This is a genomic window from Psychrobacter sp. T6-6 (assembly GCF_052258185.1).
GTDB lineage: Bacteria > Pseudomonadota > Gammaproteobacteria > Pseudomonadales > Moraxellaceae > Psychrobacter.
Genome location: NZ_JBQQEX010000001.1, coordinates 57,672 through 115,342 on the forward strand (window position 1 = coordinate 57,672; position 57,671 = coordinate 115,342).

Genomic DNA, 57,671 nt, shown 5'->3' on the forward strand with positions numbered 1-57,671 from the left:
GCGGTGCCGCCACACGCTCCATCGGGCGTTTGTTTAGACTGGTATCGCCAGTAAGCACACTATCAAACGATTGCGCCGCTAAAATACCAGATAGCAGACGCATACTGGTGCCTGAATTGCCCATATATAGTGGGATCTTGCTTGGCTTTAGACCATTCATACCAACACCATGGATGATCAAGTTTCCATTGTCAGGACCTTCGATAGTGACGCCCATATCACGAAATGCTTGTAGCGTTGCAAGGGCATCCTCCCCTTCCAAAAATCCGGTCACATTGGTCACGCCTGTGGCAAGACTGCCAAGCATGATGCTGCGATGCGAGATGGATTTATCACCAGGGATCGCAATGGTGCCAGAGACAGTGTTGCTAGGGGTAATATTATAAGAAGCTGACATGGCAGAAGTATCCGTATAAGGGGTGCTGGCTAACATATGGCCAAAATGTCGCCGTGCGGCTTGCGCACGGCCCAAAAGTCCCATCAGGGCGGTTGAATCTTGATCGATGATGAGCTGGCGCATGGTTTGTAGATAGACACCATACTCATCAAGAGCGCTCACAATGGCGCTTTGATTGGCAAAAAATATATCGTGCCACATTTTAGGGTCGCTGGCGGCAATACGGCTAAAATCGCGAAACCCGCCAGCGGCATATCGAAACATATCTAAATTATCATCATGGCTAGCCAACTGTTCAACCAAGTTAAAGGCAAGTAAATGCGGTAAGTGACTGGTATGCGCCAGTATACGATCATGATGATCGGCTGGCATAGACATCACGTTTGCGCCTACGGCTTCCCACAATAGACGCAACCTTGCGATTGACCTTGTGTTGGTAGTCGGTAGTTCGCAAACAATGACGCTATGGTTGACAAACAAGTTGGCGCATCTGGCATGATACCCTGAATTTTCAGCCCCAGCAATCGGATGCGCGGGCACCAGTCCTACTGGCAACGCACCAAACACAACTCTTGCAGCATCAATGATATTGACTTTGGTACTACAGACATCCGTAATGATGCAATCGGTAGCAAGCTGTCCATCATCCATTGCTTGCTTGATATCGACAAACACTGCTTGTACTGCCTGTACTGGCACGGCAATGATAATCAAGTCACTGCCGCCAGCAACGTCTAGAAGGGTGGCGCTGCCCGCATCCAGTAAGCCGTGCTCAATAGCCTCAGCAATACTTGGTGCATGTCTGTCCACTGCTACCAGACGCTCACTGAGACCATTATCTTTGATGGCCTGCGCAAAGCTGGCACCAATCAGCCCAAGTCCGATCGCACAGACTTGTTTAAACATAGGTTGGGGTATATTCAAAGACGGTCGAATGTTGTTTTTTTTCTGATGACTCACGGCTTTTCTCGTTGAACACGCTAAGATAAACTTAGATAAAGCATACCCTAGCGTTATAAAATTTAATGACTCATTATCATATTATTTGGTTAAAACCATCTATCAAGCCGCTCAATCTTCGGTCAAAATAGAGCGCAACGTATCAATCAAACGCAGATTTTCTTCGGCCAAACCTACTGTAATACGTAGCCAGTTAGGTAAACCATAAGCTGCCAGTGGACGGACGATGACACCTTGCTTAAGTAGCGCTTGGTGAATGGAGTCAGCGGTTATATCTTCCATCTCAACTTGTATCTCAACCATAATAAAGTTGGCATGCGACTTCACAAAACCCAGACCTAACGCATCAAACTGCTTTTCTAACCAACGCATTTGCTCGTCGTTCATCACACGAGTCTCTTTGATAAAGTCTTGATCGGCAAGTGCCGCTGCTGCTGCTGCTAGACCTATACGGCTGACATTGAACGGTTGACGAATACGGTTTAATAAGTGCGCAACAGCGACTGAGCTTAGGGCATAACCCACGCGCAACCCTGCTAGTCCATAAGCTTTAGAAAACGTACGGACGATAACCACATTATCAAACTCATCTAATAGTGCGCGGTTATTACTCTCAGGACTGTATTCGATATAGGCTTCATCCAATACGATCAGTACTGAGGGTGGCACACTGGCAACAAATTGACGCAGCGCCTTTTGCTCTAGCTGAGTACCCGTTGGATTATTAGGGTTGGCAATAAAGACAATTTTGGTATTAGGATTATCCTGAACCGCTTGGCTCATGGCTTTTAAATCATGACCAAAACGCTGGGCAGGCACTTCAATATCTACAGCGCCTTGCATTTTCGCTAACATCGAATACACCACAAAAGCGTATTGGCTATAGACGATAGCATCATCAGTGCCAACAAAACTACGCGCCAAGATATCAAGCAAATCATCAGAGCCATTACCAAGCGTAATCTGATCAGCACTGACATCATTAAAGTCAGCCAAAGCTTGCTTTAGGTAATAGCCATTGCCATCAGGGTATCGTGCCAGTTGACCCAATTGCTTGGTCATTGCTAGGGTCACACGCGGTGAGCACCCCATTGGATTCTCATTGCTAGCCAGCTTGACCACATCTGAAACACCATACTCGCGGGTCAACTCCTCAATCGGCTTACCTATTTGATAGGGTGTTAATGCCAGAATACTGTCATAAGCAGGCACAAGTGGTAATAGTTCTGATGATGTCAATTGAGAATCTTGCATGGTTCATCCCTAGATGTTGTCTCTAAATACTACCTTTAAAATCCAAGACCCACTTATTGTATGTTTATACCAATAAGTGCTGCCTAAATATTTTATAGGACGGCTTTTGGATACGAGCCTAATATGCGCAAATCTTTCACCAATGGGCGAATATCATTGATAGCCGCACTGACATTTGGATCATTGATATGACCATTCATATCAATAAAGAACACATACGCCCATTTGTTAGGACGCTCAGGACGAGTCTCAATACTGGTCATCGATACGCCATGATAGGACAAAGGCTTTAGTATCTCGATAAGCGCACCCGCTTTGTCGTGCGCTGACACAACAATAGAGGTTTTATCTTGACCAGATGGCGCGATGGCTTCATGACCGATGATTAGGAAGCGCGTGGTATTGCTTGGGTTGTCTTCGATGTTTGAGTAAAGCTTGTGCAGGTCATACTCTGCCGCTGCCACATCACCTGCAATCGCTGCTGAATGCCACTCGTTTTTTAGACGGCGGGCGGCTTCACCATTGCTCGATACGGCAACGCGCTCAACATTGGGAAAGTTCACATCTAGCCAATGGCGACACTGAGCAAGCGATTGCTGATGTGAGTAAATGCGGCTCAAGCCATCAATTTTGGTGTGTTCAGCAACTAAGAAGTTTTGATGAATCGGTAGCTCAACTTCACCAATGATCTTTAGGGTAGAAGATAAGAATCCATCCAAGGTATGATTGACCACCCCTTCTGAAGAGTTTTCGACAGGGACCACGCCATACATCGCGGTACCCGCTTCAACTTCACGGAACACATCCGTAATCGTCGTCATAGGCACGGTATCTGCGGCCTTACCAAAATGCTTGAGCGCGGCGGCATGCGTAAAGGTACCGACTGGTCCCAAGAAAGCAATACGCTGCGGCGCTTCTAAATCCAAGCATACTGACATGATTTCACGGAACAAACGCGCCATTTTTTCGTCAGCGATAGGACCGGTATTACGCTCCATTACTGCTTTTAGTACTTGTGCTTCGCGCTCAGGACGATAAAAGATAGGGTTACTGGTATCATCAGTGGCAATATGGTTTTTCTTTACTGTAGCGACTTGCTGAGCCAGCTTGGCGCGGTTATTGATGAGTGTTTGGATCTCGCAGTCGACTGCGTCAATATTTTGACGAATATTGTCTAAAAACTCTTTTTCAGTTGCGGTATCGCTAGCGCCTGCGGTGGTTTGATTTAGATTGTCCATATTTTGATCTGGTGACTGCTCGCTCATTACCGCCCATCCTTTTTAGATTTTATCACTGTTAGGTATTGCTATTGTTTAGGTGTTAATACTGCTTAATCTTACTGTCTTTTATATACTTTAATTACTAGGTGCTTTAATTGCTAGGCACCTCAATTATTAGGTGCCTCAATCATTAAATGTTTTAACTGTCAGGTGCTTTAACTATTAGGCGCTTTGATTGTCTTTACATATCAATGATTATATACAATGTTATTTGTGTATAGCCCCATGATGGAGTCATTCGAAAGTCAGTTACGCATTAGCGTCATTTACTGCTGATACTATATGCATCATCAAATACAGCTGCTCGACATATAGCCGGCTCTACTATAACAAAAACTTGAGTCAGTGCCCATTCGTAAATGCGCATAAATACACCAATAGCCATTAATATTAGCACAGTTAAGGCACATAACAGCGTCGCACAGCACAACTCTGGGCAAACACATGCTCAAAACTGTGTTACAGTCTCAGTTCAGCTCCCTACCCTGCTATATATAAGAGGAGCATCATATCATTACTAAAAAAAAGGATACCTGATGAGCGCATTACAACAGCTACGCACCATGACTACCATTGTTGCTGATACTGGTGACCTTTCGGCCATTGCACGTTTAAAACCTATCGATGCGACTACCAATCCAAGTCTAATTACCAAGGCTATGGTTCACCCTGACAATCAAGGCATGCTATCAGAGACGATGAGCCGTCATAATGGTGACGTTGATGCCGTGATTGATGCACTGACCATTCAAGTGGGCTGTGATATTTTAGAGCTGATTGAAGGACGGGTTTCAACCGAAGTTGATGCGCGTTTGTCTTACGATACTGGGGCAACTATAGATAAAGCACTCGCCTTTATGGACGCGTATCAAAAAGCTGGTGTCAACTCAGAGCGAGTCTTGATAAAAATGGCAGCGACGTGGCAAGGCATTGAAGCAGCACGCTATCTTGAGACCCAAGGTATTCACTGTAATTTGACTCTGTTATTTGGACAACATCAGGCTATCGCTTGTGCAGATGCTGGCGTAACTCTAATCTCGCCTTTTGTGGGACGTATCTTAGACTGGCAAAAACGCCAACAGAACCGTCAAAACGTACCCGCTTCTGATGACATGGGCGTACAATCAGTCAAGCTCATCTATCAATACTACAAACAGCATGGTTACCAGACGCAAGTAATGGGTGCCAGCTTCCGTTCGACTGAGCAAATTTTGGCATTAGCAGGCTGTGATTTGTTAACCATTGCGCCCAATCTCATTGATGAGCTAGCAACCATGGACACTGAGGTGACACGCCAGCTATCGCCTAGTATGTCAATGGACGTACAAGCAATGACCCAAGTCAGCTTAACCCATGAGGAATTTAGCGCCGCCTACCAAAAAGATAAAGTCACACAAGACTTATTACCTAAAGGTATCGATGGCTTTATTGGTGCACGTGATGAACTTGCCAAAGCACTAACTGCAATCCGTGGGTAATAAAAGAGACAAGATTCACACTGGTGTCATACAAAAGATATTTGCCTGCCCACAGTAAGTTGGCTATCATGAGCGACTTCAGATAACAAGAAGCAAGGCTTAAGTATGAAACGGCTATCAATGTTATTGGCAGGCAGTGCTTTGGCGTTTAGCGCCCATGCAGCCAATTGGGTAGAAGTGTCCAAGAGCGGCTCTGGATCGGTTTTTAGTTTAGATTTGGACTCTATTGAGAGCTCTGACATCAAGATCATTGATGAAAAAGAGGTCGAAAATATCACTGTCTCTATGCTAAGAACCTATCCTAAGCAAAAAGAAAAAGATACAGTGAAAGAAAAAACTATTCACCATAGTGACCAGCAGCTCCTGATTTCTTGCAAAGACGCCAGTTACTACAAAAGAGCTTATGTCAATTATGGCGCTGACAATAAGGTCATCAAGTCATGGCAATCAGAAAAACCCATACTGACCACCAAAGACTTTAAAGTCACGACACCAAAGACAGTCGGACGCACACTGGTTGAACGCGCTTGCAAAAGCTACGAACAAGATGAAGCATAATACATTAGACCAATCATAAAAAAAGCGCCCTGATTATTTTCAGGGCGCTTTTTTGTGGCTGACAGCAACGACTTGCGATTGATCTTAGTCTTTTAGTATTGGTTTTAGGCTTTTAGTACCGTATAGACGGGGACTGGAAACGCGCCATGCAGATCTACTAAATCTAATAATACCAATGCACCTACTACCGTATGCTCCGCTGATTGACACAGCTCATACGCTGTCGTCAGCGTACCACCAGTCGCCAAAATATCATCGACCAATAGTACACGCTCAGGTGGCAGATTGTTTTGCATCTCAAGCGTATCTTTACCGTACTCAAGCGCGTATGCCTTATTGGCAACAGGTGGTGGCAGCTTGCCTGGTTTACGGAGCAAGATCATACCTTTACCCAAACGGCCTGCCAACATACTGGCAAATACAAAACCGCGTGCCTCAACAGCGCCTAAACAGTCCACTTCATCCATCAAACCTTCTGGTAACGCATCAAGTAGTGCATCGATGACAGCATCAACATGACTGCGCAGTAACGGGGTAATATCATAAAAATCAATGCCAGGTTTTGGAAAGTCTGGTACTGTGCGAATAATCTGCCAAAACGGATGGTCAGTGTTGAGCATGGTAGTCGTCTCATTTTCGGTAGTGGCAGATGCGGCGGCGGCATTAATACTCATGTTAACCCTTAACTTATATGTTTATCTGGTTTGAATGATGAATGGGTATGGCTTCTATACTAATTGGTTAATCGTATATCAGCGTTAAATAACGGGTAATTCTGTGAATTTAGCGGCGATTATTATAGCATAACTGGCTTTCGTATTGCGGACTGGCGCCTTAGATTGTATTACATTACAGCAAAATAGAGCATATGCTAGCCTTGATAAAAGGCAAGTCATCTCAATATACAAGTGTAAACTTAACTATGAAAATAACGGTTATATGCTAAACTACGTGCGTTTTTGCAGTCTAATATGATGACTGTGATGCTACACATGAGTGTTTATGACGCACTATAACACTAGCAATGATCGATAGGACTATTTATGAAACGTTATGAATGTATTGTCTGCGGCTGGATATATGATGAAGCACTTGGCTGCCCTGAAGAAGGTATTGCACCTGGTACCAAATGGGAAGATATCCCTGATGACTGGACGTGTCCTGAGTGCGGTGTCGGCAAGCTTGATTTTGAGATGCTTGAGCTGTAATAGACGACCCTCTAATTAGGACACTTCATGACAAAATCAGATGACATCAATAGTGCCAAATTGCGTGAAACTTCAGACACAGATCTAGATAATACGCCAGATTTTTATCCAGCGCCTGAATGGCAAAAGTTTGGGGATCACCAATGGCGAGACTCCGATCTTAGCAAACACCTCTACCAAGCGATGATTGATATTGGTGATGGTATTGAGCTATGTATCGAAGCTGGCGGCAACCCCAACAATCCACCTTTGTTAATGATTATGGGGTTGGGGTCGCAAATGGTATTTTGGCCGGATAATTTTATCAAACGCTTTATTGATGCTGGTTTTTTTGTGATTCGTTTTGATAATCGTGATATCGGCCTGTCCTCTAAAGTTCAGATCGATGGTCTGCCCCGTATTAGCCAGCTCAAAATGATGATGCGTCTACAAACGGGGCTGTCAAATAAGAGCACTCAGGTTGCCTATAACCTGACTGATATGGCAGAGGACACCGCACGTCTGATTAAAGTTCTAAAACTCGGTAGAACGCACCTGCTTGGGGCCTCTATGGGCGGTATGATTGCACAAATCGTGGCCGCGCGTTACCCAAGTTTGGTTCAGCGTATGGCACTGATGTTCACCACAACCAATCGTGCTTTTTTAAAACCGCCAAAGCCCAAGCAGCTATATACCCTCATCAATCGCCCAGAGAGTCACTCTGAGCGTGATATCGTACGCCATAGCGTTTGGTTTATGAAGACAGTTGGTACGCCAGGTCATGTCAATGTACGTATGGTGCGCGAAATTGCCAAAATCCGTTATCAACGCAACTTCCATCCCCTTGGTACTGTACAGCAGCTCAATGCGATCTTGGCATCAGGCTCTATCAGTCGCTTCAGTAAGCAAGTCAAGGCACCGACTATCGTACTGCACGGCAGCGCTGATGGGCTACTACCTGCATCACAAGGCCGAGTAGTTGCCAAGACCATTCCCAATGCTACGTTTCATCTGATCGAAGGCATGGCGCATGATATTCCAGAGTACTATCAGCCTTATATGGTCGATTTGATCAGCAATCACTTGTCAGATAAATAACCATTTGTCTATGATAAAGAGCTGACGAATAGCTGTTGTGAAAAAGAGTGTAAACCTTATCAATCACTGATAGGGTTTACACTCTTTTTTTGGCTATCTATGTAAGCTAAGCGTGACGCTGCTCTACTCACAGCTAATAGCAGTACCCTCTTTATCAATGCACATCTTATTGCCATTTTTTAGGTTACCAATCCATGCTTTGCCATCCGTGAATAAAAATGACGGCTTGCCTTTGTAGCTATCATTGGCCAATACCCCATCATTGGTAAAGCGAAAAGGAATCACCAGCTCACCGCCAAGATTCACAAACCCCCACTCATTACCAATACGTACACCAGCTAATTGCTCAGAAAATGCTCGGGCTTCATCGAATGAATAGGTAATCATCGTAACGCCACTATCATCTACAAAACCCCACTTTCCATCTTGCTGTCGGGGTTGCAACGTCGTAAAGGGTCTAGGTGTGGGTCGCTCCGATTGTGATGATGATACATTGGTATTGCTAGACGTGGTCGGTTGTTCAGTTGTCTGACTGCTACTCCGAGCGTTTGGATCGTTAGTCGCATTGCCGTTTTTGTCCAACCAGCTGGTTGTGCTGTTTTTGCGGACGCGCGTCACACCATTACGATAGTCATCAATCTCATCGATTGTCGCTGAAAACGAGACAACGGTACTGTTGGACGTGTCAATAACGCCATAGTTGCCGTCCTTTTTTACCACGATACGCCCATCGGATACTGGGCGCGCCCATCCTTGGTTTCCTGTGATCATATCGTACATTACCGGTATAACCTCACGGCCCTGCATATTGAGATAACCGACATGGCTGTTGCGTAGCACAGGTAGTAGACCGCCTGATATCTTATTGGCATCAACTTTTTGATAGCGTGATAAGTCGACAACTCTTTTACCCTTGCTATCAATCAAAGCCACTGGTGCACCAAAGTCTTTCTCTGCTAAAAAGTAACGACTACTAGCCGTACAGGAGACATTTTTGTAGTAGCTTTTGGGAAGCTTACAGCTGGCTGCTTGTGCGCTTGGTATCAAAAGTACAGCACTAGAGAGAACACCAATAGCAACGCTAAACTGCGATATTCTTAGGGAAGATTTAGAAATTACATTTGACGGTATATTTGACAAAAAATGTCGGAGCATGAGCAAACCTAGGCAAATAGTATAGAGTGTTTGGTATAGCACATTGAGCGCTAGCCACATCATAAGGCATTAGACTAACAAATAGTCATGTGCACGCCAACGCCATTCCTGTAAGGATGTGACTCGATTATATAAGCGCTGTTGTATAAATATCAACACCGCCACATAGCGCATAAACTCTCAAATAGTTTATAAATTCTTAAAAACTTGAACTTTTGGAAATTAATGCTCGTGAATGTCTGACTTTGTATCTGCCCTTTATTTAAGCACTTTCACTACCTATCGTAGTAATCTTTCTAAAACTAAAATAAATTTTGGTTTTACCATTTCATTTCTCGCCTAAAACCACGACAATATGCCTTTGGTCAACCGACATATGTGCCGACTGAAATAATAATATAAGGACGATTTATGGCAATTGCTTCTTCACGCGCCGCCCCTATTGGCTTGGTTATTGGTTGTATTATTTTTGGCTTGGGCAGTCTGATTGTCGCTCATGTCGATATCGGTGGCTGGGCGATGTCGTTTTGGCGACTGGCCATATCAGGCGTCGTATTTGCCTTTTTAGCCAAAATAATGGGACAACGAATACCTCAGTCAAGGCGTGCTATTTTTTATGGTTTGTTATCAGGTGCCTTTTTGGGATTAGATTTGGCACTTTGGCACGAGAGTATCTATGCCGTTGGTCCTGGTATCTCGACCCTACTCAACAGCTTACAGATCTTTTTCTTGGCGGCAATCGGGTTTTTATATTTCAATGAACGCCAATCTATCGTACAGATCATCAGTTTGTTTTTGGCGATGTTGGGCGTGGCCATGATTGGCAGTCCTGAGTTTGCGCATAATACAGCTGCTACTTGGGGCTTTGTCACCGGTATTGTCTCAGGCGCGATGCTGGCCGCATCAATGACCTTTATTCGTAAGACACACGATACCGAGCCTGTACCGATCTTTATGCTGATGCAACTGATCAGTATTGGCGGTGTTTTAGCGATGATTATACCGATGTTTGTCTTTGATACCGGTCATATATTGCCCAATACATGGTCTGAGATTGGCTGGGTACTTGTCTACGGCACAGTGATGCAGTGCTTGGCATGGGGTCTGATTGCCTACTCGATTCCTAAGCTATCTCTGGCACTGACTGGATTATTACTATTGACTGAACCTATCGCTGCTCTCGTGATTGATTACAGTTGGCTGGACAAACCTATCAATAGCTTACAATGGGGCGGCGCCTTATTGACTATGTTTGCCATTTATTTAGGATCACTGAAACCCAAGCCTCGTGCACTACGTCGTTATGGGTTTTTCTCAAAATTTTATAAGCGGGACTATAAGTAAAACTGCGTTTTTGACTGAATGCGGTCAGCCAATAAAAAGCGCCCACACTATCAATAGTATGGGCGCTTTTTATTGGCATAATAGACTGTATTACTTATTTAAGCATTTCAGATTGACTTATTATATAGTCTAATTATTTAGCCAATGATTGCTTAGTTGCTTTAGTCTCAGCGCTTTGGTTAAACAATGCATTTAATACGATAGCAGCCAAGGTAGCCGTACCAATACCGCCCAAATCAAAACCACCTAAGTGCAAGCTAAAGTTTCCCGTACCCATGATTATGGTCACTGCCGCGATAATGAGGTTGCTGTTTTTACTGAAGTCGATCTTGCTGTCTATCCAGATTTTTATCCCCGCCACCGTGATAAGACCAAATACCACAATAGACGCACCGCCCAACAACGCGGCTGGTATCGTTTGGATAATCGCCCCAAACTTCGGTGATAGACCCAGTATAATTGCAACGATACCTGCAACGACAAATATTGTTGTGCTATATACTTTGGTAACTGCCATCACACCAATATTTTCCGCATAAGTGGTTACCCCTGTACCACCAAATCCAGCCGAAAAAGTCGTGGCCAAACCATCCGCCAAAAACGCTCGACCCATATAAGGGGTGACACGAGCTTTAGTCATACCTTCTACTGCCTTAAAATGTCCTAAATTTTCAGCTACCAAAATAAAGGCAACAGGAGCAATTAAAATAATAGCACTCATCTCAAAACTTGGGGTATGAATACTGGGTAACCCCAACCATGAGGCAGCGGCGACCGTACTAAAATCAATTGGCGTACCAAACCCTAAAACATTGGTCATGACAAAATAAGCAAAATAGGACAGCACCAAACCTACCAGTAATAACAGACGGCGTAACATGCCGCGCGTAAATATCGCTACACTGCTAATGAGTAATACCGTCAACGTGGCCATCCAAGCATCAAACTGATTGGCAGAGACACCCTGAATGGTCACTGGTGCCAAATTCAGACCAATAATCATAACGATGGCACCAGTAACAATGGGCGGCATCAAACGCTCAATCCAGCCTGTACCCGTTTTCATCACCAGCAAACCAATTAACGCATAAATAATACCGCAAGCCATGATGCCGCCTAGCGCGACATTCAAATTATCATTGAACCCTGCCCCTGCATAAGCGGTCACCGCAATGACGGGCCCAATAAACGCAAAGCTCGATCCCAAGTAACTTGGCATACGTCCACCAGTGATCATAAAGAACATCACCGTACAGATACCAGACATCAAGATAGCTAGGTTAGGATCAAACCCCATCAATAATGGCGCAAGTACGGTCGCACCAAACATTGCAAACGTATGCTGTATCCCTAGCAAGACACTCTTTGATGGTGGCAGATATTCATTAATACCAACTGGATCACGGTCTAAGTTACCTTTGTAGGCTCGCCATGTCGGAAACCAGCGACCATTTTCAAAATCTGGATTGTGTGGGTAGTTTATGGCTGCGGAATCAATACCTGCAGCCTCTAATGCATTGTGAGCTGACTGATCTTGAGCGCTGTTCTCTGGAGCTGATGATGGGTCTTTTTGTGATGGCATGCGCGCTTGTCCTATGTGAGCTGAGCTAAAGTAATAGGCTAAAATAACTAATGAGCTAAAAACTGAATGAGGTTGATAGACTGACCAACAAAACCGCGTAAGTTACAGATGATTTAAATCGAAGAAACCTAACGTTCCCTATCAATAATATGTCATCTTAATTCATTCATTTATGTTGTAATATGACAAACCAAAAGTATTATTTGGTATGATAGCCAAGTCTTGATAGCTGCATAAGGCTGAAAAGTATTATCAAAAACACACTTGCCCTTTTGCACGCTAGCATACTCAGTAGCGATATTTACTTACAGGATGTTACATAGTCGTTGACTCCGAGCATGATAGCGGAGTTTCAAAATAAATAAAAGTTATTATTCAGTCATCACTTGTACTCTTTCGTGTTAAACCTTTTATAGACAGTGTCTCGCATGCCCCTGTTAATGGTGGCTGCGGGCGATAACCGTCTGTTATATTCTCAATAAAAGCGCTCAATGTAATCGTGAGGATTGCTAAGGCTCTTAAACTTTTCGGTAACTTATTATGATTAGTGTTTTTGATTTATTTAAAATCGGAATTGGTCCATCAAGCTCACATACTGTCGGGCCAATGGTAGCCGCCAACCTGTTTTTGGACTCATTAACCAAACAGATAGCATTGACTGCCGTTGCTAAGATAGAAATTGAGCTGTATGGCTCGCTGGCGGCAACAGGAAAAGGACATGCCACAGATACGGCTATATTGCTAGGATTACTAGGTCATACGCCAAGCACTATTGATACGCGTATGAGTAGCAGCTACTTGTCCCCTATTTTTTCTGACAAAATATTGAACATATCAGGTACTCACACCATTGCCTTTGATACAGAGCAAGATATTCATTGGTACGATGATACTGTATTGCCCTACCATCCCAACGCACTGACACTACGTGCCATATCAAACGATGGCACTCGCTATCAACAGACCTACTATTCGATTGGGGGCGGCTTTGTTATCAATGAAGAAGATGCTACCGACCCAGACGAAGATCACGCCAGCCCAACCATCGATAGCGTGCCTTACCCGTTCAACAATGCAGCAGAACTTCTAGAGCAATGTCGTCAGCATGACTTGAGTATTAGCGAATTGGTACTGGCAAATGAGTGCCACTTCCATGATAAAGCAGAGATATTTGCTTACTTAGATAGTATTTGGGAGGTCATGCAAGACTGTGTAAAGCAAGGCTGTGAAAATGGTGGTATCTTGCCAGGTGGCTTAGATGTCAAGCGCCGTGCACAAGATTTGCACGTACAACTGTGCGCTGAAAAAGATCAGCCTATCACCAAAACGGATAAACTCGCCGCTATGGATTGGGTAGACTTATACGCACTTGCCGTCAATGAAGAAAACGCCAATGGCGGTAAGGTCGTGACAGCACCAACCAACGGCGCCGCAGGTATTATTCCTGCCGTACTGCACTACTACCGTGACTTTTTGCCCAACTATAGCCAAGACGGCGTTCGTAAGTTCTTGCTGAACGCCACTGCTATCGGTAGTCTAATCAAACAAAATGCATCTATATCTGGTGCCGAGGTCGGCTGTCAAGGTGAAGTGGGCTCTGCTTGTGCGATGGCAGGATCAGCATTAGCAGAGATCATGGACGGCACACCAGCCAAATGCTTAAACGCCGCCGAAATCGGTATTGAACACAACCTAGGCCTAACCTGTGATCCTATTGGTGGTCTGGTACAAGTACCTTGTATCGAGCGTAATGCGATGGGTGCGGTCAAGGCGATTAATGCTGCACGCCTAGCTTGTAGAGGAAATGGTCAGCACTTTGTCTCTTTGGACAAGGCCATAGAAACCATGAAGCAGACAGGCGCAGATATGTCTGATAAATATAAAGAGACTGCACGTGGTGGGCTTGCTGTTTACGCTGATAACAGAATTCCTACTGCTACTCGCGGTGTTAGTGTTAACTACAGTCAATGCTAATCTAAGTTATTGGTTGTGCTAATAGTAGATAATAACTAAAAAAAGATACCGTACTAACAACAAAAAAGACCTCTAAAAAATTAGAGGTCTTTTTTATGAATAGCATCATGACATCAAGTTCATAAAACTAAATCATGACGTTAAGTATTAGGATTACTCAGCAGTTTTTGAAACCACTTCGTTTAGAATCCAAACAGGCTGCACCATGTTCGATCCTTCAGCAGCGACTGCTTCTTGGCGTACATCTAGAACATAACGATAGTTTGGCTCATAAGTAAAGCCTTGGATGTTACCATTTAGAGTCGTGTAGTTTTTCTGATAGGTTTGACGATACTGTAAGCACTGTGACTCTACCATGCTGCCATCTGTTGCAGTCAGATCACAAACTGCTTTGCGCGGTGCGATCTCAACTTCGAAACTTGGGATATTAACCACTTTTACATTCATAGGCTGCCCTTCAACAACCATTGTGCGCTCGTCATCCATGCTCATAGTAGAGCAACCAGAAAGGGCGAAAGTTGTCATCAATGCTGCGAGTGCTAGTTTTTTCATTGTATGTTCCTCAAGTGAGTGGTAATAATTATTTATTGTGTGTCTAATATTATGTATCTAGATTTATTATTGAAACTGTTTTTCTATGGCAGTTATATTGCTAATTAAGCGATAACGATCCAAGTATACTTTTTCAAAAAGTCTCTTTTTATTATCGATATTATAAGTATCTTATAAACAGTGCCATTTATTTACTTAGGCAAGTATATGCTGCAAACCGACCTACTCTCTATGACTGCTTTGTAAACTAACGTCAGCTTTTGCAACTCATGTTAATAGTACGTATTAAATAACAGAGTGTTTTGATACTCGGCCTACATTAGAATGCAAAAAGGATTAAAAACTAAAAAGGCCAAAGCAAGTCCTGCTTTGGCCTTCTTTTAACGTATTCGAGAATTATTTTAGGTTAGAGTTGTTAGCTACGATAATCAGCATTGATCTTGACATAGTCGTAAGACAAATCACAGGTATAGACTGTGTCGCTAGCTTCACCACGAGCAAGATCAATATGAATAGTAATCTCAGCGCGGCTCATGACAGCTTTACCCGCCTCTTCCGTATAGCTCGGCGCAACACCACCATTTTGGCAAATCATGACCTCATCTAAATACACATCAACTTGCTCAGTGTCTAGGTCGTCGATACCCGCATAGCCAACTGCTGCTAGGATACGCCCCCAGTTTGCATCACTTGCAAAAAAGGCGGTTTTTACTAGCGGCGAATGCGCCACTGCGTAAGCCACATCGCAGCACTCTTGTGTGATCTGACCGCCAGTAACCTTGACCGTCATGAACTTAGTCGCGCCCTCACCATCACGTACAATTAACTGTGCCAGACGCACAAAGACTTGGGTCAATGCGTCAAAGATGGGCTGATAATGCGGATGTGCTGGACTATCAATAACATCTGAGCTGGCAGCCCCTGTTGCAATCAATACACAGCAGTCATTGGTTGAGGTATCGCCATCGACGGTAATGCGATTAAAAGACTGCTCATTAATAGCGCTCAACATCTCTTGCAATAAGTCAGCGGCAATATTGGCATCCGTTGCTACGTAGCCGAGCATGGTTGCCATATTTGGGCGTATCATGCCTGAGCCTTTTGACATACCAGTGATATGATAACTGGTACCTGACACCTCAATATTTTGGCTAGTAAGTTTAGGAATAGTATCTGTCGTTCGAATACCATTAGCGGCAGCCAGCCAGCTATCATCAGCTAAAGTTGCCAACGCATCATCTAGACCTGCAATGACTGCATCACTATTTAACGGCTCGCCAATCACACCAGTAGAAAACGGCAATATCGCATGAGTATCTACGCCTGCTTTATCAGCTAAGGCTGTACAGATGTCAACGGCGCGGCGTTTGCCATCAGCGCCTGTACCTGCATTCGCATTACCAGTATTAGTGACTAAATAACGAGGACTGGTCTTGGCAAAGTGCTCACGTAATATGCGTACAGGTGCAGCACAGAATGTATTTTTGGTCGTGACAACTGCCGTGGTCGCTTGTTCCGCAATTTCTATGACAACCAAATCATCACGGTTTTTGTAGCGCACGCCTGCTGCGGTCGCACTGAGTCTAATGCCGTCAATCGGGTAGATGGTATCAGGTACTGCTACGTTTCCAACAGCCATAATAAAATCCTTACTTTTTAATTGTTGTCGTTGTTTTTGAGGGTAATATAATAAACACCATAGGGATATTACGGTTTTTTCAGATCAAATGCTGACCAAATTGGTGCATGGTCAGAGGGCTTTTCCATAGCGCGTAGCTCATAGCTGATTCCAGCATCGATACATTCACTGATAAGATCAGATGTGCATAAAATATGGTCGATACGTAACCCGCGCTTAGGCTCATCATTGAAGCCGCGACTGCGATAGTCAAACCAGCTATATAACTCTGTGCTTTCGGGATAATGCAAACGATACGTATCAGTCAATTCACGTGACATCAATGCTGAATACCACTCACGCTCTTCTGGCAAGAACGAGGTCTTTCTATTTTTCAGCCAGCGCTTTGCATTAACCTCACCGATACCAATATCGGTGTCTTCTGGTGCAATGTTCATATCACCCATCACAATGAGTGAGCGACCTTCTGCCTTTAGCGTATCAATATAAGCCATCAAATTGGTATAATAAGCGCGCTTCATTGGAAACTTGGTCGGATGATCTTGACTCTCTCCTTGTGGAAAATAGCCATTGAGCACATCTATCTCACGTCCTTCGATCTCATAGCGCGCATGGATAAAACGCTTTTGCGCCTCTACATCTTCACCAGGAAAACCTTTTTGTACAAATATAGGGGCAGTTTTCGATAGTAGTGCCACACCATAATGTCCTTTTTGCCCAAAATACTCTACGTGATAGCCCAAGCCTTCTATATTATCAAGTGGAAACTGATCATCATGGACTTTGGTCTCTTGTAGACCCATGACATCAGGATCGATTACTTCACGCACCGCCTCAAGCTGATGCTGGCGAGCACGGATACCATTGATATTAAAACTGACAAAACGGGTCATAAAATGTCCTATACTGATTGGTTAAAATACGATGCTAATAAAAACGAATGCGCTATAAATGTCTATGATAACAGACCTCGTCTGCTCGAGCAGTTGCATGGCCTTATATCTTGAGCTAGAGTAGCTCTTATTATAAATATAATAGACGTTTCTTTATCGGCACAAGCATATATAGCGTCTTCATCAAACAATACTTATTAGAATACTGAGCACTATTATGACAATGACTGATCAAAAAAATAAAAATGCCGCCCTTAATAACACAGCCCCTAATAACAATATCGAACCACTATTTGCTAAAGACTATAACGTCTACATCAACCACACTGATGCTGGCGGTATAGTTTATCACGCCAACCACCTAGTATTTTTTGAAAACTGTCGCCGCGATTGGTTTACCAAGCTGGGTCTTAATGGTTATTTTTTGCAGACTGACGATGGCGATGTACAGCATTTTGTTGTGAGTCAGGCAGATTTACAATACAAAAGAGCCATTCTCTTAGATGAAATCATCAGTGTCCGCATCGATAAAGTAGAGCTAAAACCTGCCAGCATGATATTTTATCAAAGCATTCATCGAACCCTATCTGATGATGACACTGCCAAAACAACCAGTAGTCAGCTATTAAGCAGCACCAAGATCGTCATCGCCTGTGTACAGAATCTTGTCAAACCAGAGCCAATGGCCAATGAGCAAACAGACAATGACAAAACTAACACGACAGTGAATACAACCCCAATGCGCCCTATTCGTGTACCAAAACAACTGCGCGATAGTATTGGGCAAGCGATTAGCGCGCAAACGGGTGGATACCAATAGCACTTTATGAGTATAGATACTAGTAAGCCCTTACTTACATTTGAACATCTCTGGGTATATGGCAGACGAGCAGTCAGCATGTCTGACAATAAAGCTATAACAGACACACGAGCAAATGCTTCTGCTCTGCAAAAAATATATCAGAACTGGTCAGATAAGCTAAAGAACAATACGACGCCCGATGACCGGTCGACTCATAACAGCGCACTAATCAGTTGCGCAAGTGGCGAGCTACATTCAGGTCAAATAACTGTTTTGACAGGGGCTTCTGGTAGTGGGAAATCCGTATTGTTACGTGTGCTTGCAGGGTTACTGCCAATGAGTGCTGGTGATATTCTCTTACAGAGTAGCAGCGCGTCTTGTAACAGTGACAGTATTGAAGTCATTGAGCCTACAGAATGGCGCAAACAAGTTGCTTTACTTGCTCAGCACCCGCAACTGATGGAAGGCCGTGTCCTTGATAACCTAAAGATGCCTTATCAACTACAAGCACATCAGTCTCAAAGCTTTGATATCGACTGGCATGTTGCCCAGCTTGAGACGCTCAATAAAAATGCAGAGTTTTTGCAGCAAGAGGCCTATCATCTATCTGGTGGTGAGCGTCAACTCGTCAATACGTTGCGTCTATTACAACTGAATCCAAGAGTGTTATTACTAGATGAACCAACAGCTGCACTGGATATTGATACATCAGCACAATTGGTAACTCTGCTGATGAGCTGGTTACAGGTTAATAAACAGCGCACATTATTGTGGGTTACTCACGATACTAAAGACATCATGCCGCTGGCCAATAGACATTGGCAAATGCAGGCGGGTGTCTTAACTGAGATATCTTGAGACAATTATCCAACGCTAGATAAGCAGTTTAATCCCCCTTGCCCCCACTTTTTTACTCGTTTATTTTTTCATATCTAGAGTTGATCCAATTTAAGAGTGCTACAAGACAACCGAGTACAGATATATATGTCATACTTCAAGCGAGGTTAACGCTGTAACGCTTTTATAGTGGATTGACAATATAATGAGCACCTATGATTGGTACAGATGACATGCAAGTATTACTAACTTATGGTGATATCGCTCTTGCCAGCGGTCTAATTATTATCGTGCTTTTGGTGTCATGGCAGCTGCGCTTAAAACTGACAAAGACACTCTTAATCGCGGCTGTCCGTACCATCGTACAGTTGAGCTTTATTGGTCTGATCCTGGCGTGGATTTTTGCACGTGAACAATGGTATGAAGTTTTGCTGATTTTGACCATCATGACGCTTATTGCAGGCAGTGCTGCAACAAATCGTGTTAAACGCAGCTATAAGGGTTTGCTAACTGACACCTTATTAGCAGTGAGCACCTCGGCTGTACTCGTTACAGCGATAGCTATTGTGGTTATTTTAGGGGTTCAGCCTTGGTATACACCGCAATTCATCATTCCTGTACTAGGTTTGATACTGGGCAATTCTTTGACGGCTATCTCGTTGACCAGCAACCAGTTGATTGAAGCTTTTCACGAGCAGCAAGGGCGTATTGAGATGATGCTCAGTCTTTCTGCGAAGCCATTTGAGGCGGTACATGAACAGATACGCGCAGCAATAACCAATGGTATGACCCCAACACTGAACTCTATGCTAGTCGTCGGTATTGTCAGCTTGCCAGGTATGATGACCGGTCAGATACTGGCAGGTGCTGATCCTACACAGGCTGTTCGCTATCAGATTGTCACTATGTTTTTGATCTGTGCAAGTAGCACGCTTGGTTGTACTATCAGTGCTTTATTGATTTATCGACGCTTTTTTAATAAGCGCAAGCAATTTATGCTCCCCCAGTAGCTTCCTCTTTCTCTCCTCTCTATGAATTAACGATCAGACTTCACCGCTCTAAAGCGTTTATGATATCGTCGAGTAGTACTGGCTCCATGACAAATCTCATCGTGAGGCCGATTTATAGAGTAGTCATTTCCTATTCACACATCCATTGTGATAAAAAAAGCACCTCTCATATCTACCAAATACTTGTACGTCACATATTTTTCAGTTTTTTAGCTTTATGTATAGACTGCTCAGTTTTGCTTTCTGTTGTTGTTTTCAACGCTATTCATGCTAATGTATTGCTTAAATGTATCGTTTTTTTGATACCTGAGTTGCAAAGAGCAGATAATACTTATCTGAAATATCTATAATTTCTCTTAGGTGGTTATCTACTCGTTCAACGTTACTTAATTAATTAACCAATTGCTTTGGTAATTAAGAAGCATCGAACAACAGCAACACAAGTGAGCAGCCAGTCGATAGACAAGGACGTTGTCGAACACAGCAGAAGATAAAGTAGGTTACTGCTGTTTTGTTATATTTACGTGCAGATGGCTGCTTTCTTACAACACTTTAACCCATCCTAAATTGCAAGGACGCTGACCATGATGCCGAACAAACCTTGGCTTTCTCAATATCCCGCAGGTGTACCAAAAACTATTGATCCTGATAGATACAGTAGCATTATGGAGCTGTACGAAGAATGTTTTGACCGGTTTCGCGGTCATCCGATGAGCATCTGCATGGGTGTGACCCATACCTATAATGACGTCGACAAAGCATCACTGGCAGTAGCAGCATGGCTACAAGAGCAAGGTTTACCTAAAGGTAGTGTCGTGGCACTTATGATGCCAAACGTACCCCAATACTTACCAACCATGATCGGAATTTTGCGTGCAGGTTACATTTGTACCCCTGTCAACCCGCTATATACTGGAAGAGAGCTACGACATCAGCTTAATGACTCTGGTGCACAAGCAATATTTGTGGTCGATAATTTTGCACAAGCGCTTGAGCAAGTCATCGAAGAGACCTCTATCAAACGTATTATCTTATCGAAAATGGGCGATATGATGGGTTTAAAAGGTATTTTAGTGAATACCATTATCCGTCAGGTCAAACGCTTAGTTCCTAAGTACAACCTCAACGACCCTAAATATCATGTCACCAAATTTCCTGACGTATTGAAGAAAGGTAAAAACCTACCTTTCCAGCAGCCAAAAATGTCTTTAGACCAAAAAGCATTCTTACAATATACAGGTGGTACCACAGGGCTCTCTAAAGGTGCTATTTTATCGCAGCGCAATGTTGTGGCAGCGGCAATGCAATCAGAAGCATGGACACGACCTATCACCTCGGAGATCAATGAGGTATATATTAATATGGTTATGGCGCTACCGCTGTATCATATTTTTGCTTTTATGCTTAGTCTACTGGGTATGCGCTCAGGTTATACTTTCGTATTGGTACCCAATCCGCGTGATATTCCTGGGTTCGTCAAAACCTTATCAAAACAACCGTTCCATATCTTCCCCGCCGTCAACACTCTCTTTAAAGGGCTATTAGATAATCCAAACTTTAAAGACTTAAACTTTAGCTCGCTTCGTATTTCACAGGCTGGCGGCATGGCTGCAACCGAGCAAACTGCCAAACGTTGGCTAGAGGTGACTGGCTGCGCAATGATTGAAGGTTGGGGTATGACGGAAGGTGTTGCTGTCGGCACAGCGAACGTGATTACAAACCGTGAGTTTAATGGCACCATTGGCGTGCCTGCCCCTGGCGTAGATGTCATCATTATCGACGAAGAAGGCAATCAGGTAAAACTGAACGAAGGCGGCGAATTATGTATCAAAGGACCTAATGTAACTTCTGGATATCTAAACCGAGATAGTAGTGGTGATTTTACTAGTGACGGTTACTTCCGTACTGGAGACATCGTTAGTATGGATGATAAGGGCTATATCAAACTATTAGATCGTAAAAAGGACATGATCTTGGTATCAGGATTTAATGTGTTCCCAAATGAGATCGAATCTGTCATGCTCGACTGTGATGGTATCCTTGACTGTGCAGTAATCGGTATTCCTGATAGCCATCAGGGTGAGGCTGTCAAAATATACGTGGTTCCTGAAGACAACAATGTGACTAAAGAAATTATCAAAGATTTTGCACTAGACAACCTAACTGGCTATAAATGTCCGCGTCATATTGAGTTTGTCAGCGAATTGCCGAAAAGTAATGTCGGTAAAGTACTACGTCAAAAACTACGTGAAAAACATAATGCTGAGCACCCTCAGCTATAAGTGGTCTATATTGATCCCGAACATCATTTTATATTAATTCATGATTTCAGAAAAAAAGCCCCACATTAAATACGGGGCTTTTTTGTAGTGATTTTTTATATACAAGAATTTATAATGCTGTAACTGCTCTGTTAGTTTTACGATGCTGTTGATTTTTGACTCGTATCAATTTTTAGGCTTTCAGATCTCATCAATAATTTTATCCATTTAAAATAACCACTTATCTTTTTTAGCTTGCAACATATTTTTTTTGTTATATCAAACTTAAATATAAACTATTAAGTTCTTGTATAGCAATAACAAAATTAGTTGTAGTTGTGTTAATGTAATGCCGCAATGTGTCACTATGCTTTCTATCGATTCAATTTGTTTCTAAGCTAAATATAAGACACATTATTGCTACTGCTCTAAATGAATGTTTTGATTGTAGAATCAGTAACCAGTCGTTTAATCTACTCAGATGTCTGCTATTCGAACGGCTTACTCTTAGTAGTTAAATAAAACTTTATAAAGGCCTCTGTATTTTAGCTGTATGTGAAAAATAGGATAGCACTCGACAATGCACTGCTTATAAGGCAGTGACTTATATTGTTGACATGGATGTGACTACTTCTCTATAGAACCTTAGCTTATCTTAATTTAAGGACGCTAGGCATGACAGTAGATAAACCTTGGCTTGCTCAATACCCAGACAATGTACCCAAGACTATTAATCCTGACCAATATGAAAGCCTCATAGAGCTATATGAAGAGTGCTTTAACCGTTTTCGTATGCATCCTATGACTATTTGTATGGGTGTTACTCATACTTATGGTGACGTTGATAAGGCATCACTTGCAGTGGCGGCATGGTTACAAGCTCAAGGCCTACCTAAAGGCAGCGTTGTGGCACTTATGATGCCAAACGTACCACAGTATCTACCAACTATGATTGGCATCTTACGCGCAGGTTACGTTTGCACCCCTGTCAACCCCTTATATACTGGCCGTGAGCTGCGTCATCAATTAAACGACTCTGGTGCTCAGGTTATTTTTGTCGTCGACAACTTCGCTCAAGCGCTAGAGCAAGTCATTGAAGAGACTAATATCAAGCGTATTGTCCTCTCAAAAATGGGCGATATGATGGGCTTGAAAGGTATTTTGGTAAATACCGTTATCCGTCAGGTGAAACGCTTAGTACCTAAATACAACCTTAACGATCCTAAGTACCATGTTACCAAATTTCCTGAAGTGCTTAAGAAAGGTAAGAACCTCCCTATTCAAGCACCTAAAGCCACCATGCAGCAGAAAGCTATTTTGCAATATACTGGTGGAACAACAGGGTTATCTAAAGGTGCCGTGCTGACTCAGCGTAACGTCGTCGCTGCTGCTATGCAATCAGAAGCATGGTATCGTCCTGTTACCTCGGATATCAACGAGGTATATATCAATATGGTAATGGCATTGCCGCTATATCATATTTTTGCATTCATGCTTAGCCTGCTTGGTATGCGTTCAGGTTATACCTTTGTGCTGATACCTAACCCACGTGATATGCCAGGGTTTATCAAAACGTTATCAAAACAACCGTTCCATATTTTCCCTGCTGTAAACACCTTGTTTAAAGGTTTGCTTGATCAGCCAAATTTCAAAGATTTGGACTTTAGCTCATTGCGTATCACGCAAGCCGGTGGTATGGCAGCAACAGAACAAACGGCAGCACGCTGGTTAGAAGTGACTGGCTGCCCGATGGTTGAAGGTTGGGGTATGACTGAAGGTGTTGCAGCTGGTACCGCCAATGTCATTACTGATCGCAAGTTCAACGGTACAATCGGTATACCAGTTCCGAGCGTTGACATCATCGTAGTTGATGATAACGGCAAACGTGTTGGATTGAATCAAGCTGGTGAGATGTGCATCAAAGGTCCTAACATTACTTCCGGTTATTTCAACAAAGACAATACGAACGACTTCACCAGCGATGGTTATTTCCGTACTGGCGATATCATTAGCATGGACGAAAAAGGCTATATCACCTTGCTGGATCGCAAAAAAGACATGATTCTAGTATCAGGGTTCAACGTGTTCCCTAATGAGATTGAAGCGGTCATGCTTGATTGCGACGGTATTGTCGACTGTGCTGTCATTGGCATTCCTGATGATCATCAAGGTGAAGCCGTCAAAATCTATATCGTACCTGCAGACAACAATGTCACTAAAGAGGACATTAAAGAGTTTGCGTTGGATAATTTGACCGGTTACAAATGCCCGCGTCATATTGAGTTTGTCAGTGAACTACCAAAAAGCAATGTGGGTAAAGTACTACGTCAAAAGCTGCGTGAGCAGCATATTGCAGACAACCCACAAACACTATAGTACTCATACTATGATTTTTGGATAAACACAAAACAGCCCACTATTATGATAGTGGGCTGTTTTGTGTCTCATATCTAATATTTTGCCATTTTACTCTATTAGCTTAATTTACTCATTACTTGCAACGGCAAATGTTTCATCGCATGACTGACCATTGACCACGGTAGACTTGGTACACAGGCTTCATCTACTTCCGCTTCAATCGCTGCCACAATCGCTTTGGTACCAGTATCTGCATCGACCTCGAATGGCAATGGCTTGGAGCCCTCGTTGATCTCTGTACGGATATACCCTGGATAGATAGTAGATACTTTGATGGGCAATTTAGTCAATAGCATATCCGCGCGAATACCTTCTGCTAAGTGAGCCAAGCCAGCCTTGCTCGCGCCATAGGTAGTTAGATGTCTAGGCAGTCCGCGCATGGCTGACATACTTGATATCACTACTAATTGTCCACTGTTTTGGGCACGAAAGATGCTCATTGCCGCTTCACACTGTGCCAATGCTGCTACAAAGTTGATATCTGCAGTACGGCGATTGGTCTCGAAATGCCCTTGACCAATTCGGCGACTGTCACCAATACCAGCATTGACTACTACGCGCTCAATACTACCGAAGTCCTCTGTAAAAGCCGCAAATACTTGGAAAATCGCATCGTAGTCACTGACATCTAAAGCACGATACTCAATACGGATATCAGGGTATTGCGCCGTTAGCTCTGACTTTAGCTGCTCTAAACGATCCGTACGGCGCGCACATATTGCCAGGTTATACCCTAATTTGGCAAAAAGTCTCGCCATCCCCTCGCCTAAACCTGAGCTTGCCCCTGTGATAAGTACCGTTTTACCCTTGCCTACTTGCTGCCTGTTCAGACCTTTTAAGTAACGTGCAGGTTGAACCGCACCGACTAACTGGTTTTTACTATTGCGGGCACTTTTGGCAACCAAATTTATCAATTTATTTTGCATATACAGTCCTTTGAATATCAGTAATGAATAGCGTTAACGTCATGTCCGCTTGTATCAGTGCATCTTATCAGTACAGACGGTGTACTTCACGCACAAACAATGTACTTCCTTTAGATATACACAACGCCGTATCACTAACAAGTTTATCGCCATGTCACAAACGGCTTGCCTTCAGAGAATAAATGGCTATATTCATTTAAAGACAGCAAGCGAGTACTCTGTTTTTTTAGAGTGATCGAGGTCACACCTGTATTAACCAAGCTTTTATTTAACTGGTAGGCTGTCTGGCTACCTTGACGTAACAACTGCGCAGTGATTGCAGCAATAACACCGCCTGACGTAAATACAAGTACTGTGCTGTCCTGATCTAAGCTCATATTTGCTATTTTTGCACGTACTTGCTCAAGCGCTTGCTGTGCACGCTCATTAAACTGTGGCCAACTTTCAACATAATCTTGATCATTGTTACCACCGTGCCAGCGCTGCATTGCCTGATCGAATAATTCTGCCAGTCGCGTGGCTGGTGATTCCGCTTTAGCAATTTCAGCTGAGATATCGGCTCGATTACTGAGTCCGTCAGTTGACTTAATAAAGACGTCCTTGTGATTAAACTCATCGAATTGTGGCACGATATAGCTATTGGGCTGATCAAAATCGATTGCTGGCATCGTAGGTTTTCCATCGCCATTATTGGTACAAACAAAGGGCTGATAGCCCTCCCAAAAATGGCGTGCTGAATCTTGCTGGCGAACCAAATTACCAGTGAATATTGCATCTATACGGCGCTGCGTTGCGGCGTAGTGCTGACCTAGCATTTTTGCTTGAATACTACCTAACTCTGAGAGTTGATCGTAGTTTTCTTGACCAAAAGAAGCCTGGCCGTGACGGGCTAAAAGTATGGTTGTCATAACTTACTACCTTTTATCATATTTACCAAAGTACAGTTTATTCAGGAGTGTGAGATGATTTTGCAAAATACCCCTTTGGTAAAATACTTTTAACAACCTTCTGTACAGGGCTTGGCAGCTGCTCGATGGTAGCAGCGTCTACCCCTCTGTCTTCTAAATGCGGCTGAACGTGTGTATTGAACAGCGCTTCGCCTTCATATTGCGCAATCAGTTTGAGACATTTGGCGTGCATGACGTGTATAGCAAGCCATGCATTTTTGAATGCTGGATTGGTGGTTTGTTTGTGATAGTAGCGATAGTAGATTTGCTGAATAATACCTGATAGACGGAATAGACCGAATACTTCATAAAAGGTCCAGTTATCTATCTTGAGTCCAGATTTTTCTAGATAATAAGCAACCACTTCATCACGCGTCATCATGCCTTCTAAGTGAGTTGGCTGGCGACGGAACTGCTGCATAACAATATTGTCATCTTCTTCAATCCAGTAGGCCAATGCACTACCCAAATCCATTAATGGGTCACCAAGGGTTGCCATCTCCCAATCGAGTACACCAATCACCTTGGTCGGCTCATCCGCATCGAGTATGACATTGTCAAAACGCCAGTCATTGTGAATAATGCACGTTTTGCTATCCGCAGGTGTGTGTTTTTTAAGCCACTGTCTGACCAATGCAAAGCTCGGTACGTTAGGTGTTTTTGCTTTGACGTAACGTTTATCCCAGCCACTAATTTGGCGCTCGCAATAACCATCACCGCGTCCTAAATCGACCAAATCAGGATGCTCTGTATAGTCTATCTGGTGTAGCTCTACCAACGCATCTAAAACATTGGTACAAAGCAGACGAGTTTGGGCAGGGTCCAGCTCAACGCCTTTTGGTAAGTTGGCTCGAGGAATGATACCTTCCATACGCTCCATCACATAGAAATCAGCACCAATGACAGCTTCATCAGTGCATAATGCAACCATTTCAGGTACATAAGGATAAGCGTCTTTCAATGCCTTTTGAACTGTATGCTCACGTACCATGTCATGAGCAGATTTTGCTTTGGTACCTTTTGGTGGACGGCGTAAGATAAGATCCTGGTTTTTACCTTCACCTTCATATTGTAATCGATACGTCCAGTTTGACGCTCCGCCAGAGAACTGAGTAACTTTAGGCTCGCCTACGACATCGACACCCTGACTGCGAAGCCATTCGCTCACTGCTGTAGCATCAAGCTCTTCACCTTCACGTACGGCACCGCCTTTATCAAGTACTTTATTATCAGTTGCCATGAGACATTCCTTATCGTGTGATCATGTATTTTTATAGCCAGTAGTCAACTATTTAATAGCAATGAGCTACTGTTAGTGATGAAAAATTCACTACTAAATCGTTAATAGTGAATTTTCAATTTTTTTATTTTCGGCAATAGTGGTATGAGCAACTTCAGGTTTACTCACACCTATTGATGAGTCTTAAGCTTTGTCAGATTTAGAACGACTAAAACCTTGACGTTTTAGCTCTAGCTTGGCGATCATCGTTTGGTGTACTTCATCAGGGCCATCTGCGAGGCGTAGTACACGGGCTTGGGCATAGAACCCTGGTAGCATCGTGTCTTGACATACACCCATGCCGCCATGAATTTGAATCGCCATGTCGACCACTTCTTGTAGTACAGTTGGCGCGACTACTTTAATAGCAGAGATTTCAGTCAATGCCGCTTTGGTACCTTGGGCGTCCATTTTTTGCGCCGCGTAAAGGGTTAGTAAGCGTGCTTGATCAATCTTGATACGGGCATCGCTGATACGCTCAAAGTTGCCGCCCAATTGTAGTAATGGCTTACCAAAAGCGGTACGTGACATGCCGCGCTTAACAGCCAATTCTAGTGATTTTTCAGCCGCACCGATACAACGCATGCAATGGTGAATACGACCTGGTCCTAGGCGGCCTTGTGCAATCTCAAAACCTTTGCCTGGTCCACCGATAAAATGACTGACTGGCACACGTACATTCTCAAAGCTGATCTCGCCATGACCATGCGGCGCATCATAATCACCGAATACTTTGAGCATGCGCTTGATCTTAACACCCGCAGTATTGACTGGAACTAATACCATCGAATGCTGATGATGACGTCCGGCAGTTTCGTCAGCGGTATAAGCCATAACAATTAGAATATCAACTGCAGGATCACCAAGACCCGATGACCACCATTTGCTACCGTTGATGACGATTTCATCACCATCGACCACAGCAGTTGCTTGCATATTGGTGGCATCACTTGATGCCACATCAGGCTCAGTCATACAAAAGACAGAACGTGTCTCACCTTCTAACAACGGCGTGAGCCATTTGTCTTGCTGCTCTTGTGTACCATAACGCCATAGTAGCTCCATGTTACCGCTATCAGGCGCATTGCAGTTAAATACATGTGGCGCAAGCAAACTACGACCAGTCAGCTCTGCAATAGGCGCATAATCAGTGACCGAAAGCCCTGCACCTAAAGTATCATCTGGCAAAAATAGGTTCCACAATCCTTCCTCGCGCGCTTGTTTGCGTAGGTTGTCATAGGCTTCTGGCCATTCCCAGTTCTCCCAGTTACCGTCAGGGTTTTTCTTATGACACTCTTCCCAGAACTGGGCTTCGATGGGTTCAATATGCGTTTCAATGAACGCTTTGACTTTGGCATGCATGGCTTGACCATGTTCTGTTGCGGTAAACATTAAATTGTCGTTAGACATAAATGACTTCCTTTTCTTTATTGATTGTCTAAATCGAGTTTTGATAAAAAGCGCTGTTAGACCTTTAGCGCAAGCTTTAGTGTACGGACGTATACTGTTTTTAGTATGCTACATTTATAACACAGCAATTATGAATAAACAGCAAAAAGGCGCGACCAGCTAGGGCACGCCTTTTACAAAATACAAACAATGCACAGCTAAGAGTAGAGCGACTAAAACACTAACTATTAGACATCATAATGATATCTAACGCTATTTTAAAATATTTAGACGACTATTTAACTCAAAACGTGCTAATGCATCCGGTAATTTATCCACTGCAATGCTAAGGGTTGCTTCGGCAGCTTGTGCCAGACCCAGCTTCTCTGCAAGTGTTGGCTTTTGGCGTGAATGCAATGCATACACTTCACTGTTTTCCATACGCTCCAAAATATAGCTATCAGAGGTCTGCAAGCTATCAACTAGGTTGAGCTTCAACGCGTCTTCGCCATACCAGTGCTCACCTGTGGCTACTTTGGCAACATCCAACTCTGGGCGGTAAGCATTAACGAAATGCTTAAATAGCTCGTGCGTCTGCTCTAGCTCTTCTTGATACTTAGCACGATCTTCGGCGTCATTTTCCCCAAACACAGTCACCGTACGTTTGTAGTCGCCAGCGGTAAACATTTCATAATCGACGTCGTGATTTTTGAGCCATTTGTGGAAATTTGGCAATTGTGATACCACGCCAATTGAGCCAATAATCGCAAATGGTGCGGCCACAACATTGTCTGCCACACACGCCATCATATAGCCACCGCTCGCTGCCACTTTATCAACACATACTGTCAGCTTTAGACCGGCGTCCTTTAAGCGCACCAATTGCGCGGCTGCCAGACCATAACCATGCACTAAACCGCCGCCTGACTCAAGACGTACGATCACTTCATCGCCTTTATTCGCTGTACTGATAAGGGTACTAATTTCTTCACGTAAATGATTGACGGCAGTGGCTTTGATGTCACCGTCAAAGTCGAGTACAAAAACTTGTGACGCAGTGTCAGTATTTTTTTTCTGCTTTTTGCTTTTTGTCTTTAGGGCTTGCTTGGCTTTTTTTGCCATTGCTTTTTTAAATGCTTTAAGCGCGGCTTTGCCCTGGGTCGCTTCCATCAAATCTTCGCGACGCTGTTTTTGGGCTTCATTTAGATGTCTTACTTTTAGCTCAACCGGGTTTTTAGGGGGATGAAATAGCATGATTACAAATCCTCAAGTCAGTAGATATATCAATATAGATGTTTTTATTCAGGTGCGGTTGATATGCGCACGCTTGTTGGTGTTTTCAAGCAAAATGACAATATTTAACCTAATCTAGATATCGCTCAATGAATACAGCCGATACCAGTGCATGGCTGCACTTTGATTGAACTCAGCCGGTTGTATAACAAGGGCATATTAGGCATAATATGCGTTTATATCAAATTTTCTGCAGCCAACGTGATGACCCTTTGTCTTGATCGCGTTGTTTGTGTGTTTTTTTTGCAAATCGCTTGAAACGCACAGCAATGGCTGCATTACTGTATTTCGAATTGGGCTGATAACTGGATAACTATATTATGACGCAAAGCACTATGACGCATAGCGAATACCGAGACGAATATTGCGGAGCCGTAACCGAGAGCTTACTTGAGCAAACCATTAGCATCGTAGGTTGGGTACATCGTCGTCGCGATCACGGTGGTGTGATTTTCTTAGACATGCGTGACCGCGCTGGTATCTTGCAGGTCGTGGTCGACCCTGACACACCAGAAGCTTTCGCAACCGCTGATGCGGTACGTCCTGAATACGTACTAAAAATCACTGGCCGCGTACGTCGTCGTTATGAAGGTACTGAAAATAATAATATGACCAGTGGCCAGATCGAGCTATTGGGCAAAGAAATTGAAGTATTGGCTAAATCTGAAACACCGCCATTCCCATTGAATGACGAAAAAACCACGGTATCAGAAGACTTGCGTCTAAAGTATCGCTATCTTGATATGCGTCGTCCGCAAATGCAAGAGCGTATGGTGTTCCGTGCCAAGGCAACTTCAGCAATTCGTCGCTATTTAGACGATCATGGTTTCTTGGATGTCGAGACGCCTATTTTGACTCGTGCAACGCCTGAAGGTGCGCGTGATTATCTCGTACCATCACGTACGCGTCCTGGTAACTTCTTTGCCCTGCCGCAGTCACCACAGCTATTTAAGCAATTATTAATGGTGTCAGGTTTTGACCGTTATTATCAAATCGCTAAATGCTTCCGTGATGAAGATTTACGTGCTGATCGTCAGCCTGAATTTACTCAGGTCGATATCGAGACGTCTTTCTTAAACGAAGAAGAGATCATGAACATCAACGAAGGTCTGATCAAGCATTTGTTCAAGACCATGATGGACGTTGAGTTTGAGCAGTTCCCTCGCATGACTTATGCTGAAGCAATGCGCGACTATGCATCAGACAAGCCTGATTTACGTATTCCATTGAAACTGGTCGACGTTGCAGACTTGATGAAAGATGTTGATTTCAAAGTATTTGCTGGCCCTGCTAACGATCCTAAAGGTCGCGTTGCTGCCCTACGTATACCTGGCGGTGCTTCATTGAGCCGTAAGCAAATCGATGCTTATACTAAGTTTGTTGGTATCTATGGCGCACGCGGTTTGGCTTATATCAAAGTCAATGATGCAAGTAGCATCAACAATGGCGTAGATAAAGAGTCTGGCCTACAGTCTCCGATCATCAAAAACATGACTGATGATGTGCTTGTTAGCTTAATTGAGCGTACTGCTGCAGAAGATGGTGATATTATCTTCTTTGGTGCAGATAAAGCCAGTGTCGTGAACGACGCAATCGGCGCATTACGCCAAAAAATCGGTCTAGACCTTGAGATGGTAACTTGTGAGTGGGCGCCGCTTTGGGTGACTGACTTCCCAATGTTTGAAGAGACTGACAACGGTCAATGGACGTCAATGCATCATCCATTTACTAAGCCTAAAGGCTCAGTTGAAGAGTTGAAAAACAACCCAGAAGCTGCGCTTTCTATCGCTTATGACATGGTACTGAATGGTACGGAAGTTGGCGGTGGTAGCTTGCGTATCAATACTTACGATATGCAGCAAGCTGTCCTTGATGCTCTAGGTATCGGCGAGCAAGAGGCAGAAGACAAGTTTGGTTTCTTACTTGATGCATTGAAATTTGGTGCACCGCCGCATGGTGGCTTGGCATTTGGTTTGGATCGCTTAATTATGCTTATGGTAGGTGCAGACTCTATCCGTGACGTGATTGCCTTCCCAAAAACCAAAACTGCTGAATGCCCATTGACTCAAGCACCTGCTGAAGTTGATAGCAAACAGTTACGTGACCTTGGTATCCGTGTGCGTGAAAAAGCACAGGCTGATGCCAACAAACCTGCTCAATAAAACCTTTGATGATGCGTAGTTGCTACCTACTGTGCTTGTTGCGTGATTCATTGCCATGTGAGTGGCTATGAATCCGTATCATATTTTCAAATTCGTGCCACTGTCTGTACTGCAGATGCTGGCACGTTTTGCCGCTTGGGTTATCGTCAAGATACCCAGTCTGAGTATTATGCGCACCATTCAGATCAATATGGCATTGATTACTAACACATTGTCTGAGCCGCAAAAACGCGCACTAACTAAAGACATCATCTATCATCAATGTTTGACCAGTATCGAATCTATCAAAAGCTGGGCAATGCCACCTGAATGGAGCATTGCTCAAATTCGTGATGTCCATAATAAAGACATTCTATTAGAAGGTCTTGCCAATCCTAATGGGATGCTTGCTATCGTACCCCATCTTGGTACATGGGAGATGATGAATGCCTGGCTCAATCAGTTTGGTTCGCCAACCATTATGTATAAGCCCGTAGACGGCAGATTCGCTAACGATTTTATCTTGCAAGGTCGTGCGCGCCTTAATGCTACGTTGGTCCCTACCGATGGTAGCGGTGTCAAAGCTGTGTTTAAGACGCTTAAGCAAGGGGGCTTTAGCATTGTACTGCCAGACCATGTCCCAGATCCGTCAGGCGGCGTTGTGGTACCCTTCTTTGGTATCAAGACATTAACCAGCACCCTCGCCTCCAAACTTGCTAGCAAAACCAAATGTGCATTGGTCGGCCTCTCATGTATTCGCCGTACTGATGGACAAGGTTTCGATATCTATTGCTATAATCTTGATAATCCAGCACTGTATGATCGTGATGTCGAAACGGCAACTTACGCACTCAATCAGGCTATGGAGCATATGATTGACGATCATTTCAGCCATTATATGTGGGGCTACCGACGATTTAAACGTATACCGAATCTAGGCAACCCTTACCGAAAGGATAAAGCAAAGCTAGCAGCCTTTATTCAAGCACATCATACTACTATTGATCGTTCCAACAATGATCTTAACGATTCTCAGCGATAGCACCGAGTTCAATAATCGTAAGTCATAACCGTGCTATCACTCAATGATTTAGACATATCATCAATCACAGTTATGCTAATATTGGCTAGCTTTCAAATTCTTTTCTTGTTTATTTATCCTATATTCACTTTATCATTATCTCATCACGAGTGTATTATGACATCTGACGTAACCAAAGCCGTACCTACAGACCCAGCGCAGCGCAGTAGCAACAATACTGAACAGCGTTATATTATTTGTATGAAATGGGGTGATAAATATGGTCCCGAATACGTCAATCGTCTTTACAACATGGTAAGCCGTCATTTGACACTAGATTTTCAAATGGTTTGTTTGACCGATGACAGTACAGGTATCGATCCTGCGATTGCTTGTTACCCCATACCTGAGATGGATTTGCCCGCAGGTCCTGAACGGGGCTGGAAAAAGCTCACAACCTTTAAGCCTGAGCTGTATGATTTAAAAGGTGTGGCACTATTTTTGGATATTGATATTGTGATTGTCGATAATATCGATGCATTTTTTATGTATCAAGCAAAGCATGAAGACAGCGTGGTCATCATTCGCGACTGGAAAAAACCATGGCGCATGATTGGTAACAGCTCTGTCTATCGTTTTAATATTGGTATGAACACCTACCCTGATCTATTGGCAAACTTTGAGCGCAACTTTGAGACCATTCGTACGCAAGTGCGTCATGAACAAGCCTACCTGTCTAACTACTTGCGTGAGCACCATCACTTGGAGTACTGGGACAAAACATGGTGCGTGAGTTTCAAATACCAATGTATCGCGCCCATTCCATTTAATTTTGTACGGACGCCTACGCTACCTGATAATGCAAAGATTGTTATATTCCATGGTGAGATTAATCCACCAGACGCCATTGCTGGTAGTGGCGGTAAATGGTATCGGCATGTGAAGCCAAGTCCTTGGTTAAAAGAACACTGGCAGTAAACGTTTAGTCATTAAAATATCAAATAATTGAGGTCAACTACTGGAAAATAGTATGGCGTTGTATCTAAGGTTACCGACTACTGCTAGTTTCAATATCGATAACGAGCTCGTCATTATCAGTGCTTTTAATGCTAATGAAGCAGAGCAAAGTTTGCTTGGAAAAGACGTCAATATTATCGCCTCAGGCCCATCAATACAGCAGCTGGTATTATCAGATTTATCAGACACGCCAACTATCTTTGTAAACGGCAGTATCAGCCTTACCGCAGAGCATGACTTTAATGATATTGTCGGCTATGTTATCAGTGATGCCCGCTTTATCAATCATCAACCTGAAATTTTACGGCAGCATTATACGGGTCAACCTTTGTACGCGACATTGGCTGTCTTTGAAGCAATGGCAACCACTCACCCGGACATCATGCGCACTTACCATCATGCCATGCGGGTATTGTACCCAGTAGATAGACCGTGGGGAGTTAAGTCAAATAAGCTATCATTCAATAAGCTTATATTTAAGAAAAAACGACTGAACAAAAAAATGCCGTTGTCTTACTTTATAAATCATCCAAACTTTGTTATTGCGAGCACTCATAGCGCTGCTGAAATTGGCGTTTCTCTTAATGTCACTCATGGATTTGTCGAGGCAGGTACCGTTGCTTATGTCGCCACCCAACTGGCTTTTTCTCGTCTTGCAGCTACTATTCATCTATACGGTATTGACTTACTCAATAGTGATCAACCGCGTTTTTATGAAAATGATGGCAACAGTGCGCCAAGTACATTGAGTAAAGTTATGAGCGAGCGCATTGTACCCTCGTTTAATTTACTGGGTAGAGCGTACAGAGCACATGGGGTTGCTGTTATCAATCATTCACCCGTCTCCAAAGATTTGTTTGATGGTCTATAATCTTTTTTCTAACTTTCATTACCTAGTACATTCGACATGAGACCAAATTCCAAATATTGCTGCGCGATATGTTTTGGCAATAGTTGCTCATTTAACGGCACGATATAACGTATAAGATTGTCTACCGCTTGATCGATAAGTATGGCTAATCCTTCAATGTCTCCGACAGCTATCAAGTTTTTAGTTGGTAACAACTCCCTTGGACCAAAAGGACAGTCGGTACTGATCACGGGTACACCAAGTGCTTGCGCTTCGACAATAACATAGCCAAAACCTTCGAACTTAGAGGTGACCACCATCAATGCCGCTGACGCAATCAGAGGATAAGGATTGGTCTGAAAACCCAAAAACCTAACATGGTTATTAATATTAAGCTCAACTGCTAACGCCTTAATCTCTGTTTCAAGCGTGCCTTTACCCACCAGTACTAGCGGCAGCTTCTGCGCCGTCTGTGCATAGGCCTGTAATAGCTCGCGATGCCCCTTCATAGTGTCAAATGAGGCAACATGAATCATATACTGTTTATGCGTTAAACCAAATGCTTCAATATGTGATGTTTGCGATGATTTGCTTTTGATCCAAGCAGCGTCGCAAGGATTATAGATTGTTGTGGTAGCAGTCATTTCTCCTAAAAGCGAGACTAAGTCTTTACGTGCACCTTCACTGACGCAGCTACAAGGGTGTGCACCATACACCATTTTTAAATGATTAAGAGTCTGTACTGGTGTGTCTAATAACTGATGCTCGAACTGTTTAGATAGCGCTGTATGTAGCACGTTTACGACATTCGGCAATCGGCTATACGTCATGATCCAGTTCAATTTATAAATGTTAACCAAGGTTAGATTTGGTGTTCCTATTTGACTAAGCACATAATTGTCAATACGCGTCGCAACTTTCTTATAAGCCTGTGCCTGTTTGGAACCTGGATCAAGATTTTGCTCAATAAACACTTCATCGTATGGTACGACATGATAGTGAATACCAGCATCCAACGGCATATCCTGCGTCCCTTCCAGACATAGTATATGTACGTTATAGCCCATCTGTACATAAGTACTCGCTAGCGTAGTAACCATACGCTCAGCACCGCGACCTTCAAGCGCTTTTAGAATAAATAAAATAACGGGTGGCATGCGTGTCTCAGCTTAGCTTGGTAAGCGTATTAGTATGGTTGATTGCCCAAATAAGTGTATCAATAGCCATATTTATTGCAGCATTCTGGCTTTATATGCTAGTCTCATCTACCTTTGCCCTCCTAATTTTACTGAATTAAGTATAGGCGTAACTGGTCTGCCTGCCCATAGCAAACTTGTGATAAACATTGTTGTTATAAATTGATGAAGCCTTGGTAACACTGATATCAGTAAATATCGTAGCTGAGCTAACGTCACTACTAAAAATAATAGCATTTTGATAAAATGTATTCCCAAAAGGTAGGATCTATTATGAAGCCGCTTAATGAAAAAGTAGTAGACGTTGTCATCGCTTGGGTGGATGGCGCAGATCCTATCCTCAAACAAAAAAGAGAGCATTATAAGTCAGGTAAGGCAGTAGCGTCAGATGCGACATCTGCGACGCGTTTCGCAAGCGATGATGAGATATATTATAATATTGCCTCTGTCATCAAATACGTGCCTTTTGTTCGTCATATCTATATTGTCACAGACCAACAGAAACCTGCATTCATCGACGAGTTTGCCAAGCAAAATATCTGTTCAGCAGATAAAATACGTATCGTCGATCATAAAGAAATATTTTCAGGTTATGAGCAGTTTTTGCCTACGTTTAATACTCGGTCAATTGAGACAATGATATGGAATATCGAAGGGCTATCCGACTATTTTGTTTATATGAATGATGATTTCTTTTTTAACCAGCCTGTGACGATAGATGACTTCTTAGATGGTAACAACCTGATCATTCACGGTCAGTGGCGCAATAATGCTGTTTTGAGCGCTAAGCTTAATTTCCGAAAATCTCGCTTGAAATTATTTGGTACCCCCGTTCAACCACGCCATACTATAGCCCAAATGTTAAGTGCTAAAATATTAGGTATGGATCAATTTTTTGAGATACACCACTACCCTCATATTGTTGATAGAAATATTTTAAAAGCTCACCTGTTAAATAACCCTAAACTGCTAGAAGAGCAGATAAAATATAAATTTAGGGATGTTGCACAGGTCAATCCTATAACACTGATGAATCATCTGAAAATTCAAAAGAGTGAAGTACATTTAAAATCTGATACCTCTGTCAATTATCTGAAAAATGAGAGTAGTGTCGATGATTTTATTACTGCTTTAGAAGATAAATCTATTAAGTACGGTTGTATCCAAAGCCTAGATCTTCTTGAGACAGATTTGTACAAGAAAATCAGCCAAGCCATGACACACAAACTCGCAGCTTATCTACCTACCTCTGTGGTAGCAAGCATTAATGAATAAGCCTAAGGCAGGTTAGCTCAAGCTTGAGTAGCTACCAATCTTAAACAACTATAAGAACTAGCCAATTTTGGTTTGAACCAATAAAAGCATAAACATTACTTGGATATATTATGAAAATAACAGTCGTAGGTACAGGCTACGTAGGTTTATCAAATGCAATGCTACTAGCACAGCACAATGAAGTTATCGCTGTCGATGTGGTTGCTGAAAAGATAGAGATGTTAAATACCAAGCAATCTCCTATTGAAGATGAAGATATTGAAGACTTTTTATCGCATAAAAACCTCAATTTTTCTGCGACGCTGGATGCCAGTACAGCTTACAAAGATGCTGACTTTATCATCGTTGCCACACCAACTGATTATGATACTAAGACCAACTATTTCAATACCTCCACAGTAGAAGCGGTCATTGAACAAGTGCTCTTAGTCAACCAGCAAGCGACTATTATCATAAAGTCCACAGTACCAGTGGGTTATACAGCAAGTATCAGAGAACGTTACGCGACTGATCGCATTATTTTTTCACCTGAGTTTTTGCGCGAAGGTAAAGCACTACATGACAACCTCTACCCTTCTCGAATCATTGTAGGTGCACAGTCTGAGCAGGCTCACGTGTTTGCCAACTTATTACTTGAAGGTGCAATCAAAAAGGACGTACCGCTATTATTTGTAGAATCTACCGAAGCTGAAGCGATTAAGTTATTTTCTAATACCTATCTAGCGATGCGCGTGGCTTATTTTAATGAGCTTGACACTTATGCTCAAACCTTTGGACTTGACACCAAACAAATCATCGAAGGTATCGGCTTAGACCCACGCATTGGTGATCATTATAATAATCCTTCATTTGGCTATGGCGGTTACTGTCTCCCCAAAGATACCAAGCAGCTACTGGCAAATTACGATGAAGTACCAAGCAACCTGATCAAGGCTATTGTCGATTCTAATAGAACTCGCAAAGATTTTATTGCTGATAAAGTTATCGAAAGACAGCCAAAGATCGTAGGCATACATCGCTTAGTAATGAAAAGCGGGTCAGATAATTTTAGAGCGTCTGCGATCCAAGGTATCATGAAGCGTATCAAAGCAAAGGGGATTGAAGTCGTTGTCTATGAACCTGTGTTGAAAGAAGATAATTTCTTTAACTCGCAGGTTATTCAGGATTTAGATAGCTTCAAGTCAATGAGTGATGTGATTGTCGCCAACCGCTTATCTGATGAGATAAAAGATGTGGCGGACAAAGTATTTACTAGAGATCTATTTGGGAACGATTAATGAAAATTTTAGTCACTGGTGCGGCAGGCTTTATTGGTTTCCACTTAATCAAAGCATTATTGGAAACGGGCGTATCTGATAGCGAATATTGTATTATTGGTATCGATAATATCAATGACTATTATGATGTAGATTTAAAAAAAGAGCGTTTAAGAATATTAGGTGAGATAGCATCGCCAGACACATTTACGTTCATCAAGTTAGACCTTGCTGATCGCGAAGCCATGTCTGAGCTTTTTGCCACCCATCAATTCGATACCGTTGTTAATCTGGGCGCTCAAGCAGGCGTACGCTACTCTATCGAAAACCCAAATGCCTATATCGACTCAAACGTGGTTGGATTCGTCAATATATTAGAAGGGTGCCGTCACCACGATATCAAGCACTTGATTTATGCAAGCTCGAGCTCTGTTTATGGTATGAATATCAAACAACCATTTACCACCGCTGACTGCGTTGACTTTCCTATCAGCTTGTATGCGGCTACGAAGAAATCAAACGAGCTAATGGCACATAGCTATAGTCATTTATACAATATCCCTACCACAGGTCTGCGCTTTTTTACGGTTTACGGCCCTTATGGTCGTCCTGATATGGCATATTTTTCATTTACTAAGAAGATTTTGGCGGGCGAACCCATCAACGTCTTCAATAATGGTGTTATGCAGCGTGACTTTACGTATATTGATGATATCGTCAACGGCATTATTCGTACAATCGACAAAGCGCCCTCTCCTCAGTGTTCTACTGTCACAACAGCAACAGCCCCCTACAAGATTTATAATATTGGTAACAATCAGCCAGTTACACTGCGGCGTTTCATTACTGCTATCGAAGACGCATGTGGCAAAAAAGCGCAGGAAAACTTATTACCCATGCAAGCAGGTGATGTGCCTATTACCTATGCTGATATAGATGAGTTAGTAGAGGATATCGGCTTTAAACCTGAGACTAGTATCGAAGAGGGTATTAAACAATTTGTCGATTGGTATCAAAAATATTATATCTAATATTTATATCAGTTTAGACAAGCTTTACAATTATTTTGAGTACCCGCTACTGAGGAGCAGTACATGGTTTTATTTTTGATTTCAAACTACTCAGGTTTTAATACTGGACGTGGCGGGCACTATTACTCATTGAGACAAATGGCCGAAACTATAGCTAAAAACAGACAAATCGTAACCGTTGTAATGGGAGATAGCGTTTCATTGCCAGCAGCATTATTAGGTATGCAAAATGTTCATTCTGTTTCTACTAAATTACATAAGCAACAAAAGGGCGTGAAAAACGTTATTGCTAAGCTTGTAGAATTAGAGTGTTTATCTGAGCTCACTACTGTTCATGCTTACGATGCAAAATCTACATATATTGGTGCACATATCGCAAAAATGACAGAGACCTCCTTTATACTTACAAAATGTGGAGGAAGAGTACCAAAAAAATTTTACCCTAAAGTACACTCTTTGATTGTTTTTCATAAAAAAGACTATGACTATTTTTCCAAACAAAAAAATAACTACCCACATGTCCACCTTATTCCTAATAGAGCAAAACCTGCATTATATGAGAAAAGCAGGCAATATCAAATCCACGAGATCCGTAATGAGCACGCTTTTAACGTTTTAAAGATAGGTAGAATTGGCAGTTATTATTTTAAGACATTAACAGATACTATTAAGTTCTGTTCACACGTTCAAAGCAAGAATTTTCCTATACATCTGAGCTTTGTTGGTTATGAAGAGTCAGTAGAGGTTACGGAAAGGTTAAGGAGTTATGCAGAACAGCTGAATGTATCATTATCTATCTATTCTGATAGCGGCTATACGTCACAAGCATCTGAACTATTATGGTCTTGTGATGCGGCAGTTGGTACTGGTCGCGGTGCTATGGAAGCCCTATCTGCTGGTAAAATTCTACTATTTCCCGTTTCTAATTTTGATTATCCATGTTTGTTTAATGAAAGGACCGCGGCTTATGCCATGCAGGATAATTTCTCAGAAAGAACTATAGTGCCTGAGCAATTAAGCGAATACTGTGATCCAAACTATGTTTTGGATTTAATAACAGACAGCGCCTATAGACATAAACTGAGCGCATTCGGTTATGATATCTTCAACTCAGATTTTAATGTAGATGTAGGAGCTAGAAAAGTACTTGATATATATCACAGCAATCAAAACGAGCCGGGAATCTCCAGATGGAACTTTTTCATGTTACGGCTTCACAATATGAAGCTACATTTCAAGCACAGAACAAAGTCTTTTAGACATAGACTTAAAGGAATGCTAAGTTAACAAATATTGTTAGTTCTAAATGTATAGTCTACTAACGCGCTTCACTTGAACTGAGTCTCATTACTATTTATAGAACTAGATGCCAGTAATTTCTCCATTAGAAGTTACAAATCTTGCTTCAACGACCATTCTATAACCTGTTTCTTTGTATACCGTCTCTTTGACAGCATTAATTAAGTACAAAATATCTTTAGATTGAGCACTGCCGTTATTTACGATAAAGTTGGCATGCTGTTCTGATATTTGTGCACCACCTTGATTCATGCCCTTTAGTCCTAACCCTTCAATAATTTTTCCTGGTGGTCCATAATCTTCATACATATCAGGGTTGCTAACAAATACTGAGCCACAGTTTGGTTGTTTCCTAGGAAATTTTTTTCGACGTGAATGAAGAATGTCTAACATATCTTGACGAATATGATGTTTATCACGGTTACTGTTGAGCTTTAAGCCAACTTCAGCGACCACTTCATCTGTACTCTGAAAAATTGACTGGCGATAAGAAAAATTGCATTGTGAGTTGTCATAACGCTTTATATTGCCTTGGTTATCGATAGTTTCTACATAGGTGATTACACTACCAATACCTTTTCTTTGACTACCACCATTCATGACAACAAGGCCGCCAAGTGTCCCAGGTATGCCGCACGTATGTTCGATGCCTGATAGACTGTTTTGCATGGCCAGCCTAGCCAGACTAGGTACCCATATGCCAGGCTCAGCAATGATCTCTGAGCCATTTACTGCTACTTTTGAAAAATTATTCCCTATTTGTATAATAACAACGTGTATATCGTCATCAGAGAATAGTAAATTAGTAGTACTACCTATTATGAGGGATTTTATACCGTTCAAATACAACCAATGTCGAACTTTGATTAATTCGCTTTTATTTCTTGGCCGAATAATAATGTCTGCCTTTCCCCCTACTTTCCATTGGCTAAGTTTAGACAAAGACACTTCGAACTCTATGATTTCAGGGAATATCTCATTAATTTTTTTCTGATATAAGGTATTCATTTGTATTTATCCGATACTACCACCACAGTTTGCACCAAGAGACTTTAATTTAGGTATAAGATCAACATATCCACGTCCGATTTGCCATGCATCAGTAATAACGGTTTCTCCTTCAGCAGCTAAACCACATAGTGTCAAGGCAATACCAGCTCTTAGATCCAGAGCCTTCACTTCGGCTCCTAACAAACCACCACCTTTACCTGTAATTTTTAGCATATCACCAGAGATTTCATAGTCAACTCCCATACGAGCCATTTCTTTTGCGTATCCATAACGTCCAGGGAAACGCAAGTCTACTATACGCGACTCACCTTGAGCTTGTGCAGCCCAAGCCGCTAGAATGGGCTGTACGTCTGAATTTATACCTGGGTGAGGCCCAGTACTTAATTCAAGTGGATAGCAACAACCACCGCGTACAATAAGTGATCTTTCACCTTGGTAAAGCTTTGCTCCTCCAGCTTTCAGATGACTAAGAACAACCTCTAAATCATTATAAGGAAAGTCATGAATCTCTATATCACCTTTAGTGATAACTGCTGCCGCCAGCCATGTAATGGCTTCCATATTATCAGCTATCACTCTATGCCTAATACCATTTAACCGCTCGACGCCAGATATTTCGATATGTTCTTGCCCAAACACTTTAATACGAGCGCCCATACCATTGAGCATTGTTATCAAGTCAATTATTTCTGGACGTATATGTGGATTCCAAATACGTGTAGTACCACGAGCTAACGATCCAGCTATGATAGCGTTCTCAGTAGCTCCTGTTGAACGCAGTGGTAAATGTATATCACTTCCTACTAAACCACTTCTCGCTTCTGCACATAGATAGTCACCCTCTTCCCATATCGTTGCTCCTAGTTTCTCTAACAACATAACATGCAAATCATATTTACGTTCGCCCAGCTTACAACCGCCCGGCAGTGGGACTTTAGCTTCTCCAAAACGAGACACTAACGCTCCTAGTATCAATAATGTGTTTCTAATAGAGCGACCATCCCATATTAAATCTGTTCTTATACTGGTATTTTCTTTAATAATAATGACGTCATCATTTACAAGCTCAGTTTGTTTACCTAAAGCATGCAGCATATCTACATGTACTTGCGCATCTAATAATTGGGAAGGATAGTTTTCTAAGATAATGCTATTTTCAGACAATATGCTAGCCGCCAACAAACGTAATGCTGAGTTTTTAGCACCTGCTAACGCAACTTCACCCTCTAATCTGCTTTTTGAAACTGTCAAAACACTGTTAACCATTAAGAAATCCATATTATTTTTAATTATTTGACTGTTAATTATCTAACAGTAATTCCGTCTATATTTTTCAAAAATTTCAATAACTGATATAAGGTAATCTCACGAAGAAGTTAAATAATCAATATATTTTTGAGCAATGTTCTTCGGTAAAAACTGTTCATCAAAATCAAACAGAAAACTTTCAGGCTTTGCCATCAATAGGGTCATTTTACTCGCTAAAGCATCAACATCATCTACAGGTACAAGGCTATTAGTCGGTAACATCTCACTTGGACCTGACTTACAGTTGGTGCTTACCACGGGTACATTCAATGCTAATGCCTCAGGTATAACCCTAACAAAACCTTCGGATCTTGAAGATAAAACAAACCCTCTAGCATGCTTCATATAAGGGTAAGGATTTTTATTAAAACCTAGAAATAGAACTTTCTCTGAAATACCTAAGTCTTGAGCCAGCCTTTTTGTTTGCTCAAGCATTTTCCCTTTACCTAGTAGTACTAGAGGGTATTCCATAGAAGATTTCGCATAAGCCTTTAGTAGAACATCATGCGCTTTTTCTATCTTAAAACTACCTACATGAAGAATATATTGTCTTGGCTTAATATTATCGTATTGGCCTTCAATTGATTCATTAGCCAGTTGTTGAATCAATTGTTTATCAAACGCATTATAAATGGTACTGCTAGTGACACAGGAGCCTAAGCTTGCTTGTAAATCATTCTCCACTCCTTTTGAAACACAAATACAAGGTCTACTCTCGTAAATTTGGCGAAGCTCTTTTACTTTTTTATCGTTACTAGTGTTATTTGACAGTCCAAACTTATTGGAAACGGTATTTCTAATGACGTAAATTAGATTAGGTAATTTACTATGAACCATAATTCTATCTGATGGATAAAGGTTGGATAAAATAATATTTGGCTGTCCTATTTTACTTACTATATATCTATCAACCTTAGCTGCAAACAACTGATAACGAAGTTGACTACTCGGTATTAGCTTATAAGGCTTGAATCTGATCATGTGATAGTTCAAGTTGGGATTGAGATCGTATTCTACAAGCGGTTTAAACCTTAATATATGAACCTCATAGCCTAATTCATAAAACCCCTGACCTAAAGTAAGTACTGAACGCTCTGCGCCACCACCTTGCAAACAATTAATAACTAACACAACTTTTTTGGTAATTTGAGACATGAACTATGGCTTACCTACTAATATTATTTTTGTTAAAAGACTGACGCTCCGGTATCATTCAGAACTTGTAACCTACTCTTTCCAATACTTCTCAATCCACCCTACTGGCAAAATAAAATGACGCAAATGACGTAGTGGTCTTTTTAGGTTTTTGGGCTCAGTAAGTCTTTTCAGATGGTCTTTGGCATTGTTGGCAGCATTTTTGTTGTATCTACCTTCAATAGCGTGGGTCGGATATAAGTCGCCAGGGAAGATAACCATACGAGCGCCTTTAGGAATCTTTGGCTCTTTAACATAGTTAAGTGGAAATGGCTGACGGCACTTACGTCTAAAATGGGCGACCCATGCCTTTGGAAACAGTTTCACGCCACCTGGCGCATTACGAGTGACAAAACGCTGCTCAAAACGATATTCATCAGCGATACCTTGTGGATCTGCTTTGAACTTCTCTTGTAGTGACACAAGTGAGCCTACCTGAAATCTAAAGCAAGACGTCTGTCCCAAGCGCTCTAATGGATTACTCGGGTTATAAGATAAAATAACGTCATCTGGCGCGCCGTACTCAAAGAAAGGATCGAGGCTATCTACTATAATGACATCCAAATCTACAAACAGTACTGTGCCTGTCAAATCACCTAGCTTTTCGCCCCATAAACGAGATTTTGGCCATTTACCGAGTGTATTGGTTGGCATGGTAATATCAAGTGGTGGTAATTCCTGACATTCAATCTCTGGACGCACATCGGTTGTATCATCGGTAAAACAAACAAAACGAAACGGCGGTGTGATATTGCGAGACACCATACCATAAAGTTTGTTGGCATAATCAGCACCGTACTTTGTGCCCCATTTGATACAAATGATTTGCTTGATGTTTTTATTATCGGCTGTACTAGAATCTATTGGCATCGACTGCTCGCTTTAATCTTATGAATAAATATGATGGCTATATTAGCATAAAAAAAAGACTGAACAATTATGTTCAGCCTTTTCGGTCTTTAAAGTAATGACATTATCAATCAATAAAACTTAACCAATCCATATATTGTTCATTACGACCATGAACCACATCGAAATACAAGGTTTGTAGTTTTTCAGTGATTTCACCGCGGCCACCGTTACCAATGATGCGATCATCATATTCGCGGATAGGCGTAACTTCAGCGGCTGTACCTGTCATAAAGATTTCATCTGCTAAGTAGAACTCATCACGAGTGATACGACGCTCAACGACTTTAATTTCTAAGTCATCAGCAAACTGAATGATGGTGCGACGCGTGATACCGTCAAGAGCACCACCCGCTAAATCTGGGGTATGTAACACACCATCTTTTACCAAGAACAAGTTTTCGCCAGCACCTTGGCAAACATACCCTTGCGGATCCATGAGGATCGCTTCGTCGTAACCATTACGAGTGACTTCTTGGTTCGCCATGATAGACACAGGGTAGTTGCTTGATGCTTTTGCCTTACACATGGTCACGTTGGTCATATGATGCGTAAATGAAGATGTTTTTACGCGGATACCGTTTTTGATACCTTCTTCACCAAGATAAGCACCCCAATGCCAAGCGGCAACCATAGCATTGATGCTGTTTTCACGCGAAGACAAACCAAGTTTTTCTGCACCAACCCAAATGAGTGGACGAATATACGCTTCTGCTAAGTTGTTTTGTTTGACTACATCCTTGTGGGCTTGCTCTAGTGTGGCCGCATCAAAAGGTACATCCATTTGGAAGATTTTTGCTGAACCAAGCAGACGCTCAGTATGCTCTTTTAGGCGAAAAATAGCGGTGCGATTGTCAGCCGTTTGGTAAGCGCGCACACCTTCAAACACAGCCATGCCGTAGTGCAAGCTGTGTGTGAGCACGTGAACTTTAGCATCTGGCTGTTCAATTATTGTGCCATTCATCCAAAGCTTGCCATCTTGTGTTGCCATATTCATTTTATAGTCCTTATGCTAGCACTGACGTCTAACTTTTTTAGGTAGGTTTTATTTAACAGTAGTGATTAACACCCTATGATAACACTGCAGTGCCCTTATTTACTGCTTAAAATACAGCATTATTATGACAAATGGCTGGCAGTGCTATGACGATGCGCGACCGATTATATCACTGGCCGTGTTGGCAAACGAAATCTTTTGGTTTGGCAGCACATGGCTTTTAATTGCGCTTGTCAATTATCATAGAGCCCTACAGTGTAAGCGTCTCTGTAGCTATCAGCAAGACCTTAATAACACAAATCTCGGTATCACTTTTTGGCAGATTCGACACCCATTAGATGTTGCCACTGTGCTTGTACCAATGCGCGTGTCTCCTGCCAGAGTGACTCATCGACCAGCAACGACTGCTCTGATAATGCCAGTTGATGGGTGGCAGCGCGTATCCTGAGATACGCATCGCTCAAATTTTGACAGACCTGCTCTTGCCATATACCAAGTAAGGCAACCTCTTCGAAAATACGAACGTTGTCGCTCCATTTGGTCAAGCTTGGATACTCATGCGAATAAGCCAATACTGCAAACTGTGCCAAGAACTCAATATCTACGATACCGCCTGCATCTTGTTTAAGATGGAACTTGCCCGCTTGTTGCTGCCACTGATTGGTGCCCAAATGCTTCTGCATTTTAATACGCATACTGGTGACTTCACTACGCACTTGATCCAATGTCCGTGGTAACGCCAACACATCTCGGCGAATATCACAAAAAAGCGCCGTCACCCGTCTGTCACCACAAATTGCTCGGGCACGTACCAACGCTTGATGTTCCCACGACCAGGCTTTGTCCATTTGATACGTTTCAAACGCATGGTAAGACACCACCATCATGCCAGCATTGCCTGAAGGGCGTAGACGCATGTCAATCTCGTATGCTCTGCCATCTCGCGTTTGGGTATTGAGATAGTTCATCAATTTCTGCACCAAGCGCGCAGCAAATTTCATTCCGCTCACTGATTTTTCGCCTGTGGTCATACCCCGCTCTTTTATCTTATGCAAAAACACCAAATCCAAGTCAGACGAGTATGAGAGCTCTAAGCCGCCAAGCTTCCCATAACCAATGATAGCAAAGCCACAGTCCGCTTCGGTGACAGGGTCTCCATCTTGGCCAATAGGATAACCATAACGGTTGACGATCTCGGCAAAAGCACGCTCTAGTGCGGCCTCCAGTACTACTTCGGCAATATATGTCAAAGAGTCCGATACTTTCATGATTGGGCGCTCAGCCAATACATCGCTCGCAGCCACAGCCAATATTTGGTTTTTCTTGAATAATCGTAAAACGCTTAGTAGCTCTTCTTCGTCGTTCGGCTCGACGCGCAGCAGCTGTTGACGCAAAATATCACGTAGCTCGCGCTTGTCTGGCAAATGACGATAGCGCTGCTGTAAAAAGGTGTCTAGCAATACAGGATACTGTGCCAGCTCTTTTGCAATCCATGGACTGGCAGACAGCATCGGGATCAGCTCAATCGTTGCATTAGGGTTTTCTGCAATCATGACCAGATAGATGGAACGACGGCAAATCGCTTCAAGCAATGAAATCAGTCGAGGCAAGGCGGCATTAGCAAGTTTTTGCTGCTCTTGATGGGCCAGTAGCGCATGGACAATAACAGGGTAAGCATCATCTAAGCGCTCTCTTGCTTCCTCACTTAAATTCACCACCATCTTTGATTGCCAGAAGCTCTGCAATAGCTCGCGATTATCTTCTGTTAATACCTCATTTAAACGAGCAATTTGCTCATCTAAGCGTTCGGGCTCGAGATCAGTGTCTTCATTATCAGGTACTTGACGCTCGGTGACCATACGCTCAAATGGTACGTTGACGAGCTCTCGGTGACAATTAAGCTGATCTAGCAATGCACGCCAGTTTTCAAAATTGAGCGTCACGGCTAGATTGTGCTGCCACTGCATATCGTGTGGTAAGCGCTGAGTTTGCTGATCATTGATTGCTTGAATACCATGCTCAAGCCGGCGCAAGAAACGATACGCAGCTTGCAGGTTATCGTAGGTTGACTGCTCTAGATATCCAAGCTCACGCAACACTTTCATTGCTTGTAGACAAGGTTTTGTTTGTAGCTGGGGATGCCGGCCACCATAAATCAACTGAAATGCTTGTACAATAAACTCAATATCCCTGATACCGCCCGCACCAAGCTTGATATTATCTAGATCTTCACGCTGTGCCACTTGATTTTGAATGAGAGACTTCATCTCTCTAAGTGCCGAGAATGCACTATAGTCAACGTAGTAACGAAACACAAAGGGTTTAATCAGTGCCTGTATCTCATCATAAAACGGCTGTTCTATTTGTCCAACGACGCGCGCCTTTAACCAAGCAAAACGCTCCCACGCCCGCCCATGCATCTTGAAGTATTTTTGTAATGCTGACAGGTGAATGGCCAAATCACTGCCATCACCCCATGGTCGCAGGCGCATATCCACTCGAAACACGAAACCATCAGCCGTTTTGTTATCGAGTAGTTTAATGATGCCTTGACCAAGCCTAGTCATAAAGCGTTTGTTGTCTATACTACGTGTGCCTTTGGTTTTGTCACCATTGGTCTCACCGCGCGCTTGATGCACAAAAATTAGGTCGATATCACTTGATAAATTCAGCTCCTGAGCGCCAAGCTTACCCATAGCCATGATTGCCATATCATCAATCTGTACATTACCTTGGGCATTGATAAAGGTTGGTTCACCATATTTAGCAACTAAGTGCTGGTAGGTATAGCCTTTAGCAAAAGAAATACAACCATCTGCAAATTCAGACAACTCATCGGTCAATTGCTCAAGACTGATCATCTGTAAGGCGTCTTGCCAAATCCAGCGCATCATCAGCAATGTACGCAAATTACGCAAGCCGCTCATGACTTTGGCTTCATCAGCGAGTTGGTAGTTTTCATCCAGCGTATAATCTTGTATCAGATCATCGATTTGTTGACGGGTTAGCGTACTACTCAAAGGGTAACTACGCAAAAACGTCTGACATGAAACCGTTCGACTCTCCCAAATCTGATAAGCAAATTCACTTGCTGTTTGTAGTACTTGTAGTTGCTCCGCTGTCGGCTGATAATCTGTACCACTGTTCATACGTGAGGGCATAGCAGGTAACATAGTGACAAAAACTCCTTACATAGAATGGTAAGACTACGTGAACCAAGCTCATAAGTTTATTGTTTTTTCTTACGAGACAGTCACAACGTCAGATAGATATACTTGGTATATCAGCACAAAAGATAAAGGGGCGTTTAGTAATTAGTCGCTCTATTTGATGTGAAGCGCTTTATGGTAGCATACTAAAATGCGTCGCTGATCCGTCACTGTCGTTACACCACTATAGCGACGTGGTAATGTAGCTACATGCTCTTCTCACCAATAAAAATAGTATTTTGATATAATAGTGTTTAAAGACTATATACCTGACCATAAACCAATGAAGCAAATCAAAGAAACAAACTGCTGTCTACAAAACAGTCGCAACCACTCACTACTATCTTCTAATTCTCATAACACTCTTATTGACAATATGTGATACCGCACCTTATGACTACTACTCCATTACTGCTCATCACTGCTGATCCCGCCCACCCACTGGCGCACCTAGCACTACGTTATGCACACGCTTATCTTAGAGAGGCCTCAAACCATTCTGAGAATAGTAGAATTGACGATAACGACATAAACGATAGTGACAATCCTAACACCAAACGGGCGTTGCTCAATGTCTTTTTTTACGGCGATTCAGCTCATACTGCCAACCGTCTACGTTGGCAGTCAGCAGAACAAATAGATTTAACAAAAGAATGGCAATCGTTGGCTGAGCAGTATCAATTATCACTACCCGTTTGTGTCAGCACTGCACTGAGCCGCGGTGTGAGTGATGCTGACAACAGCACACGACATCAGCTAGAGGGTGCCAATCTCGCTGCAGGATTTACGTTGGTAGGACTCAGTGAGCTTGCTCTAATGATGCAAGATGACTGCCGATTGATACAGTTTTAATAGCATTACGATGACGACTGTCAACAGCGACAAACCTATTTAGGAATATAACATGAAATTATTAATTCAGTTGCATACGCCCACTGAAGCGGCTAGTTATGAAGGCTGTGCACTGGCGCTAACACTAGCAACATTTGGGCATGAAGTGCAGTTATCATTGGATGCGCCTGTATTTGGTTTGTTGATGCAAACGGAGTCCCGTTTGCACGGTATGATTCAGTCGCTTGATCTTTACGATATGCCCGCAGCTTGGCTACCTGACGATGTCTTTAGCGGTTGGGTCATTGGTATGCTACCGACAGATCTGGCATCACAGCTTACACTGGTACCAGAGATCATCAGCTCGCAAGACTTTGAGCAGATTTTAACTTTTTAAATGACTATATCATCAGAAAAATAACAAAACACATCATCGGATACTTTTATGGCGACTTTATATCAATTACACAGTACGATGGACACGCTCAGACGTAGCACTGAAGAGATGTCTCGCACTTGGCACAATGGCGACAGCATTGTTTTGCTCGGTACAACGGTCGCTTTTATCGACTGGCTAAGTGCTTATTTGAATGATAATGAGATAGATGGCATCACTGCTATTTATGCCTTGACGGATGATGTCGCGCAGCTCTCGGCGAATACTACTGGCAAGCTAAATTTAGATACCAAGCTAACTGGCGTGTTAACAGACGCTGAATGGATCAATCTGACTCAGGACCGTCAATTTGATAAAGTGGTGACCATTGCCTTATGACAGATCACAACTCCAAAACTAATAACAACGTAATGATAGCAGCCACTGAGGCTGCATTGGATCAAGACGGTCACTTATGTGACCACACTATTTGGACGCCTGACATCGCGCAGCAACTGGCTGACACATTAGACGTCCATCTGGAAGCTGAGCATTTGCAGGTTTTGCAGCAAGTGCGTGCATTTTTTGACAAGTTCAACCACGCACCTGCAACGCGCCCATTGATAAAATGGCTACAAAAAACCTTGCCAGGACATGACATTAGCAATCAAAAACTGCAGCAGCTGTTTAATACCGGTTTGGTTGCACGTCATGTCAACCGCTTAGCGGGTCTACCCAAACCGCCCAACTGCCTATAATACATATCATTGCTTATTCTGTTTTTATGAAACAAGGATAATCAATCCTATCGGTCTTATCAGACAAATCGCTATTCGTTAAAGTAACTACTTTGGGTCGTAGACTGTCAAACTCTCATAACCGACACTACGACCTTCATCACCCAAAAACCCTTGCTGTCGCCATATTTCATACAGGCAGATAGCAACGCTGTTGGATAAATTTAAACTGCGCGAATCAGCTAGCATGGGTAGTCTTAACCAATTATCAGCACCAATATCTTCACGTATATCCTCTGTAAGGCCTGCCGTTTCAGAACCAAATACCAGTGCGATATTAGGTACTACGTCGTCATTAGCCTCTTCAGCAGCTACTCGCCCGCCAAAATCATAATCGTAAAAGGGCTTACTCAGTTTAGTCGTCAGCGCGGTAATGACATGGCAGTCCGCTATCTGTAACGCCTGCTTCGCTGCTGCCCAGTCATCGTGTACTTGTAGATGCGCATATTCGTGATAATCAAGTCCTGCGCGGCGTAGCTTTTTATCATCAAGCTCGAACCCTAACGGTCTGACTAAATGCAGCTGTGCCCCGCTATTGGCACACAGGCGAATGATATTGCCTGTGTTACTCGGCATCTTTGGGCCAACCAGCACGATATGAATGGTCATGTTTATTTACTCCAAAAATGGTTAACGCTCTGTTATTCAAGTTTATGAGCGACAGGTAATTAAAAGTTACAGTTTACTGCCAATAATTACATTTTGATACTGTGCAGCGTTTTTAACTTTCTCTATGATGTCTGTAATGGATAACGCGATAGCATTTAAGTGTGACTGTCTCATCCAATACCCCTTCAGTGACGCTTAAGCAGACCGCTTTGCATCACTGTTGTTATTTATAACCATCCATTTATCTTTGAGGATACTATTATGAAAAAAGTAATCATCGCATCTTTAACTGCTATGTTCGTTCTAACTGGTTGCAACACGTTCAAAGGCTTTGGTCAAGACGTATCAAGTGCTGGCGATGCTGTCACTGGTGGCGCACAAGAAGTACAAAACAAAATCTAAGGTCTGATTTTTTTAGATTTGTTAAGGGCTTACCATTTTTTGGTAAGCCTTTTTTATTTTTGGCTATTTATCTTATAAAAAAGCACGTAGTATCTGATTAAGGTAGCGCTGCCCTAACAGTGTCGGTTGTAACTGCGTATCACTGTCTATCAGCAACCCTTGTTTTATCAAACTAGCCACTTGCTCATTGATACTATCAAGATTCAGCCCCGTTCTTTCCTCAAACAATGACCAAGCCACACCTCCATGCAACCTCAGCGCATTCAACATAAACTCACTTACCAGCTCATCACGATCAATCTCTTGCCAGCCAACCATTTTGGGTGCGCTTTGCTTGATATGAGACTGCTCAGTGATATCTGTAGACCCCACGTAATCCTTCGGCATACGTGACTTACTGAATCGATAAATACCTGCTTCTGCTACTAGGTCAGTCTGTAGCATATTGCTTTGCGTTGACGGCTCATTGTTTAGGTTATAACCAACCGTTACTTTGCCATGCGCCCCTGCACCTATTGCTAAATAGTCGCCAAACTGCCAATAGTTTATATTATGACGGCATGGCTTGTCTGATGCGCCTGCCCATGCCGACACTTCATAATTGCTATAGCCTAATTGCTGCAATAGCGACTGACCTGCTTGTTCAATATCTGCCAAGTTGTCTTCATCAGGTAAAACCGGCTGACTGCGATAGAACACGGTATTGGGCTCAATTGTCAATTGATACCAAGAAATATGTGTGGCGCCAGCGTTGTGTGCCATTTGAATATCATTAAGAGCTTCTTTCATAGTTTGCTGCGGTAGACCGTGCATCAAATCGACATTAACACGCGTAAATCCAGCAGATTTGGCAGCTTTAATTGCTGATAATGCTTGCACAGGGTCATGGATACGTCCAAGCGCTGTCAGCTTATCAGCAGCAAAGCTCTGTACGCCGATAGACAACCGATTGATGCCAACCTCTAGATACTGCGCAAATGGCGCATGCTCAAGCGTACCTGGATTGGCCTCCATCGTGACTTCTATATCTGCTGCAAACTCAAAACATGACCGTAGACCAGAGAACAATCTCTGATACTGAGCAATAGGTAACAAAGATGGCGTGCCACCACCGATAAATATAGAAGAAATTTTGCGACCTTGCACCAGTGATTGCTGCATTGCGGCATCTAGCAGTAACGCATCGACATAGTCATCATACATGGAGATCTGACTGTCTACAGGCAACTCATGCGAATTAAAATCACAATAAGGACACTTCTTCACACACCACGGAATGTGAATGTAAAGAGACAATGGAATGTCAGTCACGTCTACCGCGATAGTATCCGTTGTTGGTTCAGTAAGACTTAATGTATTTAGGTCGTTTGGCATGCTTTCTGTATTCACTTTGGGCATAAATAAACTTATTTTGTAGTGAGCAATAATAATTGATATCAAAAGTAACGCTAGGATAGCGACTAGATGGGATAAAGAAAAGCCTATCTATCATAAAACTATTAACAAAAACACGTATAAACGCTCTATTCACCATAACAACTTATGGGCAGTATATAGAGACTCTATTAAAAACAGCCTCTACTAAGAATAGACACGATTTAAAACATGTTTGAGGGTGAGTTAATCGAAACTAACTCTAGTAGTTTTAAGAACGAATTAAAGAATAAACAAAAATTCAAAGGATAGATATATGGCGTATTGGTTAATGAAATCCAACCCTAAATTTTTTGGTATTGAAGATTTGCAGCGCTTGGGCACCGACGGTTGGGACGGTGTTCGTAACTACCGCGCGCGTAACTTTATGCGCGATGATATGAAAGTTGGTGACAAGGTTTTCTTTTATCACTCTAGTGCCAAACCCTCTGGTGTGGCTGGTATTATGACCGTGAGCCAAGCAGGCTATCCTGACCCTAGCCAGTTTCACCCTGAGCATCGACACTACGACCCTATTGCGACCGAAGAAGCGCCGCGTTGGTACATGGTAGATCTCACTTTTGAGCACGCTTTTACCGAGGTGTTGCCCTTATCAGAGCTAAAATTTTTGCCTGCGCTCGAAGATTCCTTACTACTGAGAAAAGGCTGTCAACAATTAACAGTGATCCCATTAGAACCCAAGCACTGGCGCGCGATTATGGATATGGCGGAGACACTTGAGATATTACCAGAGCAGACAACGAATCATTAATTAATTTATTGATTCAACACATCACTTATCGGTGATAAGCAGTGAAGTACAAAGCGTCTATGATTAATATGTATATAGACCCTTCAAAGCGTTGACATCATAGCGCCGCTTCTTTACCATCTTATCTATATATGACCTGTCAATCCACTGCTTGGATCGACGGGTTATTTTTATTTTAGTGTCTTTATTCTAGAACCTTTATTTTAAGACCTTTATTTTCATTGCCGTGCTTGGTCTTTATGAGTTTGCTCATATCGTTTATCGAGGTATCATCATCGGCACGACTTTTCTGCTCATGCTATTGCTTCAGTTTTGATACATTGCTCTCTTCGGATTAATAGCAGTGCGGGCTTATTCATAATAATGCTCTTAATAACAATTACCGCAAAGAATAAAAAGTTGCTCACCATGGTTTTTCCATTGTCTTTCAAAGATTTTAAAAGCTACAGTTTACGCCTAGGCGTACTCGCCCTACCTATTTTGATCACTCAGTTTTGCCAAGCAGCACTTGGTGTTGTTGACGCTATCATGGCAGGCCAGGTGTCTGCGCTTGATTTGGCAGCAGTGGCAGTTGGGTCTGGTATTTGGCTCCCACTGTTTTTGTTAGCGACAGGTATATTAATCGCGACGACCCCTCTGATTGGTGAAGCGGTTGGTCAAAACCAGCATGATCAGGTTCCACATATCACGCAGCAGTCCTTATGGACCGCAGGGGTGATTGGGATTATTGGGTTTATTGTTGTCAATTTAGCACCCAATGTTCTGGGTCTCATGGGTGTACCTGAGAATATTCAGCCAATAGCCACGCAGTATTTGCATGGTGTGTCCTTTGGTTTCCCTGCACTAGCTGTCTATGCTGTACTGCGCAGTTACTGTGAGGCACTGGGTCGACCTGAGCCTGTGACTGTTATTAGTATTATCGGTCTGCTTGCCGACATACCGCTCAACTATATCTTTATTCATGGTTTATTTGGCATGCCTGAGATGGGCGGCGCTGGCTGCGGTGTGGCAACCGCGTTAGTATTGTGGATAAATGTGCTTTTATTGGCCGCTTATACTGGTTTTACCAAGCGAAAAGAGTTTGCCACTACTCGCTTTTTTTATGGGTTTACGCGTCCAAATCGTACACAGATCAAAAAACTTTTAAAGCTTGGTATACCTATCGGGATCTCTATCTTTTTTGAAGCCAGCTTATTTAGTTTGGGTGCTCTAGTTATTAGCCCATTGGGTGAGATTGCGACAGCAGCGCATCAGGTGGCTCTATCCGTGACCTCACAACTATTCATGATACCGATATCCGTCGCTATGGCACTCACTATCATGATCTCAAATCGATTTGGTCAAAAAAATCTCTTGGCACTACGCCAAGTGCAAGCCACCGGGCTTATTTGGACAGTCCTTATTGCTGTCGTTTGCATGCTCGGTATATGGTTGTTTAGGTCAGAATTGGCAGCTGCGTTTACTGATAACTCCGTTGTGAGAGCTCAGTCTATGCACCTGCTTATCTTTGCCCTTGCCTATCAGCTATTTGATGGCTGGCAGGTCAATGTCGCTGGCATATTACGCGGTATGCAAGATACGACGATACCGATGTGGGTGACGCTCTTTTGCTATTGGTTGGTTGCATTACCGCTGGGTATTTATTTAGTGCGTTTCACTGATGTTGGTGCACAGGGGTTTTGGATGGCACTCATAACTGGTCTGTTTTTATCCTCTATCCTATTGACACTGCGTCTACGTTACCAACAAAAACGTCTGACAGCACTGTGGGGCTAACATCGATGATAGAGCACCTTATCTCACAACATAACTGGCGCTACTTGGTGACATAGACTATGATAAATCGTAGAAGATTTCTTACTAAACAAAGCGCTTACGTCAAAATATGTAAAAATTCTCAGTTAACAACTGTACATTGATTGCTCATTGCCCTGAATCTAGGTATCATTAGCAACTAATTAGACAATATTTAGTTACACTATTTCTCGAATTTAGTACAAGGTCAGATAAAAACTATGGATATTGAAAAAATACGCACCCTCATCGCCCTTATGGAAGAAAGTGAACTGGTGAATTTAGAAATCAGTTCAGATGATGAACATATTAGTTTGACTCGTCACTATGATGCGCCTGTACCAGCTATGATGGCAGCCCCTACTGCTGGCACTGCACCAACGGCAGCTGCTGATGCAAAACCTGCGGCAAAAGCTGGAAACGTCGAAAGCTCACCTATGGTTGGTGTAT

General features: G+C 42.7%; 50 protein-coding genes (2 of these 50 cut by a window edge). 27 read left to right on the plus strand and 23 right to left on the minus strand.

Features of this window, described 5'->3' with window-relative positions; genetic code table 11:
- From ACTXGL_RS00200 to pheA, 3 genes are all read right to left on the minus strand, one after another.
- On the minus strand, positions 1 to 1,303 hold the 5' portion of the coding sequence (locus tag ACTXGL_RS00200) for a bifunctional prephenate dehydrogenase/3-phosphoshikimate 1-carboxyvinyltransferase (RefSeq protein ID WP_443524809.1). Its footprint begins 986 nt before the window's first position; the window shows 1,303 of its 2,289 coding nt (coding positions 1–1,303); the start codon lies at positions 1,301 to 1,303; its stop codon lies off the left edge, out of view.
- A gap of 165 nt (positions 1,304 to 1,468) precedes the next feature.
- Positions 1,469 to 2,611, minus strand: coding sequence for a histidinol-phosphate transaminase (gene hisC, locus ACTXGL_RS00205; protein ID WP_443524049.1), 1,143 nt, complete (start codon positions 2,609 to 2,611; stop codon positions 1,469 to 1,471).
- A gap of 92 nt (positions 2,612 to 2,703) precedes the next feature.
- On the minus strand, positions 2,704 to 3,876 hold the full coding sequence (gene pheA / locus ACTXGL_RS00210) for a prephenate dehydratase (protein WP_319050389.1): 1,173 nt from the start codon (positions 3,874 to 3,876) through the stop codon (positions 2,704 to 2,706).
- A 551-nt stretch (positions 3,877 to 4,427) separates the two neighbouring features.
- On the opposite strand from pheA, the gene ACTXGL_RS00215 reads away from it, so the two are divergent.
- Together ACTXGL_RS00215 and ACTXGL_RS00220 are read left to right on the plus strand one after the other, a co-directional pair.
- Entirely contained in the window at positions 4,428 to 5,369 is a 942-nt protein-coding gene (locus ACTXGL_RS00215; RefSeq protein WP_319050388.1) for a transaldolase, read from the plus strand.
- Positions 5,370 to 5,474: 105 nt separating this feature from the next.
- On the plus strand, positions 5,475 to 5,927 hold the full coding sequence (locus tag ACTXGL_RS00220; protein WP_319050387.1) for a surface-adhesin E family protein: 453 nt from the start codon (positions 5,475 to 5,477) through the stop codon (positions 5,925 to 5,927).
- Positions 5,928 to 6,031: 104 nt separating this feature from the next.
- On the opposite strand, the gene ACTXGL_RS00225 is transcribed toward ACTXGL_RS00220, so the two are convergent.
- The gene (locus ACTXGL_RS00225; protein ID WP_443524811.1) at positions 6,032 to 6,547 is read right to left on the minus strand and encodes an adenine phosphoribosyltransferase; all 516 of its coding nucleotides are present in this window, start codon (positions 6,545 to 6,547) and stop codon (positions 6,032 to 6,034) included.
- Between the two features lie 423 nt (positions 6,548 to 6,970).
- Here ACTXGL_RS00225 and ACTXGL_RS00230 point away from each other — a divergent pair, with 423 nt between their 5' ends.
- On the plus strand, positions 6,971 to 7,135 hold the full coding sequence (locus ACTXGL_RS00230; RefSeq protein ID WP_057759803.1) for a rubredoxin: 165 nt from the start codon (positions 6,971 to 6,973) through the stop codon (positions 7,133 to 7,135).
- Positions 7,136 to 7,162: 27 nt separating this feature from the next.
- Positions 7,163 to 8,212: an alpha/beta fold hydrolase gene (locus ACTXGL_RS00235; RefSeq protein WP_319050386.1), complete on the plus strand. Its 1,050-nt coding sequence runs from the start codon at positions 7,163 to 7,165 to the stop codon at positions 8,210 to 8,212.
- A gap of 123 nt (positions 8,213 to 8,335) precedes the next feature.
- Here ACTXGL_RS00235 and ACTXGL_RS00240 read toward each other — a convergent pair whose 3' ends face one another.
- Positions 8,336 to 9,367 carry a WG repeat-containing protein gene (locus ACTXGL_RS00240; RefSeq protein ID WP_443524051.1) on the minus strand — a complete coding sequence of 344 codons (1,032 nt, stop codon included), beginning with the start codon at positions 9,365 to 9,367 and terminating at the stop codon, positions 8,336 to 8,338.
- A gap of 411 nt (positions 9,368 to 9,778) precedes the next feature.
- Here ACTXGL_RS00240 and ACTXGL_RS00245 point away from each other — a divergent pair, with 411 nt between their 5' ends.
- The gene (locus tag ACTXGL_RS00245) at positions 9,779 to 10,711 is read left to right on the plus strand and encodes a DMT family transporter (RefSeq protein WP_443524052.1); all 933 of its coding nucleotides are present in this window, start codon (positions 9,779 to 9,781) and stop codon (positions 10,709 to 10,711) included.
- A gap of 133 nt (positions 10,712 to 10,844) precedes the next feature.
- Here the strand turns inward: ACTXGL_RS00245 and ACTXGL_RS00250 are convergent, their stop codons facing one another.
- Positions 10,845 to 12,293, minus strand: a complete 1,449-nt coding sequence (locus tag ACTXGL_RS00250) for a solute carrier family 23 protein (RefSeq protein ID WP_443524053.1) — start codon at positions 12,291 to 12,293, stop codon at positions 10,845 to 10,847.
- A 537-nt stretch (positions 12,294 to 12,830) separates the two neighbouring features.
- Between ACTXGL_RS00250 and ACTXGL_RS00255 the strand changes: the two genes are divergently transcribed.
- Positions 12,831 to 14,267 (plus strand): L-serine ammonia-lyase, encoded by a 1,437-nt coding sequence (locus tag ACTXGL_RS00255; RefSeq protein WP_443524813.1) that lies wholly within the window; start codon positions 12,831 to 12,833, stop codon positions 14,265 to 14,267.
- Between the two features lie 153 nt (positions 14,268 to 14,420).
- Here the strand turns inward: ACTXGL_RS00255 and ACTXGL_RS00260 are convergent, their stop codons facing one another.
- From ACTXGL_RS00260 to xthA, 3 genes are all read right to left on the minus strand, one after another.
- The gene (locus tag ACTXGL_RS00260; RefSeq protein ID WP_443524055.1) at positions 14,421 to 14,819 is read right to left on the minus strand and encodes a DUF4377 domain-containing protein; all 399 of its coding nucleotides are present in this window, start codon (positions 14,817 to 14,819) and stop codon (positions 14,421 to 14,423) included.
- Positions 14,820 to 15,234: 415 nt separating this feature from the next.
- Positions 15,235 to 16,458: a bifunctional glutamate N-acetyltransferase/amino-acid acetyltransferase ArgJ gene (gene argJ, locus ACTXGL_RS00265; protein WP_443524057.1), complete on the minus strand. Its 1,224-nt coding sequence runs from the start codon at positions 16,456 to 16,458 to the stop codon at positions 15,235 to 15,237.
- Positions 16,459 to 16,526: 68 nt separating this feature from the next.
- Entirely contained in the window at positions 16,527 to 17,351 is an 825-nt protein-coding gene (gene xthA, locus ACTXGL_RS00270; protein WP_443524059.1) for an exodeoxyribonuclease III, read from the minus strand.
- A 217-nt stretch (positions 17,352 to 17,568) separates the two neighbouring features.
- On the opposite strand from xthA, the gene ACTXGL_RS00275 reads away from it, so the two are divergent.
- The 5 genes from ACTXGL_RS00275 to ACTXGL_RS00295 all read left to right on the plus strand — a co-directional run bounded on the left by ACTXGL_RS00275 (position 17,569) and on the right by ACTXGL_RS00295 (position 24,637).
- Positions 17,569 to 18,171 carry a hotdog domain-containing protein gene (locus tag ACTXGL_RS00275; RefSeq protein WP_443524061.1) on the plus strand — a complete coding sequence of 201 codons (603 nt, stop codon included), beginning with the start codon at positions 17,569 to 17,571 and terminating at the stop codon, positions 18,169 to 18,171.
- 78 nt (positions 18,172 to 18,249) lie between these two features.
- Positions 18,250 to 19,011: an ABC transporter ATP-binding protein gene (locus tag ACTXGL_RS00280; protein ID WP_443524063.1), complete on the plus strand. Its 762-nt coding sequence runs from the start codon at positions 18,250 to 18,252 to the stop codon at positions 19,009 to 19,011.
- A gap of 194 nt (positions 19,012 to 19,205) precedes the next feature.
- Entirely contained in the window at positions 19,206 to 20,000 is a 795-nt protein-coding gene (locus tag ACTXGL_RS00285; RefSeq protein WP_443524064.1) for an ABC transporter permease, read from the plus strand.
- A gap of 584 nt (positions 20,001 to 20,584) precedes the next feature.
- The gene (locus tag ACTXGL_RS00290; protein ID WP_319050376.1) at positions 20,585 to 22,282 is read left to right on the plus strand and encodes an AMP-binding protein; all 1,698 of its coding nucleotides are present in this window, start codon (positions 20,585 to 20,587) and stop codon (positions 22,280 to 22,282) included.
- Between the two features lie 654 nt (positions 22,283 to 22,936).
- Positions 22,937 to 24,637 (plus strand): AMP-binding protein, encoded by a 1,701-nt coding sequence (locus tag ACTXGL_RS00295; protein ID WP_443524065.1) that lies wholly within the window; start codon positions 22,937 to 22,939, stop codon positions 24,635 to 24,637.
- A 98-nt stretch (positions 24,638 to 24,735) separates the two neighbouring features.
- Here ACTXGL_RS00295 and ACTXGL_RS00300 read toward each other — a convergent pair whose 3' ends face one another.
- From ACTXGL_RS00300 to sohB, 5 genes are all read right to left on the minus strand, one after another.
- On the minus strand, positions 24,736 to 25,605 hold the full coding sequence (locus ACTXGL_RS00300; protein ID WP_443524067.1) for an SDR family oxidoreductase: 870 nt from the start codon (positions 25,603 to 25,605) through the stop codon (positions 24,736 to 24,738).
- Positions 25,606 to 25,748: 143 nt separating this feature from the next.
- Entirely contained in the window at positions 25,749 to 26,513 is a 765-nt protein-coding gene (locus tag ACTXGL_RS00305) for a histidine phosphatase family protein (protein ID WP_443524068.1), read from the minus strand.
- 37 nt (positions 26,514 to 26,550) lie between these two features.
- The gene (locus ACTXGL_RS00310; protein ID WP_443524070.1) at positions 26,551 to 27,792 is read right to left on the minus strand and encodes a phosphotransferase family protein; all 1,242 of its coding nucleotides are present in this window, start codon (positions 27,790 to 27,792) and stop codon (positions 26,551 to 26,553) included.
- A 183-nt stretch (positions 27,793 to 27,975) separates the two neighbouring features.
- Entirely contained in the window at positions 27,976 to 29,223 is a 1,248-nt protein-coding gene (locus tag ACTXGL_RS00315) for an acyl-CoA dehydrogenase family protein (RefSeq protein WP_443524815.1), read from the minus strand.
- Between the two features lie 270 nt (positions 29,224 to 29,493).
- Entirely contained in the window at positions 29,494 to 30,474 is a 981-nt protein-coding gene (gene sohB / locus ACTXGL_RS00320) for a protease SohB (protein ID WP_443524072.1), read from the minus strand.
- Positions 30,475 to 30,848: 374 nt separating this feature from the next.
- Here sohB and aspS point away from each other — a divergent pair, with 374 nt between their 5' ends.
- From aspS to ACTXGL_RS00340, 4 genes are all read left to right on the plus strand, one after another.
- Complete coding sequence (gene aspS, locus ACTXGL_RS00325) at positions 30,849 to 32,675, plus strand: aspartate--tRNA ligase (RefSeq protein WP_443524817.1); 1,827 nt, start codon at positions 30,849 to 30,851, stop codon at positions 32,673 to 32,675.
- A 67-nt stretch (positions 32,676 to 32,742) separates the two neighbouring features.
- Positions 32,743 to 33,696: a lysophospholipid acyltransferase family protein gene (locus ACTXGL_RS00330; RefSeq protein WP_443524073.1), complete on the plus strand. Its 954-nt coding sequence runs from the start codon at positions 32,743 to 32,745 to the stop codon at positions 33,694 to 33,696.
- A gap of 156 nt (positions 33,697 to 33,852) precedes the next feature.
- Positions 33,853 to 34,653: a glycosyltransferase gene (locus tag ACTXGL_RS00335; RefSeq protein WP_443524074.1), complete on the plus strand. Its 801-nt coding sequence runs from the start codon at positions 33,853 to 33,855 to the stop codon at positions 34,651 to 34,653.
- A gap of 52 nt (positions 34,654 to 34,705) precedes the next feature.
- Positions 34,706 to 35,563: a hypothetical protein gene (locus tag ACTXGL_RS00340; protein ID WP_443524075.1), complete on the plus strand. Its 858-nt coding sequence runs from the start codon at positions 34,706 to 34,708 to the stop codon at positions 35,561 to 35,563.
- A gap of 8 nt (positions 35,564 to 35,571) precedes the next feature.
- On the opposite strand, the gene ACTXGL_RS00345 is transcribed toward ACTXGL_RS00340, so the two are convergent.
- Positions 35,572 to 36,699, minus strand: coding sequence for a glycosyltransferase (locus ACTXGL_RS00345; protein ID WP_443524077.1), 1,128 nt, complete (start codon positions 36,697 to 36,699; stop codon positions 35,572 to 35,574).
- 312 nt (positions 36,700 to 37,011) lie between these two features.
- Here ACTXGL_RS00345 and ACTXGL_RS00350 point away from each other — a divergent pair, with 312 nt between their 5' ends.
- From ACTXGL_RS00350 to ACTXGL_RS00365, 4 genes are all read left to right on the plus strand, one after another.
- The gene (locus ACTXGL_RS00350; protein WP_443524079.1) at positions 37,012 to 38,013 is read left to right on the plus strand and encodes a Stealth CR1 domain-containing protein; all 1,002 of its coding nucleotides are present in this window, start codon (positions 37,012 to 37,014) and stop codon (positions 38,011 to 38,013) included.
- A 110-nt stretch (positions 38,014 to 38,123) separates the two neighbouring features.
- A complete protein-coding gene (locus ACTXGL_RS00355; protein WP_443524081.1) occupies positions 38,124 to 39,290 on the plus strand; it encodes a nucleotide sugar dehydrogenase in 1,167 nt (388 codons plus the stop codon).
- Entirely contained in the window at positions 39,290 to 40,300 is a 1,011-nt protein-coding gene (locus ACTXGL_RS00360; protein ID WP_443524082.1) for an NAD-dependent epimerase, read from the plus strand. The genes ACTXGL_RS00355 and ACTXGL_RS00360 overlap by 1 nt, the downstream gene beginning before the upstream one ends.
- A 63-nt stretch (positions 40,301 to 40,363) precedes the next feature.
- On the plus strand, positions 40,364 to 41,587 hold the full coding sequence (locus ACTXGL_RS00365) for a glycosyltransferase family protein (protein ID WP_443524083.1): 1,224 nt from the start codon (positions 40,364 to 40,366) through the stop codon (positions 41,585 to 41,587).
- 75 nt (positions 41,588 to 41,662) lie between these two features.
- On the opposite strand, the gene murB is transcribed toward ACTXGL_RS00365, so the two are convergent.
- The 6 genes from murB to glnE form a co-directional block, all read right to left on the minus strand.
- Entirely contained in the window at positions 41,663 to 42,607 is a 945-nt protein-coding gene (murB, locus tag ACTXGL_RS00370; RefSeq protein ID WP_443524085.1) for a UDP-N-acetylmuramate dehydrogenase, read from the minus strand.
- 6 nt (positions 42,608 to 42,613) lie between these two features.
- On the minus strand, positions 42,614 to 43,876 hold the full coding sequence (locus tag ACTXGL_RS00375; RefSeq protein WP_443524087.1) for a UDP-N-acetylglucosamine 1-carboxyvinyltransferase: 1,263 nt from the start codon (positions 43,874 to 43,876) through the stop codon (positions 42,614 to 42,616).
- A gap of 99 nt (positions 43,877 to 43,975) precedes the next feature.
- Positions 43,976 to 45,073, minus strand: a complete 1,098-nt coding sequence (locus tag ACTXGL_RS00380) for a glycosyltransferase (protein ID WP_443524089.1) — start codon at positions 45,071 to 45,073, stop codon at positions 43,976 to 43,978.
- Between the two features lie 72 nt (positions 45,074 to 45,145).
- A complete protein-coding gene (locus tag ACTXGL_RS00385) occupies positions 45,146 to 45,982 on the minus strand; it encodes a glycosyl transferase (protein ID WP_443524091.1) in 837 nt (278 codons plus the stop codon).
- A gap of 106 nt (positions 45,983 to 46,088) precedes the next feature.
- Positions 46,089 to 47,018 (minus strand): branched-chain amino acid transaminase, encoded by a 930-nt coding sequence (locus tag ACTXGL_RS00390; RefSeq protein ID WP_443524093.1) that lies wholly within the window; start codon positions 47,016 to 47,018, stop codon positions 46,089 to 46,091.
- A gap of 308 nt (positions 47,019 to 47,326) precedes the next feature.
- Positions 47,327 to 50,191: a bifunctional [glutamate--ammonia ligase]-adenylyl-L-tyrosine phosphorylase/[glutamate--ammonia-ligase] adenylyltransferase gene (gene glnE / locus ACTXGL_RS00395; protein WP_443524095.1), complete on the minus strand. Its 2,865-nt coding sequence runs from the start codon at positions 50,189 to 50,191 to the stop codon at positions 47,327 to 47,329.
- A 429-nt stretch (positions 50,192 to 50,620) separates the two neighbouring features.
- On the opposite strand from glnE, the gene tusD reads away from it, so the two are divergent.
- The 4 genes from tusD to ACTXGL_RS00415 are packed head-to-tail and all read left to right on the plus strand — an operon-like array spanning position 50,621 to position 52,192.
- A complete protein-coding gene (gene tusD / locus ACTXGL_RS00400; RefSeq protein WP_443524097.1) occupies positions 50,621 to 51,079 on the plus strand; it encodes a sulfurtransferase complex subunit TusD in 459 nt (152 codons plus the stop codon).
- A gap of 52 nt (positions 51,080 to 51,131) precedes the next feature.
- Positions 51,132 to 51,455: a hypothetical protein gene (locus tag ACTXGL_RS00405; RefSeq protein ID WP_319050353.1), complete on the plus strand. Its 324-nt coding sequence runs from the start codon at positions 51,132 to 51,134 to the stop codon at positions 51,453 to 51,455.
- Positions 51,456 to 51,503: 48 nt separating this feature from the next.
- Positions 51,504 to 51,833, plus strand: coding sequence for a hypothetical protein (locus tag ACTXGL_RS00410; protein ID WP_443524099.1), 330 nt, complete (start codon positions 51,504 to 51,506; stop codon positions 51,831 to 51,833).
- A 32-nt stretch (positions 51,834 to 51,865) separates the two neighbouring features.
- Positions 51,866 to 52,192, plus strand: a complete 327-nt coding sequence (locus tag ACTXGL_RS00415) for a TusE/DsrC/DsvC family sulfur relay protein (RefSeq protein ID WP_443524818.1) — start codon at positions 51,866 to 51,868, stop codon at positions 52,190 to 52,192.
- Positions 52,193 to 52,279: 87 nt separating this feature from the next.
- On the opposite strand, the gene ACTXGL_RS00420 is transcribed toward ACTXGL_RS00415, so the two are convergent.
- A complete protein-coding gene (locus ACTXGL_RS00420) occupies positions 52,280 to 52,840 on the minus strand; it encodes a tRNA (cytidine(34)-2'-O)-methyltransferase (RefSeq protein ID WP_443524100.1) in 561 nt (186 codons plus the stop codon).
- 261 nt (positions 52,841 to 53,101) lie between these two features.
- On the opposite strand from ACTXGL_RS00420, the gene ACTXGL_RS00425 reads away from it, so the two are divergent.
- Entirely contained in the window at positions 53,102 to 53,242 is a 141-nt protein-coding gene (locus ACTXGL_RS00425) for an entericidin A/B family lipoprotein (RefSeq protein ID WP_057759705.1), read from the plus strand.
- 72 nt (positions 53,243 to 53,314) lie between these two features.
- Here the strand turns inward: ACTXGL_RS00425 and hemW are convergent, their stop codons facing one another.
- Positions 53,315 to 54,616 carry a radical SAM family heme chaperone HemW gene (gene hemW, locus ACTXGL_RS00430; protein WP_443524819.1) on the minus strand — a complete coding sequence of 434 codons (1,302 nt, stop codon included), beginning with the start codon at positions 54,614 to 54,616 and terminating at the stop codon, positions 53,315 to 53,317.
- A 316-nt stretch (positions 54,617 to 54,932) separates the two neighbouring features.
- On the opposite strand from hemW, the gene ACTXGL_RS00435 reads away from it, so the two are divergent.
- The 3 genes from ACTXGL_RS00435 to accB all read left to right on the plus strand — a co-directional run.
- Positions 54,933 to 55,427: an EVE domain-containing protein gene (locus tag ACTXGL_RS00435; protein WP_443524102.1), complete on the plus strand. Its 495-nt coding sequence runs from the start codon at positions 54,933 to 54,935 to the stop codon at positions 55,425 to 55,427.
- A 408-nt stretch (positions 55,428 to 55,835) separates the two neighbouring features.
- Positions 55,836 to 57,203 (plus strand): MATE family efflux transporter, encoded by a 1,368-nt coding sequence (locus tag ACTXGL_RS00440; RefSeq protein ID WP_443524820.1) that lies wholly within the window; start codon positions 55,836 to 55,838, stop codon positions 57,201 to 57,203.
- A 239-nt stretch (positions 57,204 to 57,442) separates the two neighbouring features.
- Positions 57,443 to 57,671, plus strand: partial view of an acetyl-CoA carboxylase biotin carboxyl carrier protein gene (gene accB, locus ACTXGL_RS00445; protein WP_443524104.1) — the 5' portion only. The gene runs 203 nt beyond the window's last position; 229 of the gene's 432 nt are visible here — the first part of the coding sequence; it begins with the start codon at positions 57,443 to 57,445; the stop codon falls past the right edge of the window.

What these genes read in the sequence shown, in the direction of transcription:
- tusD (WP_443524097.1), top strand. Translation starts at nt 50,621, where the DNA reads ATGACTACTACTCCATTACTGCTCATCACTGCTGATCCCGCCCACCCA.
- ACTXGL_RS00380 (WP_443524089.1), bottom strand. Translation starts at nt 45,073, where the DNA reads ATGTCTCAAATTACCAAAAAAGTTGTGTTAGTTATTAATTGTTTGCAA.
- ACTXGL_RS00335 (WP_443524074.1), top strand. Translation starts at nt 33,853, where the DNA reads ATGACATCTGACGTAACCAAAGCCGTACCTACAGACCCAGCGCAGCGC.
- ACTXGL_RS00260 (WP_443524055.1), bottom strand. Translation starts at nt 14,819, where the DNA reads ATGAAAAAACTAGCACTCGCAGCATTGATGACAACTTTCGCCCTTTCT.
- ACTXGL_RS00315 (WP_443524815.1), bottom strand. Translation starts at nt 29,223, where the DNA reads ATGTTTACCGCAACAGAACATGGTCAAGCCATGCATGCCAAAGTCAAA.
- ACTXGL_RS00350 (WP_443524079.1), top strand. Translation starts at nt 37,012, where the DNA reads ATGAAGCCGCTTAATGAAAAAGTAGTAGACGTTGTCATCGCTTGGGTG.
- ACTXGL_RS00305 (WP_443524068.1), bottom strand. Translation starts at nt 26,513, where the DNA reads ATGACAACCATACTTTTAGCCCGTCACGGCCAGGCTTCTTTTGGTCAA.
- ACTXGL_RS00215 (WP_319050388.1), top strand. Translation starts at nt 4,428, where the DNA reads ATGAGCGCATTACAACAGCTACGCACCATGACTACCATTGTTGCTGAT.
- ACTXGL_RS00355 (WP_443524081.1), top strand. Translation starts at nt 38,124, where the DNA reads ATGAAAATAACAGTCGTAGGTACAGGCTACGTAGGTTTATCAAATGCA.
- ACTXGL_RS00240 (WP_443524051.1), bottom strand. Translation starts at nt 9,367, where the DNA reads ATGCTCCGACATTTTTTGTCAAATATACCGTCAAATGTAATTTCTAAA.
- ACTXGL_RS00385 (WP_443524091.1), bottom strand. Translation starts at nt 45,982, where the DNA reads ATGCCAATAGATTCTAGTACAGCCGATAATAAAAACATCAAGCAAATC.
- glnE (WP_443524095.1), bottom strand. Translation starts at nt 50,191, where the DNA reads ATGTTACCTGCTATGCCCTCACGTATGAACAGTGGTACAGATTATCAG.
- ACTXGL_RS00235 (WP_319050386.1), top strand. Translation starts at nt 7,163, where the DNA reads ATGACAAAATCAGATGACATCAATAGTGCCAAATTGCGTGAAACTTCA.
- ACTXGL_RS00375 (WP_443524087.1), bottom strand. Translation starts at nt 43,876, where the DNA reads ATGGTTAACAGTGTTTTGACAGTTTCAAAAAGCAGATTAGAGGGTGAA.
- ACTXGL_RS00310 (WP_443524070.1), bottom strand. Translation starts at nt 27,792, where the DNA reads ATGGCAACTGATAATAAAGTACTTGATAAAGGCGGTGCCGTACGTGAA.
- pheA (WP_319050389.1), bottom strand. Translation starts at nt 3,876, where the DNA reads ATGAGCGAGCAGTCACCAGATCAAAATATGGACAATCTAAATCAAACC.
- ACTXGL_RS00420 (WP_443524100.1), bottom strand. Translation starts at nt 52,840, where the DNA reads ATGACCATTCATATCGTGCTGGTTGGCCCAAAGATGCCGAGTAACACA.
- ACTXGL_RS00290 (WP_319050376.1), top strand. Translation starts at nt 20,585, where the DNA reads ATGATGCCGAACAAACCTTGGCTTTCTCAATATCCCGCAGGTGTACCA.
- ACTXGL_RS00405 (WP_319050353.1), top strand. Translation starts at nt 51,132, where the DNA reads ATGAAATTATTAATTCAGTTGCATACGCCCACTGAAGCGGCTAGTTAT.
- murB (WP_443524085.1), bottom strand. Translation starts at nt 42,607, where the DNA reads ATGAATACCTTATATCAGAAAAAAATTAATGAGATATTCCCTGAAATC.
- ACTXGL_RS00390 (WP_443524093.1), bottom strand. Translation starts at nt 47,018, where the DNA reads ATGAATATGGCAACACAAGATGGCAAGCTTTGGATGAATGGCACAATA.
- argJ (WP_443524057.1), bottom strand. Translation starts at nt 16,458, where the DNA reads ATGGCTGTTGGAAACGTAGCAGTACCTGATACCATCTACCCGATTGAC.
- ACTXGL_RS00245 (WP_443524052.1), top strand. Translation starts at nt 9,779, where the DNA reads ATGGCAATTGCTTCTTCACGCGCCGCCCCTATTGGCTTGGTTATTGGT.
- sohB (WP_443524072.1), bottom strand. Translation starts at nt 30,474, where the DNA reads ATGCTATTTCATCCCCCTAAAAACCCGGTTGAGCTAAAAGTAAGACAT.
- ACTXGL_RS00295 (WP_443524065.1), top strand. Translation starts at nt 22,937, where the DNA reads ATGACAGTAGATAAACCTTGGCTTGCTCAATACCCAGACAATGTACCC.
- ACTXGL_RS00365 (WP_443524083.1), top strand. Translation starts at nt 40,364, where the DNA reads ATGGTTTTATTTTTGATTTCAAACTACTCAGGTTTTAATACTGGACGT.
- ACTXGL_RS00415 (WP_443524818.1), top strand. Translation starts at nt 51,866, where the DNA reads ATGATAGCAGCCACTGAGGCTGCATTGGATCAAGACGGTCACTTATGT.
- ACTXGL_RS00280 (WP_443524063.1), top strand. Translation starts at nt 18,250, where the DNA reads ATGTCTGACAATAAAGCTATAACAGACACACGAGCAAATGCTTCTGCT.
- ACTXGL_RS00230 (WP_057759803.1), top strand. Translation starts at nt 6,971, where the DNA reads ATGAAACGTTATGAATGTATTGTCTGCGGCTGGATATATGATGAAGCA.
- ACTXGL_RS00410 (WP_443524099.1), top strand. Translation starts at nt 51,504, where the DNA reads ATGGCGACTTTATATCAATTACACAGTACGATGGACACGCTCAGACGT.
- ACTXGL_RS00340 (WP_443524075.1), top strand. Translation starts at nt 34,706, where the DNA reads ATGGCGTTGTATCTAAGGTTACCGACTACTGCTAGTTTCAATATCGAT.
- ACTXGL_RS00360 (WP_443524082.1), top strand. Translation starts at nt 39,290, where the DNA reads ATGAAAATTTTAGTCACTGGTGCGGCAGGCTTTATTGGTTTCCACTTA.
- ACTXGL_RS00330 (WP_443524073.1), top strand. Translation starts at nt 32,743, where the DNA reads ATGAATCCGTATCATATTTTCAAATTCGTGCCACTGTCTGTACTGCAG.
- ACTXGL_RS00220 (WP_319050387.1), top strand. Translation starts at nt 5,475, where the DNA reads ATGAAACGGCTATCAATGTTATTGGCAGGCAGTGCTTTGGCGTTTAGC.
- xthA (WP_443524059.1), bottom strand. Translation starts at nt 17,351, where the DNA reads ATGACCCGTTTTGTCAGTTTTAATATCAATGGTATCCGTGCTCGCCAG.
- ACTXGL_RS00345 (WP_443524077.1), bottom strand. Translation starts at nt 36,699, where the DNA reads ATGCCACCCGTTATTTTATTTATTCTAAAAGCGCTTGAAGGTCGCGGT.
- ACTXGL_RS00440 (WP_443524820.1), top strand. Translation starts at nt 55,836, where the DNA reads ATGGTTTTTCCATTGTCTTTCAAAGATTTTAAAAGCTACAGTTTACGC.
- hisC (WP_443524049.1), bottom strand. Translation starts at nt 2,611, where the DNA reads ATGCAAGATTCTCAATTGACATCATCAGAACTATTACCACTTGTGCCT.
- ACTXGL_RS00425 (WP_057759705.1), top strand. Translation starts at nt 53,102, where the DNA reads ATGAAAAAAGTAATCATCGCATCTTTAACTGCTATGTTCGTTCTAACT.
- ACTXGL_RS00435 (WP_443524102.1), top strand. Translation starts at nt 54,933, where the DNA reads ATGGCGTATTGGTTAATGAAATCCAACCCTAAATTTTTTGGTATTGAA.
- aspS (WP_443524817.1), top strand. Translation starts at nt 30,849, where the DNA reads ATGACGCATAGCGAATACCGAGACGAATATTGCGGAGCCGTAACCGAG.
- ACTXGL_RS00250 (WP_443524053.1), bottom strand. Translation starts at nt 12,293, where the DNA reads ATGCCATCACAAAAAGACCCATCATCAGCTCCAGAGAACAGCGCTCAA.
- ACTXGL_RS00275 (WP_443524061.1), top strand. Translation starts at nt 17,569, where the DNA reads ATGACAATGACTGATCAAAAAAATAAAAATGCCGCCCTTAATAACACA.
- ACTXGL_RS00300 (WP_443524067.1), bottom strand. Translation starts at nt 25,605, where the DNA reads ATGCAAAATAAATTGATAAATTTGGTTGCCAAAAGTGCCCGCAATAGT.
- ACTXGL_RS00285 (WP_443524064.1), top strand. Translation starts at nt 19,206, where the DNA reads ATGATTGGTACAGATGACATGCAAGTATTACTAACTTATGGTGATATC.
- ACTXGL_RS00225 (WP_443524811.1), bottom strand. Translation starts at nt 6,547, where the DNA reads ATGCTCAACACTGACCATCCGTTTTGGCAGATTATTCGCACAGTACCA.
- hemW (WP_443524819.1), bottom strand. Translation starts at nt 54,616, where the DNA reads ATGCCAAACGACCTAAATACATTAAGTCTTACTGAACCAACAACGGAT.